At 56.5% G+C, this 48,620-nt stretch carries 48 protein-coding genes (1 of these 48 cut by a window edge); 32 read left to right on the top strand and 16 right to left on the bottom strand.

Going from position 1 to position 48,620, the window contains the following annotated elements; translation table 11 throughout:
- Both ACR0EK_RS09085 and ACR0EK_RS09080 read right to left on the bottom strand, forming a co-directional pair.
- Positions 1-224, bottom strand: a 224-nt coding sequence (locus tag ACR0EK_RS09085) for a hypothetical protein (RefSeq protein WP_480913684.1), incomplete at its 3' end; no start/stop codon positions are given.
- Between the two features lie 54 nt (positions 225-278).
- Entirely contained in the window at positions 279-992 is a 714-nt protein-coding gene (locus ACR0EK_RS09080; RefSeq protein WP_480773009.1) for a uroporphyrinogen-III synthase, read from the bottom strand.
- Positions 993-1,090: 98 nt separating this feature from the next.
- Between ACR0EK_RS09080 and tsaD the strand changes: the two genes are divergently transcribed.
- The 5 genes from tsaD to ACR0EK_RS09055 all read left to right on the top strand — a co-directional run bounded on the left by tsaD (position 1,091) and on the right by ACR0EK_RS09055 (position 5,284).
- On the top strand, positions 1,091-2,188 hold the full coding sequence (gene tsaD / locus ACR0EK_RS09075) for a tRNA (adenosine(37)-N6)-threonylcarbamoyltransferase complex transferase subunit TsaD (protein WP_480898889.1): 1,098 nt from the start codon (positions 1,091-1,093) through the stop codon (positions 2,186-2,188).
- Positions 2,185-3,147 (top strand): NAD(P)H-dependent glycerol-3-phosphate dehydrogenase, encoded by a 963-nt coding sequence (locus ACR0EK_RS09070; protein WP_480898740.1) that lies wholly within the window; start codon positions 2,185-2,187, stop codon positions 3,145-3,147. The genes tsaD and ACR0EK_RS09070 overlap by 4 nt, the downstream gene beginning before the upstream one ends.
- 1 nt (position 3,148) lies before the next feature.
- On the top strand, positions 3,149-3,418 hold the full coding sequence (locus ACR0EK_RS09065; protein WP_480773011.1) for a YciI family protein: 270 nt from the start codon (positions 3,149-3,151) through the stop codon (positions 3,416-3,418).
- Entirely contained in the window at positions 3,418-3,840 is a 423-nt protein-coding gene (locus ACR0EK_RS09060; RefSeq protein WP_480773012.1) for an EVE domain-containing protein, read from the top strand. Before ACR0EK_RS09065 ends, ACR0EK_RS09060 begins: the two co-directional genes overlap by 1 nt.
- 160 nt (positions 3,841-4,000) lie before the next feature.
- Entirely contained in the window at positions 4,001-5,284 is a 1,284-nt protein-coding gene (locus tag ACR0EK_RS09055; protein WP_480898737.1) for a hypothetical protein, read from the top strand.
- Between the two features lie 219 nt (positions 5,285-5,503).
- On the opposite strand, the gene ACR0EK_RS09050 is transcribed toward ACR0EK_RS09055, so the two are convergent.
- The 4 genes from ACR0EK_RS09050 to ACR0EK_RS09035 form a co-directional block, all read right to left on the bottom strand.
- Complete coding sequence (locus tag ACR0EK_RS09050; protein WP_480482609.1) at positions 5,504-5,845, bottom strand: DUF2853 family protein; 342 nt, start codon at positions 5,843-5,845, stop codon at positions 5,504-5,506.
- A gap of 137 nt (positions 5,846-5,982) precedes the next feature.
- Complete coding sequence (locus ACR0EK_RS09045) at positions 5,983-6,732, bottom strand: extensin-like domain-containing protein (protein WP_480482607.1); 750 nt, start codon at positions 6,730-6,732, stop codon at positions 5,983-5,985.
- Positions 6,733-6,745: 13 nt separating this feature from the next.
- Positions 6,746-8,134 carry an adenosylhomocysteinase gene (ahcY, locus tag ACR0EK_RS09040; RefSeq protein WP_480773112.1) on the bottom strand — a complete coding sequence of 463 codons (1,389 nt, stop codon included), beginning with the start codon at positions 8,132-8,134 and terminating at the stop codon, positions 6,746-6,748.
- A gap of 102 nt (positions 8,135-8,236) precedes the next feature.
- Positions 8,237-8,551 (bottom strand): hypothetical protein, encoded by a 315-nt coding sequence (locus tag ACR0EK_RS09035; protein ID WP_480482605.1) that lies wholly within the window; start codon positions 8,549-8,551, stop codon positions 8,237-8,239.
- 206 nt (positions 8,552-8,757) lie between these two features.
- Between ACR0EK_RS09035 and ACR0EK_RS09030 the strand changes: the two genes are divergently transcribed.
- Complete coding sequence (locus tag ACR0EK_RS09030; protein ID WP_480482603.1) at positions 8,758-9,351, top strand: HD domain-containing protein; 594 nt, start codon at positions 8,758-8,760, stop codon at positions 9,349-9,351.
- A 36-nt stretch (positions 9,352-9,387) separates the two neighbouring features.
- The gene (locus tag ACR0EK_RS09025) at positions 9,388-10,110 is read left to right on the top strand and encodes an SGNH/GDSL hydrolase family protein (RefSeq protein WP_480546093.1); all 723 of its coding nucleotides are present in this window, start codon (positions 9,388-9,390) and stop codon (positions 10,108-10,110) included.
- A 38-nt stretch (positions 10,111-10,148) separates the two neighbouring features.
- On the opposite strand, the gene ACR0EK_RS09020 is transcribed toward ACR0EK_RS09025, so the two are convergent.
- Both ACR0EK_RS09020 and ACR0EK_RS09015 read right to left on the bottom strand, forming a co-directional pair.
- A complete protein-coding gene (locus ACR0EK_RS09020; protein WP_050604676.1) occupies positions 10,149-10,703 on the bottom strand; it encodes an ActR/PrrA/RegA family redox response regulator transcription factor in 555 nt (184 codons plus the stop codon).
- 81 nt (positions 10,704-10,784) lie between these two features.
- On the bottom strand, positions 10,785-11,411 hold the full coding sequence (locus ACR0EK_RS09015; RefSeq protein WP_267366429.1) for an SCO family protein: 627 nt from the start codon (positions 11,409-11,411) through the stop codon (positions 10,785-10,787).
- Between the two features lie 90 nt (positions 11,412-11,501).
- On the opposite strand from ACR0EK_RS09015, the gene regB reads away from it, so the two are divergent.
- The 10 genes from regB to ACR0EK_RS08965 all read left to right on the top strand — a co-directional run bounded on the left by regB (position 11,502) and on the right by ACR0EK_RS08965 (position 24,107).
- Positions 11,502-12,899, top strand: coding sequence for a sensor histidine kinase RegB (gene regB, locus ACR0EK_RS09010; protein ID WP_480496378.1), 1,398 nt, complete (start codon positions 11,502-11,504; stop codon positions 12,897-12,899).
- Between the two features lie 65 nt (positions 12,900-12,964).
- Positions 12,965-14,470 carry a PAS-domain containing protein gene (locus tag ACR0EK_RS09005; RefSeq protein WP_480898731.1) on the top strand — a complete coding sequence of 502 codons (1,506 nt, stop codon included), beginning with the start codon at positions 12,965-12,967 and terminating at the stop codon, positions 14,468-14,470.
- Between the two features lie 42 nt (positions 14,471-14,512).
- Positions 14,513-14,986 (top strand): tRNA (adenosine(37)-N6)-threonylcarbamoyltransferase complex ATPase subunit type 1 TsaE, encoded by a 474-nt coding sequence (gene tsaE / locus ACR0EK_RS09000; protein ID WP_480546089.1) that lies wholly within the window; start codon positions 14,513-14,515, stop codon positions 14,984-14,986.
- Positions 14,983-15,987 carry an aminoglycoside phosphotransferase family protein gene (locus tag ACR0EK_RS08995; protein WP_480967759.1) on the top strand — a complete coding sequence of 335 codons (1,005 nt, stop codon included), beginning with the start codon at positions 14,983-14,985 and terminating at the stop codon, positions 15,985-15,987. The genes tsaE and ACR0EK_RS08995 overlap by 4 nt, the downstream gene beginning before the upstream one ends.
- A complete protein-coding gene (locus ACR0EK_RS08990) occupies positions 15,984-16,670 on the top strand; it encodes a nucleotidyltransferase family protein (protein WP_480773019.1) in 687 nt (228 codons plus the stop codon). Before ACR0EK_RS08995 ends, ACR0EK_RS08990 begins: the two co-directional genes overlap by 4 nt.
- Positions 16,663-19,587: a double-strand break repair protein AddB gene (gene addB, locus ACR0EK_RS08985; RefSeq protein WP_480898728.1), complete on the top strand. Its 2,925-nt coding sequence runs from the start codon at positions 16,663-16,665 to the stop codon at positions 19,585-19,587. The genes ACR0EK_RS08990 and addB overlap by 8 nt, the downstream gene beginning before the upstream one ends.
- Positions 19,584-22,943: a double-strand break repair helicase AddA gene (addA, locus tag ACR0EK_RS08980; protein ID WP_480967758.1), complete on the top strand. Its 3,360-nt coding sequence runs from the start codon at positions 19,584-19,586 to the stop codon at positions 22,941-22,943. The genes addB and addA overlap by 4 nt, the downstream gene beginning before the upstream one ends.
- A gap of 60 nt (positions 22,944-23,003) precedes the next feature.
- Positions 23,004-23,324 carry a thioredoxin gene (gene trxA / locus ACR0EK_RS08975; protein ID WP_209505247.1) on the top strand — a complete coding sequence of 107 codons (321 nt, stop codon included), beginning with the start codon at positions 23,004-23,006 and terminating at the stop codon, positions 23,322-23,324.
- A 73-nt stretch (positions 23,325-23,397) separates the two neighbouring features.
- Positions 23,398-23,748 (top strand): Lin0512 family protein, encoded by a 351-nt coding sequence (locus tag ACR0EK_RS08970; protein WP_480898722.1) that lies wholly within the window; start codon positions 23,398-23,400, stop codon positions 23,746-23,748.
- Positions 23,745-24,107, top strand: a complete 363-nt coding sequence (locus tag ACR0EK_RS08965) for a Lin0512 family protein (protein ID WP_480898719.1) — start codon at positions 23,745-23,747, stop codon at positions 24,105-24,107. The genes ACR0EK_RS08970 and ACR0EK_RS08965 overlap by 4 nt, the downstream gene beginning before the upstream one ends.
- A gap of 62 nt (positions 24,108-24,169) precedes the next feature.
- On the opposite strand, the gene ACR0EK_RS08960 is transcribed toward ACR0EK_RS08965, so the two are convergent.
- Positions 24,170-24,364 (bottom strand): DUF1127 domain-containing protein, encoded by a 195-nt coding sequence (locus ACR0EK_RS08960; RefSeq protein ID WP_209505251.1) that lies wholly within the window; start codon positions 24,362-24,364, stop codon positions 24,170-24,172.
- Positions 24,365-24,561: 197 nt separating this feature from the next.
- On the opposite strand from ACR0EK_RS08960, the gene hslV reads away from it, so the two are divergent.
- A complete protein-coding gene (gene hslV, locus ACR0EK_RS08955; protein WP_480474424.1) occupies positions 24,562-25,119 on the top strand; it encodes an ATP-dependent protease subunit HslV in 558 nt (185 codons plus the stop codon).
- Here the strand turns inward: hslV and ACR0EK_RS08950 are convergent.
- Positions 25,111-26,352, bottom strand: a complete 1,242-nt coding sequence (locus ACR0EK_RS08950; RefSeq protein WP_480898717.1) for an MFS transporter — start codon at positions 26,350-26,352, stop codon at positions 25,111-25,113. The genes hslV and ACR0EK_RS08950 overlap by 9 nt on opposite strands.
- Before the next feature lie 191 nt (positions 26,353-26,543).
- Between ACR0EK_RS08950 and hslU the strand changes: the two genes are divergently transcribed.
- From hslU to ACR0EK_RS08890, 12 genes are all read left to right on the top strand, one after another.
- Positions 26,544-27,851 (top strand): ATP-dependent protease ATPase subunit HslU, encoded by a 1,308-nt coding sequence (hslU, locus tag ACR0EK_RS08945; RefSeq protein WP_480967757.1) that lies wholly within the window; start codon positions 26,544-26,546, stop codon positions 27,849-27,851.
- 262 nt (positions 27,852-28,113) lie between these two features.
- Positions 28,114-29,532, top strand: coding sequence for a mannose-1-phosphate guanylyltransferase/mannose-6-phosphate isomerase (locus ACR0EK_RS08940; RefSeq protein WP_480967756.1), 1,419 nt, complete (start codon positions 28,114-28,116; stop codon positions 29,530-29,532).
- 53 nt (positions 29,533-29,585) lie between these two features.
- Entirely contained in the window at positions 29,586-30,866 is a 1,281-nt protein-coding gene (locus ACR0EK_RS08935) for a glycosyltransferase family 4 protein (protein ID WP_480482574.1), read from the top strand.
- A 342-nt stretch (positions 30,867-31,208) separates the two neighbouring features.
- Complete coding sequence (locus ACR0EK_RS08930) at positions 31,209-32,696, top strand: glycosyltransferase family 4 protein (protein ID WP_480482572.1); 1,488 nt, start codon at positions 31,209-31,211, stop codon at positions 32,694-32,696.
- A 240-nt stretch (positions 32,697-32,936) separates the two neighbouring features.
- The gene (gmd, locus tag ACR0EK_RS08925; RefSeq protein ID WP_480482570.1) at positions 32,937-33,974 is read left to right on the top strand and encodes a GDP-mannose 4,6-dehydratase; all 1,038 of its coding nucleotides are present in this window, start codon (positions 32,937-32,939) and stop codon (positions 33,972-33,974) included.
- Positions 33,974-34,867, top strand: a complete 894-nt coding sequence (locus ACR0EK_RS08920; protein ID WP_480773025.1) for an NAD-dependent epimerase/dehydratase family protein — start codon at positions 33,974-33,976, stop codon at positions 34,865-34,867. Before gmd ends, ACR0EK_RS08920 begins: the two co-directional genes overlap by 1 nt.
- A 384-nt stretch (positions 34,868-35,251) precedes the next feature.
- Entirely contained in the window at positions 35,252-37,267 is a 2,016-nt protein-coding gene (locus tag ACR0EK_RS08915; protein WP_480967755.1) for an FkbM family methyltransferase, read from the top strand.
- A gap of 34 nt (positions 37,268-37,301) precedes the next feature.
- Complete coding sequence (locus ACR0EK_RS08910; RefSeq protein ID WP_480898709.1) at positions 37,302-38,300, top strand: hypothetical protein; 999 nt, start codon at positions 37,302-37,304, stop codon at positions 38,298-38,300.
- 540 nt (positions 38,301-38,840) lie between these two features.
- Entirely contained in the window at positions 38,841-39,638 is a 798-nt protein-coding gene (locus tag ACR0EK_RS08905; protein ID WP_480546082.1) for an inositol monophosphatase family protein, read from the top strand.
- A 4-nt stretch (positions 39,639-39,642) separates the two neighbouring features.
- Positions 39,643-41,337 carry a Na/Pi cotransporter family protein gene (locus ACR0EK_RS08900; protein ID WP_480898707.1) on the top strand — a complete coding sequence of 565 codons (1,695 nt, stop codon included), beginning with the start codon at positions 39,643-39,645 and terminating at the stop codon, positions 41,335-41,337.
- A 154-nt stretch (positions 41,338-41,491) separates the two neighbouring features.
- On the top strand, positions 41,492-42,592 hold the full coding sequence (locus ACR0EK_RS08895; RefSeq protein ID WP_267364713.1) for an alpha/beta hydrolase: 1,101 nt from the start codon (positions 41,492-41,494) through the stop codon (positions 42,590-42,592).
- Positions 42,589-43,809 carry an MFS transporter gene (locus ACR0EK_RS08890; protein ID WP_480486897.1) on the top strand — a complete coding sequence of 407 codons (1,221 nt, stop codon included), beginning with the start codon at positions 42,589-42,591 and terminating at the stop codon, positions 43,807-43,809. Before ACR0EK_RS08895 ends, ACR0EK_RS08890 begins: the two co-directional genes overlap by 4 nt.
- On the opposite strand, the gene ACR0EK_RS08885 is transcribed toward ACR0EK_RS08890, so the two are convergent.
- The 3 genes from ACR0EK_RS08885 to ACR0EK_RS08875 are packed head-to-tail and all read right to left on the bottom strand — an operon-like array spanning position 43,806 to position 46,092.
- On the bottom strand, positions 43,806-44,393 hold the full coding sequence (locus ACR0EK_RS08885) for a Smr/MutS family protein (RefSeq protein WP_480482554.1): 588 nt from the start codon (positions 44,391-44,393) through the stop codon (positions 43,806-43,808). The genes ACR0EK_RS08890 and ACR0EK_RS08885 overlap by 4 nt on opposite strands.
- Entirely contained in the window at positions 44,393-45,433 is a 1,041-nt protein-coding gene (gene mltA, locus ACR0EK_RS08880) for a murein transglycosylase A (protein ID WP_480538396.1), read from the bottom strand. Before mltA ends, ACR0EK_RS08885 begins: the two co-directional genes overlap by 1 nt.
- Positions 45,430-46,092 (bottom strand): Tim44/TimA family putative adaptor protein, encoded by a 663-nt coding sequence (locus ACR0EK_RS08875; RefSeq protein WP_480482550.1) that lies wholly within the window; start codon positions 46,090-46,092, stop codon positions 45,430-45,432. Before ACR0EK_RS08875 ends, mltA begins: the two co-directional genes overlap by 4 nt.
- A gap of 108 nt (positions 46,093-46,200) precedes the next feature.
- Between ACR0EK_RS08875 and ACR0EK_RS08870 the strand changes: the two genes are divergently transcribed.
- Entirely contained in the window at positions 46,201-46,701 is a 501-nt protein-coding gene (locus ACR0EK_RS08870; protein WP_480559166.1) for an FxsA family protein, read from the top strand.
- A 54-nt stretch (positions 46,702-46,755) separates the two neighbouring features.
- Positions 46,756-47,256, top strand: coding sequence for a protein-export chaperone SecB (gene secB / locus ACR0EK_RS08865; RefSeq protein WP_209506872.1), 501 nt, complete (start codon positions 46,756-46,758; stop codon positions 47,254-47,256).
- A gap of 24 nt (positions 47,257-47,280) precedes the next feature.
- Here secB and dnaQ read toward each other — a convergent pair whose 3' ends face one another.
- The 3 genes in view from dnaQ to ACR0EK_RS08850 are tightly spaced (each overlapping or abutting the next) and all read right to left on the bottom strand, a layout consistent with a single transcriptional unit that may run on beyond the window.
- Positions 47,281-48,003, bottom strand: a complete 723-nt coding sequence (dnaQ, locus tag ACR0EK_RS08860) for a DNA polymerase III subunit epsilon (protein WP_480559168.1) — start codon at positions 48,001-48,003, stop codon at positions 47,281-47,283.
- Positions 47,996-48,589: a dephospho-CoA kinase gene (gene coaE / locus ACR0EK_RS08855; RefSeq protein ID WP_480506857.1), complete on the bottom strand. Its 594-nt coding sequence runs from the start codon at positions 48,587-48,589 to the stop codon at positions 47,996-47,998. The genes dnaQ and coaE overlap by 8 nt, the downstream gene beginning before the upstream one ends.
- On the bottom strand, positions 48,586-48,620 hold the final stretch of the coding sequence (locus ACR0EK_RS08850; RefSeq protein WP_267364724.1) for a shikimate dehydrogenase. The gene runs 799 nt beyond the window's last position; 35 of the gene's 834 nt are visible here — the last part of the coding sequence; its start codon lies beyond the right edge, outside the window — the gene reads right to left on this strand; the stop codon is at positions 48,586-48,588. Before ACR0EK_RS08850 ends, coaE begins: the two co-directional genes overlap by 4 nt.

The following is a 48,620-nucleotide window of genomic DNA, read 5'->3' as shown; positions in this document are numbered from 1 at the left end:
GCTTCGGCTTCGGCTTCGGCTTCGGCTTCGGCTTCGGCTTCGGCTTCGGCTTCGGCTTCGGCTTCGGCTTCGGCTTCGGCTTCGGCTTCGGCTTCGGACAGGTCTTCTTCTACAGGTTCAGTCGGGTCAACAGGCGTATCGTCCTGCCGCAGATCAGTTTCAACTGCATCATCCGCTAGGAGGGGTTCCACCGGCTTTTGATCGGATTTCTTCTTACCAGCCACCGCAATATTCCCCTTATCGAATCCAAATTCAGATGAATAACAGCCCAGGTTAAGTTAATCGGGGACCTCGCCTCCCTCAACCCGCAACACATGTTTCGCAAGCTTTTTAACAGCTTTACGCATTTTCTTCGGTGTCGGATGTTTTGCGATCTTCAGGTGCTCATAGCCCAAGGAATAAAGGGGATCAGCCGTAGCCTGGCTGATCGCAACCAGCCAAAGGGGGGCTGATCCGGCCCAGATATCGGCAAAATGTCGCGCCGTACGCGGCGAGAAAAGCGGAGCAATAATAGGCTGATCTCCTCTGGCGGCCTCGGTTGCCTCGGGTGTTAGCGGCAACAATCGCTGCTGATAGACCGGCTGTTCCCGAACGGTCAGACCAGATTCGGTCAGGCTGCCAGCGACATTGCCCCGTGTATGCTCACCCCGCAGGTGCAAAAGGGGGCTTTTGGGCCGATGCTTGAGCAGATGCCCGACCAATTCTTCTGCCGTGGTTCCAACCATCTTGGCCTGCCACCCATACCCTTTCGCGGTACCGGTTGTTGCGGGTCCCACGCAATAGGCCGGCAGAGTGCGGTCAACACCTTTCGAGACCGCCGCATTCACCGCATTGGCCGATGTAAAGATCAGTCCCTTTACACCTTTGGTATCCACCGCAACTGGCAGAGGCCGGATTTCCATGATCGGCGAATAGAGGACCTGAACCCGGGATCTGACGCCGGTTGGCAGCTGCTCGACAAACCTTTCCGAGGCGGAGCGAGGGCGGGTCATCAACAAAAACAACGTGTGGCGCCTTGACCCTTCAGGATTGTTTGCATCCGCGCAGGGTGATACCCCGCCGTATATACATGATGCAACGGATCAGGGTGATGGTGCAAACACTTACCGTATTGGGTTTGGAAAGCAGCTGTGACGACACAGCCGCAGCGGTCGTGCGCCAGACCGAAGGTGCCAAAGCCGAAATCCTGTCTTCTGTGGTGCACGGTCAAACCGATCTGCACAGCGCCTTTGGCGGTGTCGTGCCCGAGATTGCGGCCCGTGCGCATGCCGAAAAGCTGGATGTCTGCGTCGTGCAGGCGCTGGAGGCCGCTGGTCTGTCACTTCGCGACCTGGACGCCATTGCCGTCACCGCCGGGCCCGGTCTGATCGGAGGGGTCATGTCCGGTGTCATGTGTGCCAAAGGGCTGAGCGCCGCCACGGGCCTGCCGCTGATTGGCGTCAATCATCTTGCCGGTCACGCCCTGACACCCCGCCTGACGGACGGCATCGCCTTCCCTTACCTCATGCTTCTGGTGTCGGGCGGCCATTGCCAATACCTGATCGCCCATACCCCCGAGCAGTTTACCCGCCTGGGCGGCACCATCGACGATGCGCCAGGGGAAGCCTTTGACAAGACCGCTCGCCTGCTGGGCCTGCCGCAACCCGGCGGCCCGTCTGTCGAGGCTGAGTCCCGTGATGGTAATCCCCAGCGGTTCCGCTTTCCCAGGCCACTGCTCGACCGGCCCGGCTGTGACCTGTCTTTTTCGGGGCTGAAAACAGCGTTGATGCGGATGCGCGACCAGATCGTGGCCGATAAGGGTGGGCTGACCCGTCAGGACCGTGCTGATCTGTGCGCAGGGTTCCAGCAGGCCATTGTGGACACATTAGCCGAGAAAACCCGCCGCGCGATTGATCTGTACCTTGATCACAACCCTGTTGATCCCGTTGTCGCGGTCGCAGGTGGGGTGGCGGCGAATTCGGCCATTCGGACAGCGTTAGAGTCTGTTTGTGCCCAGAAAGGTGCCCGGTTTACGGCACCTCCGCTGGCTTTGTGCACGGACAATGCCGCGATGATTGCCTATGCGGGTCTTGAACGCTTTCGCACCGGCGCGCGCGACGGTCTGGACCTGATTGCCCGCCCCCGCTGGCCGCTGGATAAACGCAGCCCGGCCATGCTGGGCAGCGGTAAGAAAGGGGCCAAGGCATGAACATATCTGTCCTGGGATCCGGCGCGTTTGGTACCGCTTTGGCGATCTCGCTATCAGGCAACGGGCCGGTAACGCTGTGGTCCAGAAACGCCGATCAGGCGCGGCAGATGCACGAGACGCGCGAAAACTCCACCCGGCTGCCTGGGGTTTCCTTACCCACGAACATCGCCGTAACCGCAAATATCGCTGAGGCGTCGAAGGCTGACATTCTGCTTTTGGCTGTTCCTATGCAGCAATTGCGCAGCGCCTTGCAGGATCACGCCCCGGTGCTGCGCGGCAAGACATTGGTCGCTTGCTGTAAGGGGATAGAGTTGGATTCTGGCCTCGGGCCCGTTGCGGTCATCAGGGATGTTGTCCCCGACGCCCCGATCGCTTTGCTGACAGGACCCAGTTTTGCTGATGACATAGCGCGCGGTTTGCCCACTGCGTTAACGCTGGCTTGCGGTGATACGAATCTTGGCAAAGCATTGCAGACCAAACTGGCCACTGCGAATCTGCGCCTCTATCGGACCACTGACACCATAGGTGCTGAACTTGGCGGGGCGCTGAAGAACATCATGGCCATCGGTTGCGGCGCAGCAATCGGCGCGGGGTTGGGGGACAGCGCCCGGGCCGCGTTGATGACTCGCGGTTTTGCGGAAATGCAGCGCTTTGCCACCCTGCGTGGCGCGCGTCCTGACACCCTGATGGGCTTGTCCGGGCTTGGGGATCTGGTGTTGACCTGCTCCTCAGAACTGTCCCGAAACTACCGTTTTGGCCTTAGTTTGGGTCTGAACCAACCATTTGACCAACATACTACCGTCGAAGGCGTCGCCACTGCGCGCGCCATGTCAGAGATTGCCGTCAGGGAAAGGCTGGACATGCCCATCAGTACAACTGTGGCGGATCTCAGCCATGGTGCCTACAGGGTAACCGAGGCCATCCAAAATCTGCTCAATCGCCCACTCAAGGAGGAATAACATGCAGATCGCACTCATCGCCCGTGACAAAGCCGGGGCACTGCAAACCCGGCTGGACAATCGCGCGGCCCATCTGGCCTATATCGAAGAAACGGGTGTTGTATCGCAGGCAGGGCCGCTGCTGGATGGCGACGCCATGATCGGTTCGCTGGTTGTGCTCGACGTCGAAGATCTGGCTGCTGCGCAAAACTGGGCAGATAATGACCCCTATGCAAAGGCAGGATTGTTCCAGTCGGTTGAGCTGATTCCCTGGAAAAAGGTGATCGGCTGATGGCGTATTGGCTTTTCAAGTCCGAACCTTCGACCTGGAGCTGGGACCAGCAAATGGCCAAGGGGGACACGGGCGAGGAATGGGACGGTGTGCGCAACTATCAGGCGCGCAATTTCATGCGTCAGATGGCCATTGGGGATTGGGGGTTCTTCTACCACTCTCAAAAGGACAAATCGGTTGTGGGTATTGTCGAGGTATGCGCCGAGGCACATCCCGACAGTTCCACCGATGATGAGCGCTGGGAATGCGTGGATATCAAGGCCATCCGACCATTTTCCAAGCCCGTGACACTGGACCAGATCAAGGCCGACGAACGGCTTTCCGACATGGTGCTGGTGAAAAACTCTCGTTTGTCGGTTCAGCCGGTAACAGACGATCAATGGAAAGTGGTCTGCGCCTTGGGTGAAACGCAGCCGGATTGACCTGCCGTTCTGTATCAGGTGCAAAACTTCTCAAACGTCCGGCAAGGTGTTATGTTTCCAAGGGCTACACCGGGTAGGGATCTGAAGGTTATGATTGCTCTGGCCGTAACCGCTTGGTGTTGTTCGGATAAATTCGATATGTTTTGAAAGTTTGAACCCCGTGTCTGACACTGAAAACGGCAACGGGACACTCGATAACACCGTTGCTGCGAAAAGCACGAAAACCTGGGAAGCGCGCCTGAAAGAGGCGCGGGAGAAGCGCGCGTCGGTGCTTGCGAAGGCGCAGGAAGAACCTGTTTCGACATCTGTCCAGACAGACAATCCTCCCCCTCCGGATGATACAGATACTGAGCAGATCGTTTCCGAGCGGGTCCGTTCGCTATATCTGGACAAACCGCGCGTCAGAAAAAAACGGAAAACTTGGGTCGCGTTAGTACTGCTTGCCCTTTTGTGTGGGGCCGCCTTGCAATGGGTCGTTGCAAATCTTTTTGATGACTGGCCATCCGCAGACGCAGAAGATCAGGCTGTTCTGAATGCGCTTTCTGAAACCTTTCTGGTCCCCGAAGAACCGCCTGAGGCTGCAACCACCAGCCTGCCGGACCCGAAAGACGCCCCTTCGCCAGAGGATCTTTTGGTTTCAGGGGCCTCCGAGCCTGAGCCTTTCTCAATCCCCGCCGACGTCAGCGAACCCTTGGACAAGCCAAATAGCGAGTCCGTCGATCCGGTAATTTTGGATCAATCCGATGCAACGCCCGCCCAGGAACCGGAAAACACTGTCATGCCGGAAAGCGAGTTTGCAACCGGCCCGAATCCTGAAGCGGCAACGGAGAAGCCGGAAGTTTCCTTAACGCCGCCCAAGATTTTCATTCCTGCACAGATGGAACCCATGTTGGCCGTCGCAACTGCTTCAGACATTCAAGCCGCGATTCCAGCCCGGTTTGATCCACGATTTCGCAATCTCAATCCGCTGAACAAGGGCGGATTATCGCAGACATCACAGATAGCCCATGATCCCATTCCGCAAGAGATCGACACACCCGCCAATCGACCCTACACCGAGGTGAAACCGCTTCTTTTGGCGCCAGCCATTGGTCTGGAGGTCTCGCTTTTTGTACCGTCGAGAGTTTCGCAAGAGACCAGCAACCGGGCATTGGAACTGCTTGCCCGAGGTCAGGCAACGGTGGTGGCAACAGCTCGGGTGGGATACCGGGTCAGAGAAACTCAGGTCCGGTTTTACCATCCCGATGACGCCGAAAACGCCGCGATGGCCGCCGATGCACTTGGGGGTATCGCACGGGACTTCACAAGCTCGGGCAGCAAGACGCGCCCGGGGCGGATCGAGGTTTATCTGGAAGGCAGCGGCGGAAATGCGGACGACAATTCAACCGTTCAGCCTGACAGCGCAGAAAACCTTATCGCGCGTATCCTAAAAGAGTTCAGATAAGTAATGAGGGAAGGCCCTGACGATGCAGAACCTTCCCTACCCCCGCGTGCTCCCTACTCACCACACGCGTATGGAAATGTCTGGTTCTGACCGTCCTGGTCACGGTTTGACCTTAGCCCACCCGCGCCCAGCATTTCAAACGCCAAGTCCTTAAAAAACAACTCAAATACAAAACGCCCGCCGGGAAGGCGACAGGCGTTTCAGGAATGCGCGGAAAGATCAGCCGTAAACGGCTTCTTTTCCGAAATGCCTGGTCAGCATGTAATAGACCACGGCGCGGTATTTGTTGCGCTCGGACATGCCATAGGTTTCCATGGCTTTGTTGATCGCTGCCATCAGCTCGGGACCATCGGACAAGCCCAGTTTCTTGATCAGGAAGTTGTTTTTGACGGTTTCCAACTCGGACTCCTGGCTGGCTGCAACAGTTGCCGCATCTGCGTCATAAATCGCCGGGCCGCAACCGATTGTGACCTTGGTCAGCAGGTCCATATCGGGGTTCATCCCACATTTGTTTTTCAGATCTTCAGCGTATTTGGCGATCAGCTCGTCGCGCTTGCCCATGTCCTAATCTCCTTAATCCGTTAATCCGGCACCAATCACCGATAGCCGAGATTAGACGTGTCACAGGTCTGCCAAAAAGGATAAAAAACTGCGTTTCCTCCCCCTTAACGGGGGCTGGAAGGCACAGAATGCAAGACCTATCTGCAGTACCCCCAGCCAGAACCTTGCAGGTGGAAATGATCCGCGTGCAAGCGATTGAAGTCCGGGCCCAGAACCACACGAAACCAGTCGCACGCGCCCCGCCAGATCTGTCGCAGGAACGCGGGTTCGGCGCCAGAGCCGTGCCAGTCCTTTAACAGGGTCAGCACGCGGCCATCGCTCGTCTCTACACCGATGATATCGATCGAGTCCGCACGGGCATGGCTGCTCCATCCGTTGTTTTCACCCTTCAGGGTGCGCATGCGCCTGCAATTGTAACTTCCGACATGGCGCAATCGGGCAATACCGGTTCCAAGCAGTTCGTGCGCGACCGGCTGCACGACATGGTGTTCCCACATCGCCAGCCGCAATGTCGTGGCGCAACTGGTTTCAACGGCTTCGATATGCGAGGTGGCCAGTCGGGTCAGAAGGCCGCGTGCGGCAATGCCACAGTTCTGGTCAATGACCAGATCCTCCATCGCCTCGAAATGAACCCCCGCTTCGGCCAACGTAGCCCGACACTGGGTTTCGTCCGCCACGGCGCGGTTCAGTTGATACCTGGTGACCGGCGTGACCGGCGCGCTGACTTTCAGGTCGCGCAACGGGTTCCAGTGCGATGGCACCGGTGTCTTTGGATGCGCCAACAGCACCCAGCCGCCGCCGCCCAGCACGATCACCACAACCAGAACCCTGAAAACAAAGAACGCCGCCGAGTAAAGAAACCGGCGGCGACCGTTGTTCTGCGTCATCGTCAGACGACAATCAGTAGCGGTAGTGTTCCGGCTTGTATGGACCTTCCGGTTTGACACCGATGTACGCCGCCTGATCCGCATCCATCTTCGTCAGCTTCACGCCGATGCGATCCAGATGCAGGCGGGCCACTTTTTCGTCCAGATGCTTGGGCAGGATGTAGACCTTGTTCTCGTACTGGTCACCTTTGGTGAACAGTTCGATCTGTGCCAGAACCTGGTTGGTGAACGAAGCCGACATCACGAAAGACGGGTGACCTGTGGCATTGCCAAGGTTCAGCAGACGGCCTTCAGACAGCAGGATCAGACGGTTGCCCGAAGGCATCTCGATCATGTCCACCTGCTCCTTGATGTTGGTCCACTTGTGGTTCTTCAGGCTAGCCACCTGAATCTCGTTGTCGAAGTGACCGATATTGCCAACGATGGCCATGTCCTTCATCTCGCGCATATGCTCGATGCGGATCACGTCCTTGTTGCCGGTGGTGGTGATGAAGATATCCGCGCTGGCAACTTCGTCTTCCAGCAAGGTCACTTCGAACCCATCCATCGCAGCCTGCAGCGCGCAAATCGGGTCAACTTCGGTCACCTTCACGCGCGCACCTGCACCGCGCAAGCTGGCGGCCGAGCCCTTGCCCACGTCGCCATAGCCGCAAACCACGGCAACCTTACCGGCCATCATGGTGTCGGTGGCGCGGCGAATACCGTCAACAAGCGATTCCTTGCATCCGTATTTATTGTCGAATTTCGACTTTGTGACCGAGTCATTCACGTTGATCGCCGGGAACGGCAGGTGGCCGTCTTTCACCAGCTGATACAGACGGTTCACGCCGGTGGTGGTTTCCTCGGACACACCCTGAATCTGGTCGCGCATCTTGGTGAACCAACCGGGGCTGGCCGCCATACGCTTGGCGATCTGCTTCTTGATCACCTCTTCCTCTTCCGAACCCGGAACAGGGATGACGTCTTCGCCTGCCTCAGCACGCGCGCCCAGCAGGATGTAAAGGGTCGCGTCGCCACCATCGTCGAGGATCATGTTCGGACCGTCTTCAAACAGGAAGGATTTATCCAGATAATCCCAATGCTCTTCCAGCGTCTGACCCTTGATGGCGAAGACGGGAATGCCCGCCTCGGCAATCGCGGCGGCGGCATGGTCCTGAGTCGAGAAGATGTTGCACGACGCCCAGCGCACATCCGCACCCAGCGCAACCAGCGTTTCAATCAGAACGCCGGTCTGGATGGTCATGTGCAGCGACCCAACGATACGCGCACCTGTCAGAGGCTTGCTGTCACCATATTCCGCACGCAGGGACATCAGCCCCGGCATCTCGGTTTCGGCAATGTCCAATTCCTTGCGGCCGAACCCGGCCAGCGAAATGTCTTTAACGATATAGTCCACGGCCATCAGGCGCTCCATTTTCGGTAAATCACAGTCCCGGCTGCCCCTAGCACTCCTTGGGGCAGGTGGCAACTTTGAAGACTGTTACCGGAAGCCTGCTGGCCGCTTTCAGCTTGGCGTGCCTTCGATTTTTATCTTTGGTATCGCTTCAAAAAAATCTGTGCCAACGGCAACAATACAACTGATTCCGTTCGCATTGGTTACCAAAACGGTATAACTGCCCGTTTCCTTCGAGGCCCAGACCTCCATCACAGATTGCGCGTCGCGCGTCTTTTGCAAACCGCCAAAGGCCAATTCTTCGGCGTAGTTTTCCTGCAATCTGGTGACAATATCGTCGCGATCTGCGCAACTTCGGGCAAAAGCTGGTGGGGCGGTCGCGGCCATTCCAAAGGTCAAGGCAATGGCGAATAAACGCTTGAACATGACAAACTCCTATCGTTTCGCGTTTCACGGTCGAGAGGAGCACACCGGGAGAAGCATGTGCCCCCCTCGGTTTTGATGTCGGGATCATGGCGCGCCGTTTCAAAGCACAAATGCTCAAGAAACTGTTGGCAGCAAGTGATCCAGACAGGTACATCATAACACAAAAATATGGCGCAATCGCGTCCGGTCAGGCGAGGCATAGCAAAATGGCAACACAACCCAGGGCATGGCAGCGCATGTTATCGGGGCGTCGGCTGGACCTGCTGGACCCGACCCCGGTGGATATCGAGATAGAAGATATCGCCCATGGGCTTGCTTTTGTGGCGCGCTGGAACGGGCAGACACGCGGCGATTTCGCCTATTCCGTGGCCGAACACTCCCTGTTGGTTGAGGAACTCTTCGGCAGAATTGCCCCCAAGACACCCGTCAAGTGGCGGTTGGCAGCCCTGTTACATGATGCGCCGGAATACGTGATCGGCGACATGATTTCGCCGGTCAAATCCGCTGTGGGCCCCGGTTACGGCGCCTTGGATGACCGTCTGGCGGCAGCAATTCACATCCGCTTCGGCCTGCCAGCCGCGGTGCCGAAAACGGTGAAGCGGCAGATCAAGAAAGCCGACAAGATCAGCGCCTGGATGGAGGCCACCCAGATCGCGGGCTTTTCCGAGGCTGAGGCGACGAAATTCTTTGGTCGCCCGGATAAAGCGGTGATGGAGGGATTGGAGATTACGTTGAGACCACCGGTCGAAGTAAGGAAAGCCTACACAGATCGGCACACAGTGCTTCTCGCGCTACTTTAGCGACTTGCAACCTGAACAGCTAAAGGAAATGGTGAAATGAGCGCGAAACGGCCGATTGGGAACCGGATCTTGCTTGCAACAAATTTGGTGCTGATCCTGGCGCTAGCAGCCGTGTTGATCAGAACTGGGTATCTGGCGAAGACAGTACGCAAGCTTACCGGAGCGCATACTCCCGTCACAGAAACTAAACACTATCAGACAATGGTGTGGCTGCACAAACGACCGATTTCCCAAGCTCTAGCGTCACCGAATATTCAAATCGCATTTATTGGTGATTCCATCATCGAGGGATGGCTAACCAGCAACATCGTTTCAAACGCATTGAATCTGGGAATCAGTCGGGACACAACCCAAGGCTTAATAGCAAGGGTACACCCGGAGCTCATCACTCATGTTCCGGTCTGGTACTTGGGTGTTGGGGTTAATGACGCCCTGAACGACACACCTCTGGAGGAGATTCCGAAATATGTTAAGCAGTTAGCGGATGTGTTCACCTCCGTAGACAGATTGATCTGGCGTGCCGTTCTGCCTGTCGCAAGCGAAACTTGGACTATCGAAAACGAAACGTTTCGAACCACCTACAACATTGCAGCACAACAAGCTTGCTTGGAGATGGGAAACTGCACGTTTCTCAACTCCCCTCCCGGGTATAGTGATAACATCGACAAGTGGACATCGGACGGCCTACACCCCAATCCAATCGGTTATCGTCACCTGACACAGCAGCTTTGCGCTGAAATAAAGTGTTCCCTTCAGTGACGCTGAGTGGGGTTTTTTGCGGTGATTAGGTTATAGTCTCAACGCGGGCTGCGTTTCGCTAGTATCCGCTGCAAGGTCCGGCGGTGCATGTTCAGCCGCCGTGCGGTCTCACTGACATTCCGGTCGCACAGCTCATAAACCCGCTGGATGTGCTCCCAACGCACGCGGTCCGCGCTCATCGGGTTTTCCGGCGGCGGGGGCAATTCGTCACCCTTGGCCAGCAGCGCATTGGTGATGTCGGTGGCGTCGGCGGGTTTCGACAGATAATCGGTTGCGCCGATTTTTACGGCAGCAACCGCAGTCGCAATCGCCCCGTACCCGGTCAGAACCACGACCCGGCTGTCAGGGCGCTTTTCGCGCAAAACCTCAACCACATCCAGACCGTTGCCATCCTCCAGTCGCAGGTCAACAACCGCGTAAGCCGGTGGGCGGGCGGTGGAAATTGCGCGGCCTGCGGCGACGGATCCTGCGGTTTCAACCTCGAACCCACGCTTTTCCATGGCCTTGGCCAAACGTCTCAGGAACGGCTCGTCATCATCCACCAAAAGCAAGGATTTGTCAGGGCCGATATCAAGCTGAGAACTGTCTGCCATATGTTAGGTCTTTCCGCTATTTCATGCCTTTGGCTTAAACATGAGTAATAGCAGCGCAGAAACAAAGGTCAAACAACCTTGTTAATGCGCTGCCTGGTCCAGAAAGCACCCGACCCTGTCCGCCATCTGTTCGGCCGTGTCATCGCGCTTGAAGAATTCAAGGAAACCATGTTCGGGCGTCACCAGATATGTGAAGGTGGAATGGTCAACAAGGTAGAATTCGTCGCTTTTATCCTGTGCCTTGTAATAGGTCTTGTAAGCCTTGCTCGCCGCCCTGACCTGTTCGGGTGAACCGGTCAAGGCAATCGTTTTGCCGCCTAAGTTAAAGGCATAATCATCCACAACCTCGGGCGTGTCCCGTTCGGGATCGATCGAGATGAACAGCGCAGTGGCCGACTGTCCGCGCTGGTTCAGGATATCCACGGCCTCAACATTGCGGGACATGTCAAACGGGCAGACATCGGGGCAGAATGTGTATCCGAAATAGACAAGTGTGGGTTCGGTGATCACGTCTTTGTCGGTCACCGTCTCACCTTTGCCATTCACCAGTTCAAACGGCCCGCCGATAGCAGCGGTCCCCCCGGCGATCTGCCCGGATCGGCACTGTGCAAACTGGTCGCCGGATCCGCCCCCACGCGTCAAAAGCCACATCGCACCTAGGCCAATAGCCAGAACGAGAGTTGCAAGAATTGCGTATAGGCGGGTCATTTCGGTTTTCCGGTCGCAAGGGGTTGTTGATCGTTCCGGCCGGGACACCTATCAAGATGACCAGCCTTTGCAACAGGACATAAGCGACCGATGGCAGATTCCAATCAGACTTTTTGGCGCGGCCAGGAACGCAGCAGCTGGATCCGCCTGCGCACCCTGATCCTGTTGCGATGGGTTGCCATTTTTGGTCAGATCACCGCCATCACCGTGGCCCAGCAATACTATCACGTGCAGCTGGAACTGGGCCTGTGCTATCTGGCCATCGGGATCTCGGTCATGGGTAACCTGACTGCCATTCTGTTGTTTCCACAGAACAAGCGGATGTCCGAGTTCGAAAACTTCCTGATGGTTCTGTTCGATCTGCTGCAACTGTCGATCTTGTTGTATCTGACGGGCGGTCTGAACAACCCCTTTGCCCTTCTGCTTTTGGGGCCGGTCACGATTTCCGCCAATGTGATGAGCACACGGTCGACCTTGATTGTCGGGGCTGTTGCGATTGTTCTGACCACTCTGCTGGCGGAATTCCACCTGCCGCTGCGGACCAACATCGGAGTGTTTCTGGACATTCCGGAAATCCTGCTGTTTGGCAACTGGGCGGCTATTATTATCGCCATCGTCTTTATCGGTGCTTATTCTCACCGCGTCAGTTCCGAGGTTCAATCCATGTCCGAAGCGCTGGCTGCCACCCATATGGCGCTGGCCCGCGAGCAAAAATTGACCGATCTGGGTGGCGTGGTCGCCGCTGCCGCGCACGAGTTGGGCACCCCCTTGGCCACGATCAAACTGACAAGTGCGGAACTGATCGAAGAGCTGGACGACCGCCCCGACCTCAAGGAAGACGCCGCCTTGATCCGCGAGCAGGCTGATCGGTGCCGCGACATTTTGCGCGATATGGGTCGTGCCGGAAAAGATGACCTGCATTTGCGGCAGGCTCCGCTTTCGACGGTGGTGAACGAAGCCGCCGAACCGCATGTTGACCGGGGCAAGGTCGTTCATTTTTCCGAAGGCCCGACGCAGGGCGGAGACGTGCTGCAACCCTCGATCCTGCGAAAGCCCGAGATCATTCACGGGCTCCGCAACCTGATCCAGAATGCCGTGGATTTCGCCCGCGCCAATGTCTGGGTCGAAGCCGAATGGACAGACAGCAGGATCACCGTCAGCATCATGGATGACGGGCGCGGCTACCCGTCGCACATGATTGGACGCATAGGTGATCCCTTCATGCGCCGCAGACGGGCCGAAGCCGACCTGCGAACCCGGCCGGAATACGAAGGCATGGGACTGGGACTGTTCATCGCAAAAACGTTGCTGGAACGCAGCGGTGCCGAGCTGAAATTCGCAAATGGCACGGATCCGTATCAGCATCTGACTGATCACAAGGACCGGACAGGCGCGATCGTCAAAGTCTCGTGGCCGCGCAACCTGATTGACGCGCAAAAGGGTGACACGCCGGTTCCATCCGGTTCCAACAAACGCATTCAGGTGTGAGTTAAGGAGCCGTTAACCTATCCTGCCCATAGTCAGCCGGGGTTTGTTCTACCTTGGGGATATTCATGGCCGATTGGATCATTCTGGCCGCGATCAGCCTGGTATCGGGATGCTTTGCCGTGCAGTGGTTATTGCCACGCCAGACGCGACGCGACGATGTCTTTGGTTTGTTTTCGACAACATCCCTGTTCGATGCGGTATTCCTGTTTGATGGTGATCACCTGATCAGCCACTCCGATATCGCGCTTGCCGGGTTCGAACATGTTGGAAGCTGGCAGGACTTGCGCCGCCTGCTGCAAAGGGATTTCCCCACCTTCCCCGAAACACCCGAAAAGGTTCGCGATCAAAATGTACTGGTAATCTCGGCCATTGATTGCACAGTCGAACGCGAAATCGTGTGTGAATGGATCGACGGGATTGTCCGCGTGCGTCTGCACGAACCGGCCAGAATTTCTCCGACTGGGTCAAGCACGCTGAGTGAACCGAGCCGTCTGGCCATGGAACAGGCCCCCTATCCGGTATGGTTGCTGGATCACTACAGCCAGGTGCAATGGTGCAATGCGACTTATGTCACGCTTGTTCGCCGGGCGCGTGGTCAGGATGCCGATCTGACTGCCCCGCTGTTTCCGGGCACCTCTGATGCGCCGTCGCTTGGAAAATCAAGGGTTTCGGTAGATGTGACTGGGTCCAACAGCAAGTTGTGGTTCGATCTGACGCAGATCGAACAGGAAGACGGGCGGTTATGTTACGCCACAGACATCAACGCCATTGTCGAAGCGGAAACCGCGCAACGCAAGTTCGTGCAGACCATGACCAAGACGTTTGCTCAACTTTCGATCGGCCTGGCCATTTTCGATCGCAACCGGCAACTGGCGCTGTTCAACCCGGCCCTGATTGATCTGACCACGTTGCCGCCGGATTTCCTCAGTTGCCGCCCGAATATCAGCAGTTTCTTCGACCGGCTAAGGGATCAGCACATGATGCCAGAGCCCAAGAACTACCGTACATGGCGGCGTCAGATGAACGACCTGCTCGAAGCGGCCGAGGGCGGCAATTACCACGAAACATGGTCGCTTCCCTCTGGCTCGGTTTATTCTGTAAGCGGCAGGCCGCACCCCGACGGGGCTGTTGCGTTTCTGTTCGAAGATATTACGGCAGAAATCACGTTGACGCGCCGCTTCCGGTCCGAGATGGATCTTATGCAATCCATATTGGACAAGCTGGCCGATGCAATCGCTGTATTTGCCGATGATGGCACCCTGGCCCTTACCAACTACGCCTACGAAAAACTTTGGGGCGACGCACAGGAAATCGGCTTTCAGAACGACACGGTCACCGATGTCACGCGGCGGTGGCAGGAGCATTGTGTTGCTACGCCGATTCTGGGAGAGATCCGGGATTTCGTCGAAATGCGGGATAACCGGGCGGAGTGGACGGCTGAAATCCGGATGCGGTCGGGCATCACTTTGGACTGCACGGTTTCACCGGTTCATAACGGTGCGACGATCGTGCGGTTTGCACCCGTGGATCTTCTGACAAAAACCGCCCCGTTGGAACAGACCAGCGCCTGAACCGGGGTTGCAGCCGATTGGGCAGAACGTCATTGTGGCGCCATGACGACGCCCCCCCAAACCCTGACCTTCAGATCGCCCGATGAAACCGCAGATTTTGCGACCCGTGTCGGGTATTCGCTCAGTGATGGGGATGTCCTGTTGCTTAGTGGTGCAATCGGCAGCGGCAAGACGCATTTCGCACGCAGCCTCATTCAATCACTTATGCCTGAACCGGAAGATGTGCCGTCACCCACATTCACTTTGGTTCAGACCTATGACACCCCTGCCGGTGAGATCTGGCACTGCGATCTTTATCGGCTGAACGCGTTAGAGGAAGTGGATGAACTGGGTTTGGTCGATGCCTTTGACACAGCAATCTGCCTTGTGGAATGGCCGGAAAAGCTGGGCGCACTAGCCCCTGCCGCTTCGTTAAAGCTGGCCTTCGAAACAGACCCTGACACAGAAGATACCCGCCACGTGTCCTTGTCATGGACCGATCCGAAATGGGTAAAAAAGCTGGAGAGTGCAGGATGACAAACAGGACAGTCCTGGCAGAGGCCCTTATTGCACAAACTCCTTGGGCCGGGGCAACGCGTGCACCACTGGCCGGCGACGCATCGAACCGCCGGTACGAACGTGTTACCGATCCGGTCAGTGGGCGAACGGCTGTCCTGATGGATGCGCCACCAGACAAGGGCGAAAGCGTCGAATCGTTTGTGCGTGTTGCTGAGTATCTGCGTTCGATTGGCCTGAGTGCGCCCGAGATTTACGCAGAAGACGCTGAATATGGATTTCTGCTGCTGGAAGATCTGGGTGATGATCTGTTTGCACGTGTTCTGAAAAAAGACCCGTCCAAAGAACGCTTTTTGTACGAGGCCGCAACAGACGTATTGCTTCACCTGCATCAGGCCCCATTATTGTCGCTACCGTCCTACGACCCGGCCCTGATGACGGATCTGGCGACGCTGGCGCTTACGAGATATGCTGCTGGAATTCAGGGCAATGTTGATCATGACGTTCTGGACCGGTTCGAACTTCGGTTTGCCGATATTCTGCACCGAGAAACCTCTGGGGACAAAGTTGTCATTCAAAGGGACTATCACGCGGAAAACCTTCTTTGGCTGCCCGAGCGCGACGGCTTAAGGCGCGTCGGATTGCTGGATTTCCAATTGGCCATGCTGGGGCACCCCGCCTATGATCTGGTGTCCTTGCTTCAGGACATTCGCCGCGATGTTTCGGTCGGAACAGAAATGCAGATGATCAACCGCTATATTGCAGGGTCAGGTATGGATGATCACGAGTTTCGGACCGCGTACAGTGTATTGGGCGCGCAGCGAAATCTTCGCATCCTTGGCGGTTTTTCGCGACTGGCAACCGATTACGGCAAGCCGCAATATCTGGACATGATCCCGGCGGTCTGGTCGCACCTCATGCGGGATCTGGAACACCCTGCCCTTGTTTCCGTGGCCTCGCTACTGCACGACGCTCTGCCCCGACCAACACCTCAGAATTTGGCCAGGCTGAGGCCGCAATGACCGGATCACCCTTTGCCGTAATGTTGTTTGCCGCCGGATTTGGCACCCGTATGGGCGCGTTGACCAAGGACCGACCCAAACCGCTGATCGAAGTGTCCGGGCGCCCCCTGATCGACCATGCGCTGGATCTTGTCGACAACCTTGGCCCTGTTCGCACAGTTGCAAACGTGCATTACCACGCCGATCAGCTCGACGCGCATCTCGGGCCCAAAGGCATTCTGATATCGCGGGAGGAGCCGGAGATTCTGGAAACTGGTGGAGGATTGCGCGCAGCCCTGCCATTGCTGGGAACCGACCCAGTGTTCACCCTGAATACTGACGCAATCTGGTCCGGCCCAAATCCATTGAAACTGCTGCAAAACGCATGGGATCCGGCCCGCATGGATGCGCTTTTGATGTGTGTTCCAACTGCGCAGGCCATAGGTCACGACGGGCCCGGTGATTTTACCGCTGATCGGGCGGGGCGGATCACGCGTGGGCCCGGCTTGGTTTACGGGGGCGCGCAGATCCTCAAGACACAAGGGCTGCACGCCATCTCGCAGCCGGCGTTTTCGTTGAACCTGCTTTGGAACCAGATGCACGACCAGAGGCGTTTGTTCGGCATCGAGTATCCCGGGCGCTGGTGTGACGTGGGTCGCCCCGATGGGATCGCTCTGGCCGAGGATTTGCTGGCCGATGTTTGACCCCGAACCCCTTCCCCGCGTCTTCGCTGTTCCGCCCGGTACGGATTTCCCCAAGGCGTTGGTCGACGGTCTGAAGCGGCGTTGTTCAGGTCCGCCCGATGCTTTGGCGCGGGTGGAACTGGTGTTGAACACGCGACGCATGGAGCGGCGCGTACGTGATCTGTTCAATCAGGGGCCACCTTGCCTGCTGCCCCGCATCTCGCTGTTAACCGATCTGGGGGACAGCGCTGATCTGGCGCATATTCCACCTGCCATTCCGCCCCTTCGGCGGCGTCTGGAACTGACGCAGCTGGTAGCCAAATTGTTGGAACAACAACCAGATCTGGCCGCGCGGTCGTCGGTTTTTGACCTGTCCGACAGTCTGGCGGCGCTGATTGACGAAATGCAGGGCGAAGGTGTGTCACCGGACACGATCCGGGGGCTGGATGTCAGCGACATGTCCGGCCATTGGGCGCGGGCTCAGACCTTTATCGGTATCGCAGATCATTTCATTGACACGGGCTCGCAGGTGATGGATGCGCAAGCCCGCCAACGTCGCGTGGTCGAAAACCTGATCGCCCGCTGGCAGACCGCCCCCCCCCTGCATCCGGTTATTCTGGCCGGGTCAACCGGTTCGCGCGGCACCACGCTGATGCTGATGGACGCCGTCGCGCGCTTGCCGCAGGGGGCGCTGGTACTGCCCGGATACGATTTCGACCAGCCGGATCACGTTTGGGAAGGGTTGGATGATGCGTTGACTTCGGAAGATCATCCGCAATACCGGTTTCGCAAGTTGATGCGCGGGCTGGGCCTGTCACCCGGCCAGATCACCCCCTGGACAGACCTGAACGCCCCCTCGCCTGCCCGTAACCGTCTGGTTTCCCTGGCTTTGCGCCCGGCCCCGATCACCGATGCCTGGATGAGCGAAGGCCCGAAACTGGCTGATCTACTCGGCGCAACCAAAGACCTGACACTGGTCGAGGCGCAATCACCGCGGGACGAGGCTTTGGCCATTGCCCTGCGCCTGCGACAGGCTGCTGAAACCGGTCAGACCGCCGCCCTGATCACGCCCGATCGCATGTTGACCCGTCAGGTCAGCGCCGCGCTGGACCGGTGGAACATTCTGGCGGATGACAGCGCCGGCCTGCCGCTGCAACTCTCGCCTCCGGGCCGGTTTCTGCGACATGTGGCTGGTCTGTTCACGCGCCGTCTGGAGGGCGAGGCGCTGCTTACCTTGCTAAAACACCCTTTGTGCCATGACGGCAGTGAACGCGGTAACCATTTGCTGCACACGCGTGATCTGGAACTGGACCTGCGCCGCAATGGCCCGCCATTTCCGGATGGCACCAGCCTCGCAGCATTTGCAGTACGCAAAGAAGCCCCCGAAAGCTGGGCCCACTGGGTTGTTCACCACTTCTGCGATCAACAGATCTGTGGCGAGTTGGCGCTTTCCGACTGGGTAGATCGGCTCACAACACTTGCCGAGGCGATCTCGGCCGGCAGTGCAGGTGAAACCGGCACGCTTTGGGACAAGAACGCGGGTCAAAAAGCGCTGGCAGTGCTGAATTCCCTCAGGGATGAGGCGCAACATGGCGGGCCGATGACAGCCCATGATTTTGCCGATCTTCTGGGCGCGTTGCTTGCAGGGGAAGAGGTCCGCGACCGCGACGCGCCACATCCGCATATCATGATCTGGGGCACACTCGAAGCGCGGGTACAAGGTGCGGACCTGTTGATCCTTGGCGGATTGAACGAAGGCAGTTGGCCAGAAGCTCCGGCTCCTGACCCCTGGCTGAACCGGCAGATGCGTGACAAAGCGGGGTTGTTGCTGCCCGAACGGCGGATTGGCCTGTCGGCGCATGATTTTCAACAGGCCATCGGCGCGCCCGAGGTCTGGCTAACCCGCGCAACCCGCTCGGACGATGCGGAAACGGTGCCGTCCCGTTGGGTGAACCGGCTGACAAACCTGTTGCAAGGCCTGCCTGAGCAGGGTGGCCCCCAAGCGCTGGCCGAAATGCGCGCCCGTGGCCAAAACTGGCTGAATTGGTCCGACGCTCTGGAAGACGCGCCGCGCATTGACCCCGCGCAACGCCCATCCCCGCGCCCGCCAGTTGCCGCGCGTCCACGTCACCTGTCAGTAACGGAAATCAAGCGGCTAATTCGCGATCCTTATGCCATCTATGCCAAGCATGTGCTGCGTTTGAAACCTCTCGACCCGCTTGTCCAGGCACCCGACGCGTTGCTGCGGGGGATCGTAATCCACGAAATCCTCGAACATTTCGTCAAGGATAGCGTGCTCGACAACGCCTTGCTGACGCGTGAGAATTTCCTGAAGCGCGCGCACGCATTGCTGGAGCAGCATGTCGCCTGGCCCACGGCGCGGCACCTGTGGCTTGCGCGACTGGAACGGAACGCAGACGACTTTATCAGCGCCGAACTTTCGCGCCGGGGTGATGGCGGGCCAGTGGCCTTTGAAGCGGCGATGAAGCTGGTGCTGAACCCGCTGGATTTCACCATAACAGGGCGCGCCGACCGGATCGATCACAACAGCCGGGGGGCCTTGCGGATCATCGACTATAAAACCGGCGCGCCTCCGACAGAAAGCCAGCAGTCCAAATTCGACAAGCAATTGCTGATCGAGGCCGCAATGGCCGAGCAGGGCGGTATCGAAGGGCTTGACCCGATGGCGGTGGCAGAGGCGATCTTCATCGGGATGGGTGGTGCCTATAAAGAGGTGCCCGCGCCGCTGCTGAAAGAACCCGCCGACAAGGTTCTAGCCGAGCTGAAAGAGCTGATTTCGGCTTATTTAGAATCTGATCAGGGGTATTCGTCCCGCCGAATGCTACACAAGGATACGGATATCGGTGACTATGATCATCTGGCCAGGTTCGGCGAGTGGGACCGGACAGCCGAAACGCGCCCCGAGGATTTGACATGAGCGCGCGCAACGAAGCAACCGAACGGCAGGTGCAGGCCGCGCGACCAGATGCCTCGACCTGGCTGGCCGCCAATGCGGGGTCTGGAAAGACACGGGTTCTGACCGATCGGGTGGCGCGCCTGCTGCTGGGTGGCGTCCAACCGCAGCACATTCTTTGCCTGACCTATACCAAAGCCGCTGCCAGCGAGATGCAGAACCGGTTGTTTGACCGTCTTGGCAAATGGGCCATGCTGGAAGATGCCAGGCTGCAAAAGGACCTGGCCGAATTGGGCGTGACTGGCACCATCGATTCAGATCGATTGGCCCAAGCGCGCACCCTGTTTGCCCGCGCCATTGAGACGCCGGGTGGCTTGAAGATTCAGACAATTCACTCTTTCTGCGCCTCGTTGCTGCGTCGTTTCCCGCTCGAGGCCGGGGTCAGCCCGCAGTTTTCGGAAATGGAAGACCGTGCGGCAGCTTTGCTAAGGGAAGAAATTGTTGAAGATTTTGCAGAAGGCCCGCAGGCCGGGCTGATCGAAGACGTGGCCCGGTTTGTCACCGATACAGGCTTTGACAAGCTGACTGCGGCGATCACCCAGAAACGCAACCTGTTCGCGCGGCAACTGGATTGGTCTGATCTTCTGCAACGCTTCGAACTGCCCTCGCATTTCGACGATAATGCGTTGTTCCAAAGCGTTTTTCAGGGTGGTGAGGTCCAGCTGATCCAATCAATGCTGCCCGTATTGCTCGAAAGTGGAGGCAATAATGCCAAGGCTGCGGCAAGGCTGGCAGGGTTCACCGACGCACGATTGGCTCACTTGCCCATGCTGGAAGACGTGCTGCTGACCGGAAAAGGCGCAAAAGAACCGTTTACCGCCAAGATCAACGGCTTTCCCACCAAACCCCTTCGCGAAGGTGCGCTGGCGGACCGGATGCCTCAACTCGAAGCTCTCATGCTGCGGGTCGAGGCCGCGCGTGAACGCCGACTGGCGCTGGTTGCCGCCCAGAAAACCGCCGTTTTGCACCGCTTTGCCGCTGCATTTCTACCGGAATATGAACGCCGCAAGCAGTTGCGGGGGTGGCTGGATTTCGACGACCTGATCCTGCGCGCACGTCAGGTTCTGAATGACCCGGCGGTGGCCGAATGGGTGCTGTACCGTCTAGACGGGGGTATCGACCACATTCTTGTCGACGAAGCGCAAGACACCAGCCCCGATCAATGGGATGTGGTCGAAAAACTGGCTCAGGAATTCACCAGTGGGGAAGGGGCCCGATCAGGGGTCGAGCGCACGATTTTCGTGGTCGGCGATAAAAAGCAATCGATCTATTCCTTTCAGGGCGCCGACCCGCAAGCTTTTGACCGGATGCAGGAAGAGTTTGACCGAAAACTCGCTGAATCAGGCTCTAAACTGTGGGATTCGACGCTGGAATATTCATTCCGATCCTCCAGCGCGATCTTGTCTCTGGTCGACACGCTTTTTGAGAACCGCGCCGATGCGGGATTTCAGAAGGAAAGCCAGCACCGCGCCTTCAAATCCGATTTGCCCGGTCGGGTTGATCTTTGGCCCGTCGTCGAGAAAGTCGAAGACGCGGAAGAGGGGGATTGGACCGATCCGGTGGACCGGCCCGGATCGCGGCATCATACCGTTATTCTGGCCAAACGGGTGGCTGAGACGATCAAAGAAATGATCGATGGCGGCGAAACGATCCCTGAAGACGGGGACACGCAGGGCCAGTTTGTTCGACGCAAAGTGCAACCGGGTGATTTTCTGATCCTTGTGCAACGCCGGTCCGACTTGTTTGCCGAAATCATTCGCGCCTGCAAGGTTGCCGGGCTTCCCATCGCCGGGGCGGACAGGCTGAAAGTGGGTGCCGAACTTGCGGTCAAGGATCTGGCTGCGCTGCTTAGCTTTCTGGCCACGCCCGAAGACAGCCTGTCGCTGGCGACAGTTCTGAAATCCCCACTGTTCGGATGGTCCGAGCAGCAGCTTTTCGATCTGGCCCATCGGCGGGAGGAGCAATTCCTGTGGGCTGCTTTGCGCAGACGCGCCGACGATTTCCCCAAAACCCTGGCCGTGCTGAACGATCTGCGCAGTCAGATCGACTTTCTGCGCCCCTATGACCTGATCGAACGCATTCTGACCCGACATGACGGGCGGCGAAACCTGTTGGGCCGACTGGGACCCGAGGCAGAAGACGGTATCAATGCCCTGCTGTCGCAGGCGTTGGCCTACGAGCGGACGGATATCCCCAGCCTGACGGGATTTCTGGTCTGGATGCAGACCGACGATCTGGAAATCAAACGACAGATGAGCGGGGTCGGCAATATGATCCGGGTGATGACGGTGCACGGCTCGAAAGGTCTGGAGGCTCCGATCGTCATTCTGCCGGATACCGGCAAACGTCAGCCGCCACGCGACGCCGAAATCATGGTGGCAGACGGGACACCGCTGTGGAAGGTTTCGGCAGACCAATCGCCAAACCTGATCACTCACGCCCGGTCAGAGGCGCGCACCCGCGAGGAAAACGAACGGCTTCGCCTGCTATATGTGGCTCTAACACGGGCCGAAAAGTGGCTGATCGTGGCGGCGGCGGGTGATTTGGGTAAAGATGGCAACAGCTGGTACCAGATGGTAGAAGCGGCGATGGAAAAGGCCGGGGCAACGCAACTGCCTGGTTCAGATAAACGTCGGCTGTCCCATGGCGACTGGGATGGGTTGCCATTGGTCGAGCAGTCAGTTGCATTGGCCAAACATTCAGAACTGCCCGACATGTTCCTGCACCCCGCACCAGAACCAGTTGTACCGGCGGCCTATATCAGCCCTTCGGATCTGGGTGGTGCCAAGGCGTTGCCGGGTGACGCTGGTCTGGATGAAGACGCTGCCAAACTGCGCGGAACCCGCGTGCACCTGCTGCTTGAGCATCTGCCCAAAGTCACGCAGAACCACTGGCCAGAGCTTTGTGCCCGCCTGCTGCCCGAGGTGAGGCAAGAGGATCAGGGCGCATTGCTGACCGAAGTCACAGGCGTACTGGCATCCGAAAGCCTGCGACACATTTTCACGCAGGACACATTGGCCGAAATACCTGTTACTGCCGACCTGAACGGGCAGCGAATGTATGGGATTATCGACCGCCTGATCGTGACAGACACCGAAGTCCATGTGATTGATTTCAAATCAAATGCCACCGTTCCGAACCGGGTCGAAGATTGCCCCGAAGGGTTGCTTCGCCAAATGGGCGCGTATGCGCAGGCCCTGTCGCAGATCTATCCAAACCATAAGATACGCACCGCAATCCTCTGGACAAGAACGGCAAATCTTATGTGGCTGCCACACGATCTTGTGACGGATGCCGTGGCCTGCACCCAGATATCTTGACCTTACCTACTGCCACCCCTACCTTCACAGCCCAAGCGCATATCATTCAGGAGACATAATATGTCGACCGTAGCCGTCACCGACGAAACCTTTGACGCCGAAGTCAAGAACTCGGACGTTCCAGTTGTAGTGGATTTCTGGGCCGAATGGTGCGGACCCTGTAAGCAGATTGGTCCGGCACTGGAAGAGCTGGCCGCCGAATATGGCGGCAAGGTCAAGATCGCCAAGGTGGACGTGGACAACAACCCGAACTCTGCCGCCGCCATGGGCGTGCGCGGCATCCCGGCGCTGTTCATCTTCAAGGACGGTCAAGTTGTATCGAATCGCGCAGGCGCTGCCCCCAAAGCCGCGCTGCAAAGCTGGATCGACGAATCCATCTGATCTGGCGATAACGGATTGTTCGAAAGGCGTCTCAGATCGGGGCGCCTTTTTTGTTGAATCGGCGGGGAAACCAATGGCGAAAACGCGCGTTCTTGTAGAATTCGGGATGGGCACATCCCTGCGCCGGATGGACTATACCGAAGCATCTCTGCGGGCGATCAGAGACGCGCTGTGGCACAACTCAGTCAATATGGCCGAGCTGTTTGGTTTCCCGAAAGAGGCGATGATCATCAATGCCGAGATCGGCGTGCAGCAGCCGGATCAAGTGGATACCGACGCCCTCAAAGCCGTTTTCCCTTATGGCCAGCCCAACATTACTGTCACAAAGGGTGGGCTGGACATCGAAAAACCGCATGGCGACGGCCACACGGTCATCGCCAACGCCGCACTGATCGTTTCTTTCGACATGGACCCGGCGCAATGAGTGAAAAGCGGATCATCCTGGAAATGGGCACTGGCAATGACCTTTATGGTCAGGATTATACCAAAGCAGCCCGCCGCGCGGTACAGGACGCGCTGCATCATTCATCCATCACGTTGTTTTCAAAGCTGGGGATCGATCACAACGAAATGCGCGTGCGCGTGACAATCGGCGTTCAGAATCCGGAACAGGTGAATTGCGAGCTGGTTGCTGCCGACTTGCCGCGAGGCCGGGCCGAGGTTCGCGCGATCAAAGGTGGTCTGGATGTCGCTGATGAAGGGACTGGCACTCTGCACGTCATTGCAACTGCTGCGGTCGAGGCCTTTTTGCCCGATCTTGCCGGGAAATACGTCCAGAGCTGAGCAACGAAAAAGCCGCTCGGAAATCCGGGCGGCTGGTTCGGTTTGGCGATCTGTCGGTTGGATCAGATTTTTGCGATATCCGCGCGGCTCAGACCGATATCGTCCAGCTGCGTGTCGCTGAGTTCCGACAGAAGGTTCCGTGTTTTACGGGCTTCATTCCATGCGACAACATTGTCGAATGCATTGATGAAAACGTCCGCCACGTGCAGGATGGTAGCTGCTCCGAGCGGCGCATGAATATTAGCTGTAGTTGCCATGTGCGCAGTCCTTATTGAAGAAACAGCCGACCCGTTGTCGGTTGTGAGCCTCATCTAGTACCGCTTGGCCGGACTCACAATTGCTGGTCCGGTAACCCCGAATTGCATTTTTTGCATATCTTTTGGGCAGTTTGGCAATGGGTTGCGCCAACAACCGGTCCGGCCCATATATACCGCCAGCAAAAGCGGAGACGATCATGGCAGATAACGACTTTCCCGGTTGGCACGGCACAACGATTATCGGCGTCAAGAAGGACGGTCATGTCGTCATTGCCGGCGACGGTCAGGTGAGTCTGGGTCAAACCGTGATCAAGGGCACTGCGCGCAAGGTGCGCCGCCTGTCTCCCGGAGGGTTCGAGGTCGTGGCAGGTTTTGCCGGATCGACAGCGGATGCCTTCACATTGCTGGAACGGCTCGAAGCCAAGCTTGAGGCTACGCCCGGCCAACTGGCCCGCGCCTCGGTTGAACTCGCCAAGGACTGGCGCACCGACAAGTATCTGCAAAAGCTTGAGGCGATGCTGATCGTGACAGACGGCAGGGATCTGCTGGTCATCACCGGGGCAGGGGACGTACTGGAGCCCGAACACAATGTGGCTGCCATCGGGTCGGGAGGCAACTTCGCTCTGGCCGCCGCGCGTGCCATGATGGACAGCGACAAATCCGCAGAAGACATCGCCCGGCAATCCATGGCCATCGCAGCAGATATCTGTGTCTACACCAATGGCAACCTGACGGTTGAGACGATCTCAGGCTAAAAGCGCCTTGATCTCTTTGCCTTTCCATCGACGGTGCATGCCGACCAGCCCCAGGACCGCCGCTACGACCACGATGTAATAGGGAACGCGGATATCGATGCTCATCAACCCGCCACCGATCAGTGACATGATCCCCCCCGCAAGACAGAACACGGCGGTGGCCACGCCCATGGCCCAGCCCTGATCCGCCTCGCTGACGCTTGAGGAGAACAGGCCCAACAGCGTTGGATAGGCGATGCCGAACAGGAAATAGAAGAAAAACACGGGGACATAGCTGAATACACCGCTTGGGCTGAAGGCAAAGGCAAACCCGCAAATGACCATCACCACAAGCGACGTGTAAATGATCGCGTGTTTGCTGAACCTTTCCTGGGCAGGCTTCACCAGGAACGTACTGGAAAAAGCCAGCGCCACACCGATGACAACCATCGCCACGCTGCCACCAATGACCCCATACCCGAATGCGCTGGTCAGGAAATTGTCGACAAACACGTAGAATGTGACATTGGCGATCATGAAAAACGAATAGACCGGCAGGATTTTCAGAACCAGCGGGTGTTCGCCAACTGCGATCAGACTGTCGGTAATATCGCGGGGACGAAACACAAAGGGCTCGCGCCTGGTTCGGGTGTCCTTGAAAAACAGAAGCACCAGAAATATCGCCACCAGAACCAACACGAACGCGCCATAGAACGGGGTTTTCAGCGTGGCAAAGCCGCCAAACAGCGCCGAATCCGACAAAACTGCGCCGATGATCGGCCCGCCGACAAGGCCAAAGCTGACACCTGTCACGATGTAGCCCATGTTTCGGTCCCGGTCAGACGCGTCAGTGCTGCCATCGATCATCGCTGCCTGCGCGATGGGCTGATTGCCCGCAGTGAACCCGGTAATCGAACGGCCGACGATCAGCAGAAGCAGGTTATTGAGATAAAGCGCCACAATGGTCAGCGCATATCCGGCCAACGCCCCCCCAAGGCAGACCAGCAACGCATTCTTTCGCCCGATCGAGTCAGACACTTTCGAGACATAAACAACACCCAGAAACCACGACAGGAAAAAGCATCCGATCACCAGACCGTAGTAAAAATGCCTACGGCCCACTGGCGTGCTTTCCGGCAGGAAACCTGAGCTCGTTTCCATGATCAGCGAATTGATGATGGGAAAGACCAGACCTTGCCCAATCAGATCCACAAACACCACAAACAACAGGGTAATCTTGGCAATCTTCGTCATTCTGTATGCTCCTGACGCTCGTAACCCTGACGCAACCGTAACAGAGGGTTCGTGTTTTCCCCAAGCAAAGGATTTGCAAACCGCATGAGGCATTGTTAACCAACGCGGCCAAGACCCGCGGTTTGCTTGTTTTCGTCAAAGCCATGATTACCTAGACCGCATCACGCAAATACGACCGAGAGGATTGCCCTTTGACCGACCTGACCCCGCGCGAGATTGTCTCGGAACTGGATCGATTCATTATCGGGCAAAAGGATGCCAAGCGCGCTGTGGCCGTTGCCCTGCGCAACCGCTGGCGCCGCAAGCAGTTGCCGGACGATATTCGCGAAGAGGTGTATCCAAAGAATATCCTGATGATCGGCCCCACCGGTGTCGGCAAGACCGAGATCAGCCGCCGTCTGGCCAAGCTGGCGCGCGCACCCTTTATCAAGGTCGAAGCCACGAAGTTCACCGAGGTAGGCTATGTCGGTCGCGACGTGGAACAAATCATCCGCGATCTGGCCGATGCCGCCATTCTGCAAACACGGGAATTCATGCGCGAAGACGTCAAGGCCAAAGCCTATCAGGCCGCCGAAGACCGCGTGATTGACGCCATCGCTGGTACGGATGCCCGTGAAGGCACACGAGAGATGTTCCGCAAAAAGCTCAAGGCGGGTGAACTGGATGAAACGGTCATCGAACTGGACGTCGCGGACAGTTCAAACCCAATGCCGATGTTCGATATCCCAGGACAACCTGGCAGTCAGATGGGGATGATGAATCTGGGCGATATCTTTGGCAAGGCGTTTGCCGGGCGCACTGTAAGGAAACGTCTGACTGTCGCCGAAAGCTATGACGTGCTGATCGGAGAAGAGGCAGACAAGCTGCTGGACGATGAGACGGTCACCCGCACCGCATTGGAATCGGTGGAACAGAATGGCATCGTTTTTCTGGACGAGATTGATAAGGTCTGTGCCCGCACAGAAGCGCGTGGCGGTGATGTAAGTCGCGAAGGGGTGCAGCGCGACCTGCTGCCCCTGATCGAAGGTACAACCGTCTCGACAAAACACGGTCCGGTGAAAACCGACCACATCCTGTTCATCGCATCCGGCGCGTTCCATATCGCCAAACCGTCAGACCTTTTGCCCGAGCTGCAAGGCCGTCTGCCCATTCGGGTAGAGCTGCGCGCGCTGACCGAGGAAGACTTCGTGCGCATCCTGACTGAAACAGACAACGCACTGACCCGGCAGTATACAGCCCTCATGGCCACCGAAGAGGTCACGGTTGGGTTTACCGAGGATGGTATTGCTGCCTTGGCGCGGATCGCAGCCGATGTGAACCAGAGCATTGAAAACATTGGTGCGCGGCGACTTTACACAGTCATGGAACGGGTCTTTGAAGAGCTGTCATTCACCGCACCAGACCGGGCCGGAACAGAAATAACGGTCGATGCAGAATTCGTGAACGACAATCTGGGTGAATTGACCAAGTCGGCGGATTTGAGCCGTTACGTTTTGTAGCAGCTCGGATCCGATACTGCCGCTTTTCCCTTTTGCCAACTGGAAGCGTGGCGGTTTGTCTGAGGCATGCCACGTTGGAGGAACGTGGCGATCGAACCTCAACTGGGAAATTGAGGCCGAAATGCCTGGACAATGCGGTCTCAGGGGGCAGGTGTTTAGCGTTTTTTCGCCAAAACGTACCCAGTGGTAGTGGAACAACCTTGAAATTGCGCCCTTAAGTTGACACTAGGCACTTGCATTTATTGGCAAAGGTTATCTGATCGTGTCCATCACTCCTGTTCTTCTTTGCGGTGGTTCTGGCACCCGTCTTTGGCCGCTGTCCCGGAAATCCTATCCCAAGCAGTTTACAGCGATCACCGGGGACGAGACCCTGTTTCAATCCTCGGCCCGGCGCGTGACGGGGGCGGATTATTACGCGCCAGTCGTTGTGACCGGCTCAGATTTCCGGTTTATCGTGACTGAACAGTTACAGGCGGCTGGCATTGATCCGGGTACTATTCTGATTGAACCTGATGGGCGCAACACTGCGCCTGCGGTTTTGGCGGCCGCCTTGCACGTGGCGAAGTCCGACCCCGAAGCCCTATTGCTGGTCCAACCCTCCGACCATGTTGTACCTGATGCGGGCGCTTTTCGTGCAGCCGTGGCTGCGGGTATTCCAGCGGCCCGCACCGGGCAGCTGGTAACCTTTGGAATAACACCCGATCGGCCCGAAACCGGTTATGGTTATCTTAAGCTGGCTGGAGCACCGGAGGGCACAGCTCCCGTCAAACTCGACAGCTTTGTCGAGAAGCCAGATGTAGAAACCGCCACCGCTATGCTAGCCGACGGCAAGCATCTGTGGAATGGTGGCATCTTTCTTTTCAGGGCCTGTGACATCATCGCCGCTTTTGAAACCCACGCCCCGACGCTGATGAGCCCAGTCCGAGCCGCTTGCGAAGCTGCCAAAACGGACTTGGGTTTTCTACGGCTGGACCCAGAGGCCTGGAAACAGGCCGAAGATATCTCGATCGACTATGCGGTGATGGAAAAGGCCGACAACCTGAGCGTTGTTCCATTTTCTGCTGGCTGGTCTGACCTGGGTGACTGGGGTTCGGTTTGGCGTGAGGCGGGACCGGATGACAACGGAGTTGTGGCCACAGGTAATGCGACCTCAATAGACTGTAATGACACGCTTTTGCGTTCTGAGGCGGGTAATTTGGAAGTGGTCGGCATCGGCCTGAAGGACATAATCGCTGTGGCTACATCCGACGCGGTTTTGGTGGCGGACAAATCCCGTGCGCAAGACGTGAAGAAGGCTGTCGAGGCGCTCAAAGTCAAGGGCGCAAGCCAGGCCACCATTTTTCCCAAGGATTTCCGCCCGTGGGGTTGGTTTGAAAGCCTGGTGGTTGGCGGACGTTTTCAGGTCAAGCGTATTCATGTACACCCCGGCGCAGCACTATCGCTACAAAGCCATCACCACCGGTCCGAACATTGGATTGTTGTTGAGGGAACCGCGAAGGTGACCGTCGATGACGACGTCAAGCTGGTCACTGAAAACCAGTCCGTATACATTCCGCTTGGCGCTGTGCATCGCATGGAAAACCCAGGCAAGGTTCCAATGGTGCTGATCGAAGTGCAAACCGGAAGCTATCTGGGCGAAGATGACATCATCCGCTATGAGGACGTCTATTCCAGGGTCTAGGACACGGTTGGATAACCGCTTTAGACTGACCGGGTGGCCGAAGGAAAACGGAAATGGAAAACGATCTCAATGCAGCCAAGAAGCGGCAGGTTGTCTATGACCTGACCGAGGTGCTTTTAGCCTCGACCGGTAAGCTGCGTTATTACGGGATCGCCAGGGTCGTTGCCGAGATTGGCGCTGAGCTCAGAAAACAGGACGCGTCCGTCAGATTCGCCGTTTTCTCGCAGGGTCATAATGAACTTCTAGAAGTATTCCCAACCATACGAGCAGATGGTGGCGTTGACCTGAACGTTCCAATCGGTATCCGGCAATTGCGCGTGCGCAGTCACCACTACACCAAGTCAATTATGAGGGATCTGGTGCTGGCGGCCGTCAGACCGCTGGTCGGGCGCAGAAACCGCAAAGCCTGGGAGGCGATAGCCCCAGACATGACGCCCATCGACATGTCTGGAAAGACGTTGGTGAGTTGTGGGCGGCCCAAGTTGATCGTTGAAATCCTGTGCACTCTGGATCGTAAAGGGGTGTCTTGCGATATCATTCCATTGCTGCATGACATGATCCCCATGCACGATTTTGAACACCAGCTGGCAAGTTTCCCGCGCAACTTCATAGGGGATAACCAACTGCTGGTTTCCCGCGCCAAGGCGCTGTTAACAAACTCCGAATTTACGCGACAGGAAGTTCTGGACTTCTCCGAAAAAGGTGTTCTGCCGGAAGCGCCAGAGGTCTACGCAGTCCCCTTGGTTCATGAATGCCCCGAGGGAACCGAGCAATCCGAGCAAGATATTCCGGATAATCCATATATCATGACAGTTGGATCGATGCTGGGCCGCAAGAACCTGGATGTCGTATTCGAAGCATTGCGCATTCTGAAGCGTGACGGGAAAGACGTACCCACTTTGGTTCTGGCAGGGGCGTTGCGTCACAAAACAAGCACCTATCTGCAATCAGACGAATGCACAACGATCCGTGAGCACGTGGTCTTCCGCGAGAACCCCAATCAGACAGACCTTGTAAACCTGTACAAGAATGCTTTGGCACTTGTCATGCCTAGCCGAATGGAGGGCTGGGGTTTACCCGCCGGTGAAGCCTTGTGGTTCGGTACACCAGCGCTTTGCTCTACTGCGGCGGTTCTGAAAGAAGTGTGCGGAGATCTTGGTGTCTATTTCGATCCAGATCGGCCTGATCAACTTGCAAACCATATCACAAGGCTGCTGACAGATCCGGAGTTCGCTCAGAACCTTCGCGCACGCATTGCTGCGCATAAACCGCAGCTTCGCGCTTGGTCGAACGTTGCAGCGGACGTGCGAGCGGTATTGCAAAGACTGGACTAACGGGACCGTTACCCATCCCGGCAATAGAGCCCATAAACTTTGAAAGGACTGTCATGCCTGGCAATTCCCCTCTAAAATGTCACGTGGTTTTGGTCCAATCGACCTCGGCGCTGCGCGCAGGTCTCAGCATTACTCGGCATTCTGTCAGGCAGACGCCACACTCGCCGTCAAGAGTCAGCCCTTCTGTTGTGTGAACCTCAATTTTCCAGAAAAGCGCGATTACTTGCTCATGAAGTCGAGTTAGTCGCAAAAGCCCTTAAAATCAGTACACTTCGGTATTACTGCGAAACAATCCAAGAAGATGAGACCACTTCATCTGGCAGACTGCATGGAGAGTAAGCTATGAACGCCCCTACGTTTAACCAAGATGGCAAAAAAGTATTCTTCGATATCTCAGGACTAATCGACTATATCAAAAAAGTTGATCGCTACTCGGGCATTCAGCGTGTTGTTGTTGAGTTGATCTCAGAGTTTTCTAAACTAAGCGATCCAAAGCTTGTTTACCTTTGTTGGTGCGATGCAAACTCCGGTGTTCAGCGCTGTTTGCTTCTGGAGGAAATGGGTCGAGAAACCCTTACGTCGCCAGCTAAGCTGCGGCAGATTTTCTATCCTTGGAAATCCGCGCGCTCAAATCTTCCAATGTTGGACGGGTACCGGAACCGCCCTGCAAAGTATTTCTTCCACCGCACCAAATTGGATGTGATGAGCTTTCTCAGAAGAGAGTCCGTATTTCGAAAAAAGGACATGTCATCAGAGATGTGGCGCGCGGCCCGGCGGAAGAAAGCACCAGTCGAAACCTCGGGGTCTCGCCGAACCGAGCAACCTTTGTTCGATGTGGCAATAGAAGGTGACCATCTTGTGCTTCTGGACAGCAGTTGGCTGGCGCGCCACACTCAGGCGTTCAAAAAGGCGAAAGCGAGTGGGATGGAAGTACATTCGCTGGTGTACGATCTGATCCCTATCGTGGCACCACAGTTTACAGCTGGAAGCATGCCTTATGTATTTTATGACTGGCTTTTAGACAGTCGGGAGTACACAAGCCGCTACATGACAATCTCTGAGGCGACCCGGCAGGATCTTTTACGCTTTTTTCAAGCACACGATATCCAGAGAAATGCGACCGCTGTTCCCTTGGCGCAGGCGGGGTTGTCCAAGATTGGGCTCGAAGACGAGAATGCCCAGAAACAAGGGCCCGTGTCTTCGCGGATTTCGTTCGACGCTTTCCCCCATCTTGAAGACGCCAGCCAGCTAAGTGTCCACCTGCGGAAAATTATTGGTGAGCCTTATGCGCTTTGTGTTGGTACGGTCGAACCACGCAAGAATATCTGGCGCACCGCGATGGCGTGGAAGTACCTTGTTGATCAGGGCCATGTTGATCTGCCTAAGCTTGTGTTTGCCGGCCGCAAAGGCTGGCTTACAGACGAGTTCGATAACCTATTAGAGGGGACAGGCGATATATACGGCTATGTAAGCATGGTTGACGGACCAACAGATGAGGAGCTTGGCGTCCTTTACAAGAACTGCCAGTTCGTGCTGATGCCGAGTGTTTACGAGGGATGGGGCCTGCCCGTGGGCGAGGCGTTGGCCTACGGAAAAACGGCCGTAGTCGCCCAGAATAGCTCGCTCGTCGAAGTAGGAATGGATCTTGTTGAATATTGTGATGCAATGAGCGTCCAAAGCATCGGCGAGGCCGTCTTAAGGCTCAATAACGCTGCCCACCGTTCAGAACTGGAAGAAAAAATCAAAACCGCGCCACTGCGCAGTTGGTCAGATGTGGCTCGGGATATGGGGCGGGCAATGTACGCACCCAAAAAAACCGATGCATATTGACGTCTTTCACGACTTATCGCAGGCCCAATCTTTCATCAGAAAGTCCGCGCTCTTGGTTCTAAGCTTGGGTTCGCAGGTTTCAATTCCAATACAGAGCTTTGAATTGGCCAGTTTTGTAGCCCTTGCGCGTGAAATAATACTAAAGCGGTCTTGCACACACTACTAAGTTGACAAAAAAGCACTGCTCATGTCGGCCAGGATTTTCCGACAGGCAAAAGACAAAACAGAAAGGGATTAAGAGTGACAAAAACTGCTATCGTCACAGGTATCACAGGACAGGATGGTGCCTATCTCGCTCAGCTGTTGCTGAACAAGGGTTATAACGTCGTGGGGACCTTCCGTCGGGTTGTTTCCACGAATTTCTGGCGCATTGAAGAGCTTGGTATTCGTAACCATCCCAATCTGGATCTGTCGGAACTCGACCTGACTGACATGGGGACAATGATCCGGCTTATTCAGAAGGTGGAACCGGATGAGATCTATAACTTGGCGGCTCAAAGCTTTGTGGGCGTCTCGTTTGAACAACCGCACACAACCGCACAGATCACCGGCGTTGGCGCACTTTATTTGCTGGAAGCTATCAGAATAGTGAACCCCAAAATCCGGTTCTACCAGGCTTCCACTTCCGAAATGTTCGGCAAGGTTCAGGAAGTACCGCAGCGCGAGACGACTCCGTTCTGGCCGCGCAGCCCCTACGGTGTTGCCAAACTATACGCGCATTGGATGACCATCAATTATCGAGAAAGCTACGATATATTCGGCAGCTCAGGTATTCTGTTCAACCACGAAAGCCCTTTGCGAGGGTTGGAGTTCGTAACACGCAAAATCACTGACGCGGTTGCCAAAATCAAACTGGGTCAACTTGATTGCCTTGAGCTGGGCAATCTTGACGCAAAGCGCGATTGGGGGTTTGCCCGGGATTACGTGGATGGCATGTGGCGTATGCTGCAAGCTGATGAACCCGATACATTTGTACTGGCGACCGGTCGCACCGAGACAGTGCGGGATTTTGTCTCCATGGCTTTCAAGAGCGCGGGTATCGAGCTGCGTTTTGAAGGTGAAGGTGAGAAAGAAGTGGCGGTGGACGCCGAAGGCAGCCGTGTTCTTGTGAGGATTAGCCCCAAATTCTATCGCCCTGCTGAAGTGGATTTGCTGATTGGCGACGCGAGCAAGGCAAAACAAGAGCTTGGTTGGGAGGCGACAACATCTTTGGAGGAACTCTGCCAGATGATGGTTGAGGCGGATCTTGCACGTAACGAAAAGGGTGTGTCCTTTTGATGCCGGCACCCCGAGTTCTGATTACCGGACGCTATGGCTTTACCGGACACTATGCCGCAATAGAGCTTGCAGAAGCAGGGTGGGACGTTTGGGGCATCGGAACAAATCCGGCCCCCAAGCCTGATTCCCAATATCTGGAAGCAGATTTGACAGATTCATCGGGTCTAGAGCAGGTCATTACCCATGTCGCTCCGGACGCGGTGCTGCATTTGGCAGGGGTCGCATTTGTGGCACACGGAACCGCCGAGAGCTTTTATCAGGTCAATCTAATGGGGACGCGGTGCTTACTAGAAGCGCTTGCCAACACCGGACATGGCCGCAAAGCCGTCGTTCTGGCCAGTAGCGCGAATATCTATGGTAACGCCGCCGTGCCATCCATAGGGGAATCTACCCCCCCGGCACCTGTTAACGATTACGCGGTTTCAAAACTTGCAATGGAGCACATGGCCCGGCTGTATAACGACCGTCTTCCTGTCGTTATTGCCCGACCATTCAATTATACCGGTCTTGGCCAGGACCCCAAGTTTCTTGTTCCCAAGATCGTTTCTCATTTCCGGCGTAAGCAGCCACAGATAGAATTGGGAAACCTGGATGTCGCGCGGGACTTTTCCGATGTACGCGATGTTGCGCGAGTATACAGGTTGCTTCTGGAAAACGCGCCCGAAGGTGAAACCGTGAATATCTGCTCCGGTAAAGCAACCGCGCTGGCAGAGATTCTGGACATGTGCCGAACCATAACCGGCCATGAGATCGAGGTGGTGTCTAATCCTGCCTTTATGCGTGCACAAGAAATCAAGGTTCTGATGGGCGATCCCACACTTCTGGAAAACCTGATCCCGATCGGCATCCGTCACACTCTGGAAGAGACGCTGAAATGGATGCTGAAGGAGTGACCTGAAGCATCTCGATTGCCGCCGCCAGAGGTTCTTGGCAGAACAATCGGCCGTAGCATCCGGATACCATCGCCAACTGGATTGTATATGAACTGCAGGAAAAGGTGATTGGATCTCTGATTCACATCACCGTTTATGGCCGTCTACTTTCTTATCCAGAACGGCTTGGGGTCAGAGTGATATCAGATTAAGGGTGTTTTGATCCTTCGCCGATCACACCTAAGCTGGCAGATCCTCTGACCTAATACGTAACGCGAAGGAACGCGTGATTTCCGAGCCAGAAACGGGATGACCTCCGTCCTGACTTGTACTAACAATCAGATAAATATCCGAGAAAAGCGCGATCATCTCGGACAAAACCATGCAAATGTGAAAGTACGGAGTATGACTGACACCTTCTATCGCGATTTCGAGGCACGATTTCGTGGCGATCCTTCTCTTATTCGGGAGCGTTTGCGAGTATACCAGCCCTTCCTGTCGCCACTCGCCGCTCAGAAAGGGGACGCACAGGCGCTTGATCTGGGATGCGGTCGAGGTGAATGGTTGGAAATTCTTGAAGAGGCTGGCCTGAGTGCACGCGGCGTCGATATCGACAAGGGGATGCTTGATATCGCTCACCAAAAAGGTCTGGCGGTTGAACAGATGGAGGCTCTGCCGGCGTTGAAAGCGCTGCCAGACAACGCGCTTGCCCTAGTGTCCGCATTTCATTTGATCGAGCATCTGCCTTTTGACGATATTCGCGAACTGGTAACAGAGGCGCACCGTGTTTTGCGCCCTGGTGGGCTTTTGATTTTGGAAACACCCAATCCGGAAAATCCACTTGTTAGCTTGGTCAATTTTCATCTTGACCCTACGCACTTGCGACCGCTGCCTCCGGGGTTAACCAGTTTTCTCACCGAGCATGTCGGGTTCGAGCGCAACGTGATTCTTCGTTTGCAGGGCAGTGAGCCAAGAGAGGAAACAGCTGCTCATTTGATCAGTCTTTTCACAGATGTTTCGCTTGATTATGCAGTGGTAGCACAGGTTGATGGACCAGAGATCGGTGCTCTGGATGAGGCGTTTTCGCTTCGAATTGGGATGGACCTGATCCAAGGTGTCTACCGGTTTGACAGAGCATTATCAGAGATTCACCGGGCGCTGGGCAACGTTCCACCTCTCGCCACGGAAGTGTCGAGCCTTCGCGATGATATCATGCAACTGCAAAGAACGCACACAATGACCCAAGTTCAACCCAAGCGCGGAGCGCTTGAAAAAAAGCTGTTCCGCACAACGAACGGGCGTCCAGTCCGGACATTGCGGAGGCTGCTCTTCCACGCGAGCGGTAAGCCGCGCGGGATATTTCGTAGGTGGGTATTGAATCACGACGGATCTCCTCGGCGCCAATTCCAGCAATGGATGGCAAGCCCGGAATATCTGGCGCTACACTGGCCGACGAGCCAACGCTTGAACGCAGCACCTAAATCCTCAGAAGACGATGGCAACGGGGCAACTTTCCTTTCAGGGGAGGCTGAAATCTCGACAACAAAATGGGCTTCACCCGAACCCTTCGTGCAAAACTCGGAACTCGTCATGTCGCGCGGTGCCGAAGGAGGGCACTGGATAACCCACCGAAATGATTCCGTGATTGGCGGGTCTCTTCGTCAGACTGGCCAGTTCCAGGAGCGCGCCATTGATGATGTAATGCAGATTCTTGCCCAAAATGGGCATGAAATCGCGACGTCATGTTTCGTGGATATCGGAGCGAATATCGGCTCCCATTCGATCCATGCGGCACGGCGTGGTTTTGACCGCGTTATCGCTTTTGAACCAGACCCGCAAAACTTTCGACTTTTGCGCGCTAACACTTTCCTGCATGACGTAGATCACAAGGTGTCCTGCCACCAAATGGCAGTATCGGACAGAAACGGCACGATGCAGATGGAGCTCTCGCCTTCCAATTTCGGAGACCATCGCCTTCGCGTCTCAGGCGACATCGCGAATAATCTACATGATGAGGGCGATTGGATCCTTCAGGATGTGCCGGTTCGGACCTTTGACAGTTTAGTCGAGGATGGCCTGCTGCCTGAAGACGGGCCCGATTTGATTTGGATCGATACGCAAGGGCATGAAGGTCACGTGCTGGCCTGTGCAAAAAGAATGGCCACAATGCGTTGCCCGGTTGTGCTTGAGTTTTGGCCCTATGGTCTTGAGCGTTCCGGGGGTTACAAAATGTTACGCGACGCAATCGCATCACGCGACGATATCCAGGTCATTGATCTTGGCACATCTAACCCGAATAGCCTAAACCAGCTATCACTTGATGCGCTTGATCAGATGTACGAGGCATTGCGACAAGGCGAGTCCAAGGCCGGTTCTCCGCATACTGATCTTTTGCTGATACCAAATCTTACAGACTCTTGATACCATTGCTACAATTCAACTACGGAAACCTATCGTGAAACTGCGTCGGGTCTTATCGCGCTTCTTGCATTCTTCCGAAACGCTGCCTTTGTCTGCGCCGGCCCCGCAGATGACTGCAGCTCATCTCGCTGAAATTGCGGGGCGCCAGGAACGGTTACTGCTGGCCACTGGGCAGGTTGCTGCCCGGCAGGTTCAGGCGATGGAAAGGCTTGAATGTATCGCCGACGCAGAATTCCGCATCCATTCTCAATTCGGGGAAGATGGCATTATCGAATGGTTGGTCTCGCAACTGCCAAGCATACCACGCGTCTTTGTTGAGTTTGGAGTTGAAAACTATACCGAAGCGAATACGCGCTTTTTGGTGCGCCACAGGGGGTGGCGCGGTCTGATCATGGATGGGTCAGCCGCGAATATTGCGTATGTTCGGGCAGATCCAATCCACGTCTTCAATGACATAACGCCCGTTGAAGCCTTTATTACTGCGGAAAATATCGACACTCTGCTGATCGAGCACGATCTGTCGGGCGAAATTGGCATTCTTAGTGTCGATATTGACGGCAACGACTATTGGGTGCTGGATGCGATTAGCTCCGTATCTCCGGCGATACTGATTGTTGAATACAACGCGATCTTTGGTGATTTGCATAATCTGACTGTCCCTTACGATCCGGGCTTCGAACGTTTCTCGGCACATTATTCAGGCCAGTATTATGGTGCATCTCTGGGTGCGTTCAAAATGCTGGCCGCTGCGAAAGGGTATCAATTTGTCGGAACAAACTCGGCCGGCGTGAACGCATTTTTTGTACGTGATGACCTCGCCTCACATATCACATCAAAACTTGATACATTTCGCGCATGGCCATCCCGGCACCGGGACTCGCGGGATGAGAATATGGCAATGTCCTTTTTTCGCGGGCTCGATCGTGCAGAACTTATTTTGGATAAGCCTGTTATCGATCTGTCGTCGGGCAAGACGCTGACCCTCCGAGACCTGGGCCCGCTTTACAGTGATCACTGGATAAGCGAAATGTAGAGACCTTAGCCAACCCTGGAACTGCTGACCTTAATTCAGATAGCTGGATCGCGTTACCTAGAAGTGTATTCCATGACAATTCATTAGGTAGATTTCAGTGTATTTAACTGTCTGCAGTCGGTCTTCGGAATCACGGCTTTCGGCGGTCGCGGTTTTGCTCAGCTCCGAAATGCTGCTAAAGGCGGCACGATGCCCGGAAACTTGTTTACTGGATAAGTTAAATCTTTGTCTTCAAGTGTGTAGGGGCCGGGACGTCCACAGGAGCTCACTCTTGTTTTCGTCACAACCCTCTGGCCTTTGGGTGCGCCTGTTTGCGTGTAGCCAGCCTTTGCCTGCATGTTCTGAGAATCGAATCATGTTTCAAAATCCACATACTTTTGTGAAAGCGTGGATATTTGGGTTTTTTTGTTTGAGTATTTGTTGATTTGTAGGATTATTGTGGGATGTGTTGAGATGAGATCGAGGCGAGACCGCCAAATGGTCGTTCCTGATTTGTAACCGCTCCGGGATCGCAATCATCGTTAAACAGGATAGAAACAAATGCTGAATCCAAAGACGTCACAGACCGATGAAAGCACCGACCTGCTGTCTCATGCGGTAAAGATAGCTGACCTGGCCAGCGAAGCAGCGCGGGGGTATTTTCGTGGCGCGCTGGGGGTTGAGTTCAAGTCGGACGAAAGCCCGGTGACACAGGCCGACAAGGGTGTTGAAGCACAGGTTCGCGCCTATCTTGGACAGCATTTCCCCGATCACGGCGTCTTTGGCGAAGAACATGGGTTCGAGGGTCAGGATTGTCGCCAGGTTTGGATCATCGACCCGATCGATGGAACCCGGTCATTCCTGTCCGGGCATCCGCTGTTTGGATTTCTGTTGGGGCATCTGGTTGACGGTAAACCGGATATCGGCGTGATTGGCATGCCAGCGATAAATGAAATTTTTACCGGCGTTGTTGGCCGGGGCGCCACATTGAATGGCCGTGAGATCACGACTTCGGCCCAAACACGGCTGGATCAGTCCATTCTTTTTGTAAACGAGGGGGACAAGATCTATCGCGATCATCCAGCGTTATTCAACAGGCTGATGCAGTCTGGACAGACCAGACGGTTCGCCTATGATTGCTACCCCCATGCCCTTCTGGCGGCGGGCCATGTGGATGCTGTGATCGACTATGACCTTCAGCCCTATGACTACCTGCCAGTGATGGCCGTGGTAGAAGCTGCGGGTGGGGTGATGACAGATTGGGAGGGTCGGCCGCTTGACCTGAACTCTGACGGCCGGGTGATTTCAGCGGCAACACCCGAACTGCACGGGGAGATGCTGGATTTGGTGAACGGGTAGGATCATGGCGATAGTAAGCTTTCTCATCAGCCTGGCCGGAGCCACGATGCTGCTACTTTACGCAGTGCGGATGGTCCGCACAGGGATCGAGCGCAGCTATGGGGCTTCGTTCCAGCGCCTCATGACGGGCCAAAGCCATTATGCACAGGCGTCAATGGTCGGCATTGTAATGGCGGTGGTTCTGCAAAGCTCGGCAGCGGTTGCCCTTTTGACATCGGGTTTTGCTGCTGGGGGGTTCCTGACCTTTCCCACCGGCCTTGCAATCGTGCTGGGCGCTGATCTCGGTTCGGCGCTGATCATTCAGGTTTTGTCGTTCCAGCTGGGTTGGCTGATACCATTGCTTCTCGCGGTTGGTGGGTATCTGTTTGTCAAGACCGAGGCCAAGAAGCCCCGGCAATTGGGGCGCATCCTGATGGGGATTGCGTTCATCCTGATCTCATTGCGCTTTTTGCGCGAAGCCATGGACCCGATCCGGGACAGTGCTTTTTTGCCTGCCGTCGCCGAGTATCTGGCGCGCGACTATATTACAGCGTTTCTGGTCGGCGGCGCGCTGGCCTTTGTTATGCATTCCTCGGTCGCGGCGATCCTGATGTGTGTGACGCTGGTCCAGATCGGCGCAATCCCGTTTGCCGCCGGGCTGTCGCTGGTATTGGGGGCCAATTTCGGTTCAGCTTTCATACCTGTTTGGCTGAGCAGGGGGATGGAAATGCCCGCCAGGCGCATACCCTTTGCCAACCTGGCCTTGCGCGGCAGCTGGGCGATTGTCACCCTTTTCGCAGCGACTGCGGCACTGCGTGCCGGTGTTCTGGGGGATTTGCAGGGCGGTCAGATGCTGGTCAATGCGCATCTGGCGTTCAATGCTTCGTTGCTGTTGCTGGCACTGCCGTTCTGCGGGCGATTGCGTGCGCCGTTCGAGCAGTTTTTTCCGGACCCGAAATCTGCGAACGCGCTGGCCCAGGCAGGTCGCCCGGCCAGCGCGCTGGATGTGCGCACCGCCGGCAGCCCCTCCCAGGCGCTGTCCAGCCTCAAGCGTGAACTGCTGCGGATGAGCGATCTGGTCGAGTCGATGTTCCGCCCGTCACTGGAATTGTACCGCAGCGGCGACAAGGACCAGATACGCGCCGTAAGGGACATGGACGAAGATGTGAACGACTGCCTGTCGGGTATTCGAAAATTCGTGGCCGCCATTCCCGAGGAGACATTCGGAAAGCAAAACGCAAAAGTGGCGCGCGACCTGATGGAATACGCAATCCGGCTGGAAACCGCGGGCGACGTTGTTGCCAAGCGGCTGACTGTTCTGGCGGGCGACATGCGGAAGAAAGGCGCTTCATTTTCGAAAGAGGGCTGGTCGGAACTGGTTGAGATGCACGAAGGCATCCTGGCCAACCTCAAACTGGCCTCAAACGTTCTGATCTCGGACGATCTGGAAAGCGCCCGTCTGCTGAGCCTTGAGAAAACCGAAATCAAACGGGCCGAGCGTGACAGCCGCAAACGCCACCTCAAACGCCTGCAGCACGGCAGTACGGAAAGCTTTGAGACCAGCGATATCCACCTGGAAACCCTGCGCGCGTTTCGGGAATTCAACAGCCACATCGCCGCAGTGGCCTATCCGATCCTGTATCGGAACGGGCAATTGCTGGAAACCCGCCTGATCGAAGAAATGCCGCACAAGGAACAGGACGAGGATACGGAGGTCTAGGTCCAACAGCACCGGCAGAGATCGGTTTCGTACGGATACGGTCTGTTACAGATTGTAACCGCTCGGGCCAGTTTCTGCCGCTTTTTCGCGTCGCCGTGCTGGACGCGGGATTAGAATAAGATAGCGTGTCGGCAATTGGTTCCGGGGGCTGTCCGTGCTGCGTTTCTTAATCTTCATTCTGTGTCCGGTCGTGCTGGCGGCATGTGTTGACCGGACTGTATCCGAAACCCTTCCATCTGCATTGGAAATCGGAACTCCCGAAACGGTTTTTGCGGCCACGACGCGTGCGCGCGAGCCCGATGGCGCGTATGGATTCCGCCGCGCAGAACGCCTGCAATTTCTGGAAACCACCGTGTCGATACCACCGGGGCGTTCACCGGGAAGCCTTAAATTTTCATACGCAAACCCTGACCCGAGAAAACAGTTCGTGCTGGCAGAGGTAGATCAGCTAAGCGGGCCGCAACAGCTGAAAGACAGGCTGAGTGGGGCCGAGGAAGTTACGATTTTTGTGCACGGCTATAACTCCACTCAGACAGAGACATTGTTCCGGGCCGCTCAGCTGTCGCATGATATCGGCATTCCCGGTCAAATCCTTGTCTATTCATGGCCCAGCCGCGCGACAGGCTATGGTTATGCCTATGATCTGGACAGTATGTTGTTTGCCCGTGATGGGCTGGAAGAAACCATTCGTCTACTCAAGTCCATGGGGGTCAAGCGAGTAGCCCTTGTGGCGCATTCAATGGGCGGCGCGCTGGCAATGGAGATGATACGGCAAACCGAACTGAAACAGCCGGGCTGGGCAAAGCGAAATCTGGAAGGCCTTATTCTGATATCGCCCGATCTGGATGTGGATGTTTTTCGGTCGCAGATGAACAGTATCAAAAATCCTCCTGATCCTTTTGTCCTGATGGTGTCCAAGAAAGACAAGGTCCTGAACGTCTCCGGCCGGTTGAGGGGAACCGCCGATGGTGAAAGGCTTGGCAATATCGGATCGGCCGAGAAGCTGTCCGATTATCCGATTGAAATCCTGGATACGACTGCCTTCAACAGCGATGCGGAATCCTCCCACTTTGTGGCTGCTACTTCTCCGGCCTTATTGACTATCCTCCGCTCTGTGCGCCGGGTCAGCGAAACATTTGGGCGCGATGACCGGCGCGGGATCGACATTCTCGTGCCGCCAAGCCAGCGCAATCCTGCTGGCGCCACAGAAATCGTGCTGACTGAAACCGGCCAGGCCCAGGTAAGTAATCCGTGACGCGGGTTTCCCTGCACCGGTTTCTTGCGGACAACGCGACCTGGCTTGGGGCCGGCGTTCTGCTGACATTTCTGTCCAGTTTCGGGCAGACCTTTTTCATCTCGGTCTTTGCTGGTGAAATCCGCTCGGAATTTGGCCTCAGCCACGGCGCATGGGGTGGGCTGTACACGTTAGGCACGACCCTGTCCGCCGTCGTGATGATCTGGGCCGGAGGGTTGACGGATATCTTCCGCGTACGGGTTTTGGGCCCGGTTGTGCTGGCGGGACTGGCGTTGGCCGCGATTGCAATGGCGCTGAACACTTGGCTGCTGCTGTTGCCGTTGGTGATTTTTTTGTTGCGGTTATTTGGGCAGGGGATGAGCACGCATCTTGCCGTGGTCGCAATGGCCCGCTGGTTCACGGTTACGCGGGGCAAAGCGCTTTCCATAGCGTCCACCGGCTATGCGCTTGGCGAGGCGTTGCTGCCGCTGATCTTTGTTGGCGCCATGGTTTATCTGGATTGGCGTTGGCTGTGGATTGCCGCGGCGGGCATCACGGCGTTGGGTATTCCGATCCTGATGCGGCTGCTGCGAGAAGAGAGAACTCCACAAAGCCTCGCCAACGCGTTTTCAGCATCGGGAATGCAGGGAAAACACTGGACCCGCCGGGACGCTCTGTTCCATCCCCTGTTCTGGTTCATGGTGCCATCAGTGCTTGGGCCATCCGCATTTATCACCGCGTTTTTCTTTCATCAGGTTTATCTGGCTGATGTGAAGGGGTGGCAGCATATCCAGCTGGTGGCGCTATTTCCGATCTTTACCGGAATATCCCTGCTGTCCATGTTTGCATCTGGCTGGGCGCTGGATAAATGGGGAACCGCCCGGATCATGCCCTACTACCAGCTTCCGATCGCACTTGGGTTCGTCATTCTGGGCATGACAAACTCGATCAGCGGCGCAACCCTAGGGCTGGTCTTCCTGGCTTTGACCGTTGGGGCAAACAGCACATTGCCCAGCGCATTCTGGGCCGAATTCTACGGAACCCGACATATCGGTGCGATCAAGGCGATGGCCGCGGCTGTCATGGTTCTTGGATCAGCCATAGGTCCCGGCCTGACTGGCGTCCTGATTGACCTTGGCATTTCGCTGAATACGCAGTTCATCTGGATTGGCGTATTCTTCGTGCTGGTATGCGTTCTGGTCCAAACCGGCATTTCCCGCTCCCGGCGGGATCTTTAGCGCACTCGCCTGAGATAGACGTAATAGGCGCCGTCGCCGCCATGGCTGATATGCGCGGGTGTGATCTGCATCACCGCCTGCGCCAACGGCGGTATGGACAGCCAGTGCGGCACCTGATTGCGCAGAACGCCGCGCGGGGTGGGGATCGGGCCGGGTTCGTCGCGGTCCTTGCCTTTGCCGGTTACCACCAGAACCAGTCGCTTACCTTGTGCCTGTGCGCTCAGGATAAAGCGGATCAACGCAGGATGGGCCGTATCAACCCGCATACCGTGAAGATCCAGCTTGCCTTCGGGCTTTAGCTTACCGCGTTTCATCCGGCCAAAAGCTTTGATATCCATCTGAACAGGCGCGGCACGCAGCGCATCCGTCACCGATGGCTTCAGATCGTTTGGATTAGGTTTCGGCTGAAGGTTCTGACCAAGCTCAAACACCTCAAACCGGGGTTTTGGTGTTTTTCTGGGTCTGGGCTTCGGCAGGGTGGTCGGATGGACACTCTGCGGACTGTCCGGATGCAGTCGCTCGGCCTGTTTGGTGACCTTGCGCCATAGCTCGATCTCGTCGGTTGTCAGTTTGCGCCGTGTCATCAGAATTCATCCGGCAACAGGGCATAGGCGCGCTGAATAGGCAGCAACAGAACCATCCGACCCGGATCTTTCAGCCTGCCCGCAGCCTGCCCGGCCTCTTCACCGGTTCCGAAAAAGATGTCGGCGCGCTGCGCGCCTTTGATGGCCGCGCCCGTGTCCTGCGCGATCATAAGCCGTCGCAACGGGTTTTCACCGTCCTTTTCCACCCAAACAGGTGCGCCCAACGGCGTATAGGCGGGGTCTGCCGCAATCGAGCGCATTGTCGTGATCGACCGGTTCATCGCCCCCAAAGGTCCAAATTCGGGGGCAACGCGTGAGACTTCGCGAAAGAAAACGTATGACGGGTTGTGAAGCAGCAACTCGGCACCGGCCTCGGGGTTTTTGCGCACCCAGGCACGGATCATCTGGGCGCTGACCTCATGCGCACCCAGAACCCCGCGTCGCACCAGCTCAACACCAATCGACCGATAGGGGTGACCATTCGCACCACCATATCCAACCCGCAGCGCACCACCATCCGACAATCGAATGCGCCCCGAGCCCTGAATTTGCAGAAAGAACAGCTCGACAGGGTCGTCAACCCAGGCGATCTCTAGCCCGCGGCCCTGCATCACATCACCGGTCAGGATGTCACGACGGCTCAGCCATGGTCCTTCGGCACGGGCTTCGGGCGGCATCTTGTAGATCGGGTATTTGAAACGGTCTGTCCGGGTGCGCGCGCCGTCAAGCTCGGGTTCAAAATAGCCGGTAAACAGGCCCTCTTTGTCATCCTCGACCAGAACAGGGCGGAAGAATAACTCGAAAAAGGCGCGGGCGGCATCCGGTTCATATGTTCTGGCCACACCACACAAGGCGCGCCAATCCGGGTCATCCAGATCACCGCACGTGTTCAGAAATACGGAAAGGGCCGCGCCGTGGTCGTCCTCGGCCCAGCCCTGCAGATCGTCAAACGACAGTATGGATCGCGTTGCCTCGGCTTCGGCAGCGCTGGCGATGGTCATTGCACCCACCAGTAAAAGCGACCGAAGCGTTGCAATCATGCGTCCGTGGCGACAAGCAGCCAGTTTGGATCGTCCTTGCCCATGACGCGGGCAAAGGTCCAGCTGTCCTTCTGGCGCTTCACAGTATTCGGGTTGCCTTCGACGATATCGCCTCCGCGATCCCTAACGACCGAGGTCAGCTCCCCCACGAACTTCATCGTGATTTCGGCCTGGTTCGTATCCTTGTCGAATTTCACATCCGTCAGGGTGGTTTCCCGCACACCGATGAATTCGGCCTCAATGGTCAGGCCCTGATCTTCGCGCGCTGCCACGACCGAAACGAAAGTCTCGAACACCTCTTCCGACAGGAAAGGCTGGATTTCATCCAGATTGCCCCTTTCAAACCCCATCACGATCATCTCATACGCACCGCGCGCGCCCTGAACGAACTCACTGACCGAAAAACCGGGCTCGACACGTTTCATCGCAGCCAGAGTTTGCGCCTGTTCGCTGTCTTCGGCGACATGATCGGTAATGTCATGATCCGGGCCGCCATCGATCACCTCGAAACCGCGGCGCGATTTATGGGCTTCGGGCTGTTGCTGCACAGGCGGTTTTTCAAAGCCTTCACGCGTGCCCAATACGCTTTTGAGGCGCAGGATCAGGAAAATGGCAATTCCGGCCAGGACCAGGAGCTGGATCATAGGGTTGTCGCTCATTTCATTCTCTTTTCAACGCCGCGACTTTGTATACACGGCCTCATGCCACTATGTAGGTGACAGTGAGTGGCAAGTCCACAGCCCGGCCTAAGGGAAAGGATAACGCAAATGTATCTGTTCTTGGCATTTTTGTTGGTGCCCATAATCGAAATCGCGCTGTTTATTCAGGTTGGTGGTTTGATTGGGTTGTGGCCGACACTTGCCATCGTAGTGCTGACCGCGGTTCTGGGCACGGTTTTGGTACGGACACAAGGTCGCATGGCGCTTGGACAGCTGCAACGGTCCTTTGCCGAATTGGACGATCCGACCGAACCGCTGGCTCATGGGGCAATGATCCTGTTGTCGGGCGCTTTGTTGCTGACACCGGGTTTTTTCACTGATGCCGTTGGTTTTGCGTTGTTAGTTCCCGGTGTCCGCATCGCCGTTTTCCGCTATCTGAAATCCAAGGTTACCGTGACCCAGTTCCAGATGGGGCCGGGCCCCGGATATCAAAACCGCGGGAACCCGTTCGATCAGGGCGATATCATCGATGGGGAATTCACCGAAGTTCGGCCAAAAAAAGACCCCTCGAAGCCTTCGAAATGGGTGGAAGGTCCCCACCAGCATTGAGGTGCCGCGCCCAACTTGCTAAGCAGTGGCGAATTTCATTTTTGGAGTAGATCCATGGCCGAAGAAAACGCTGCAGAAAACACTGCGGCCCAAGCCGCCCCGCAGGTTCAGATGCGTGTTCTGGGGCAGTTCATCCGCGATATGTCCTTTGAAAACGTGATGGCGCAAAAGGGCGTTTCCGGAGACGTACAGCCCGAAATCGCCGTTCAGGTGAATCTGGACGCCAAAAAACGTGCGGCGGACCATCAGTTCGAAGTTTCGATCAAGCTGAACCTGACATCCAAAGCCAAAGGCATGGATGACATTCTGTTCCTGTGCGAACTGGACTATTGCGGCATGTTCCACGTGGAAGGTGTGCCGGAAGATCAGCTGCACCCATTCCTGATGATCGAATGCCCGCGCATGTTGTTCCCGTTCCTGCGCCGCATCGTCAGCGACATTACTCGCGATGGCGGCTTCCCGCCGGTCAACCTGGACAATATCGATTTCGTCGCGCTCTATCGCAACGAGTTGATGCGCCGTCAGGCCGAACAGGCCCAAAAAGCCGACGCGTAAGATTTTGACCCGTGCCTGACCGGATCAGGCGCGGGTCCACAAGGCATTCTCGCCCAGTTTTTCAACGAAAGCTTCATGTGCTGCGCGTTCATCCTCGGTGATCCGGGATGGCAATGGTGTGCTGCGCGGTGCAGCTCGCCAATCATCGCTGCCTCCGTCCGCAGAAGATGCGGATGTCGACAGACCAAAATCAGGCTGCCGTCCACCGATCAATTCCAGATAAACCTCGGCCAGAATTTCCGAGTCGAGCAACGCGCCGTGCAGCACACGGTTCGAGTTGTCGATATTGAAGCGACGGCACAGCGCATCCAGTGACGCTGGCGAACCGGGGAACCGTTTACGGGCAATTGCCAGTGTATCCAACGCCTGCTCCATCGGGATAAGCGGGGCACCCATCCATTTCAGCTCGGCATTCAGGAACTTCATGTCGAATGAGGCGTTGTGGATCACTAACCGCGCATCGCCAACAAATTCGCGAAACCCATGGCCAACCTTTGCAAAGACCGGCTTGTCTTTCAGCGTCACTTCGCCCTTTTCCGGCGGGCGCGGGGTGTCCAGCAGATCGGGACCAATACCATGCACGCCAAACGCCTCTTCCGGCATCGAGCGTTCGGGGTTGATATAGACGTGATAGGTTTCACCGGTGGCAACGTGGTTCCACAGCTCAACGGCGCCGATTTCCACGATCCGATCCCCGCTTTCGGGGTCAAACCCGGTGGTTTCGGTATCCAGTACAATCTCACGCATGTGCCATCCCCGCCCGTATCTGCCTGACCACATCCTGCACCTGCGCGCGGGCGTGGTCCAGAGTATCGGTCACGATCACAAAATCCGACCGCGCGCATTTTTCATCGTTCGGCATCTGCTTGGCGCGGATTTGCTCGAACTGCGCCTCGGTCATCGTGCCCCGTTCCATCACGCGCCGTTTTTGGTCTTCGGCCGGGATAGAAACACAGGCCACCGCATCCATTGCTGCATCACCGCCCGTTTCAAACAAAAGCGGAATATCGAACACCAGGATGTCGCTTGTAGCGCTTTCGCGAAATTCTGCGCGGTCAGCAGCGACCAGTGGATGCACAATCGCCTCAATCGTTTTCAACGTGGTCGGGTCATCCGCGATAATCCGTTTCAACGCGTTTCGGCTAACCGCCCCGTCAAGTATCGCATCAGGAAAGGCTGCCCGCATTGGTTCAACCGCTGCTCCACCAATGGCATACAGCCGATGCACCGCCGCATCCGCATCCCACAATGCGCACCCTTCTTCAACGAACATCTGCGCCGTGGTGCTTTTCCCCATACCGATTGAGCCTGTCAGGCCAAGCGCAAAACTCATGCCAGGGCCGCCGCGCGCGTATCCGCGTCTA

This window comes from Ruegeria sp. AE4 (assembly GCF_056542185.1).
The sequence above is the reverse complement of the archived record's forward strand: the minus strand, read 5'-3'. Positions and strand labels throughout refer to the sequence as shown.

Bases quoted from the DNA above. Each gene is read 5' to 3' on its own strand.
- ACR0EK_RS09080 (WP_480773009.1), bottom strand. From the start codon at position 992: ATGACCCGCCCTCGCTCCGCCTCGGAAAGGTTTGTCGAGCAGCTGCCA.
- tsaD (WP_480898889.1), top strand. From the start codon at position 1,091: ATGGTGCAAACACTTACCGTATTGGGTTTGGAAAGCAGCTGTGACGAC.
- ACR0EK_RS09070 (WP_480898740.1), top strand. From the start codon at position 2,185: ATGAACATATCTGTCCTGGGATCCGGCGCGTTTGGTACCGCTTTGGCG.
- ACR0EK_RS09065 (WP_480773011.1), top strand. From the start codon at position 3,149: ATGCAGATCGCACTCATCGCCCGTGACAAAGCCGGGGCACTGCAAACC.
- ACR0EK_RS09060 (WP_480773012.1), top strand. From the start codon at position 3,418: ATGGCGTATTGGCTTTTCAAGTCCGAACCTTCGACCTGGAGCTGGGAC.
- ACR0EK_RS09050 (WP_480482609.1), bottom strand. From the start codon at position 5,845: ATGGGCAAGCGCGACGAGCTGATCGCCAAATACGCTGAAGATCTGAAA.
- ACR0EK_RS09045 (WP_480482607.1), bottom strand. From the start codon at position 6,732: ATGACGCAGAACAACGGTCGCCGCCGGTTTCTTTACTCGGCGGCGTTC.
- ahcY (WP_480773112.1), bottom strand. From the start codon at position 8,134: ATGGCCGTGGACTATATCGTTAAAGACATTTCGCTGGCCGGGTTCGGC.
- ACR0EK_RS09035 (WP_480482605.1), bottom strand. From the start codon at position 8,551: ATGTTCAAGCGTTTATTCGCCATTGCCTTGACCTTTGGAATGGCCGCG.
- ACR0EK_RS09030 (WP_480482603.1), top strand. From the start codon at position 8,758: ATGGCAACACAACCCAGGGCATGGCAGCGCATGTTATCGGGGCGTCGG.
- ACR0EK_RS09025 (WP_480546093.1), top strand. From the start codon at position 9,388: ATGAGCGCGAAACGGCCGATTGGGAACCGGATCTTGCTTGCAACAAAT.
- ACR0EK_RS09020 (WP_050604676.1), bottom strand. From the start codon at position 10,703: ATGGCAGACAGTTCTCAGCTTGATATCGGCCCTGACAAATCCTTGCTT.
- ACR0EK_RS09015 (WP_267366429.1), bottom strand. From the start codon at position 11,411: ATGACCCGCCTATACGCAATTCTTGCAACTCTCGTTCTGGCTATTGGC.
- regB (WP_480496378.1), top strand. From the start codon at position 11,502: ATGGCAGATTCCAATCAGACTTTTTGGCGCGGCCAGGAACGCAGCAGC.
- ACR0EK_RS09005 (WP_480898731.1), top strand. From the start codon at position 12,965: ATGGCCGATTGGATCATTCTGGCCGCGATCAGCCTGGTATCGGGATGC.
- tsaE (WP_480546089.1), top strand. From the start codon at position 14,513: ATGACGACGCCCCCCCAAACCCTGACCTTCAGATCGCCCGATGAAACC.
- ACR0EK_RS08995 (WP_480967759.1), top strand. From the start codon at position 14,983: ATGACAAACAGGACAGTCCTGGCAGAGGCCCTTATTGCACAAACTCCT.
- ACR0EK_RS08990 (WP_480773019.1), top strand. From the start codon at position 15,984: ATGACCGGATCACCCTTTGCCGTAATGTTGTTTGCCGCCGGATTTGGC.
- addB (WP_480898728.1), top strand. From the start codon at position 16,663: ATGTTTGACCCCGAACCCCTTCCCCGCGTCTTCGCTGTTCCGCCCGGT.
- addA (WP_480967758.1), top strand. From the start codon at position 19,584: ATGAGCGCGCGCAACGAAGCAACCGAACGGCAGGTGCAGGCCGCGCGA.
- trxA (WP_209505247.1), top strand. From the start codon at position 23,004: ATGTCGACCGTAGCCGTCACCGACGAAACCTTTGACGCCGAAGTCAAG.
- ACR0EK_RS08970 (WP_480898722.1), top strand. From the start codon at position 23,398: ATGGCGAAAACGCGCGTTCTTGTAGAATTCGGGATGGGCACATCCCTG.
- ACR0EK_RS08965 (WP_480898719.1), top strand. From the start codon at position 23,745: ATGAGTGAAAAGCGGATCATCCTGGAAATGGGCACTGGCAATGACCTT.
- ACR0EK_RS08960 (WP_209505251.1), bottom strand. From the start codon at position 24,364: ATGGCAACTACAGCTAATATTCATGCGCCGCTCGGAGCAGCTACCATC.
- hslV (WP_480474424.1), top strand. From the start codon at position 24,562: ATGGCAGATAACGACTTTCCCGGTTGGCACGGCACAACGATTATCGGC.
- ACR0EK_RS08950 (WP_480898717.1), bottom strand. From the start codon at position 26,352: ATGACGAAGATTGCCAAGATTACCCTGTTGTTTGTGGTGTTTGTGGAT.
- ACR0EK_RS08935 (WP_480482574.1), top strand. From the start codon at position 29,586: ATGGAAAACGATCTCAATGCAGCCAAGAAGCGGCAGGTTGTCTATGAC.
- ACR0EK_RS08930 (WP_480482572.1), top strand. From the start codon at position 31,209: ATGAACGCCCCTACGTTTAACCAAGATGGCAAAAAAGTATTCTTCGAT.
- ACR0EK_RS08920 (WP_480773025.1), top strand. From the start codon at position 33,974: ATGCCGGCACCCCGAGTTCTGATTACCGGACGCTATGGCTTTACCGGA.
- ACR0EK_RS08915 (WP_480967755.1), top strand. From the start codon at position 35,252: ATGACTGACACCTTCTATCGCGATTTCGAGGCACGATTTCGTGGCGAT.
- ACR0EK_RS08905 (WP_480546082.1), top strand. From the start codon at position 38,841: ATGCTGAATCCAAAGACGTCACAGACCGATGAAAGCACCGACCTGCTG.
- ACR0EK_RS08900 (WP_480898707.1), top strand. From the start codon at position 39,643: ATGGCGATAGTAAGCTTTCTCATCAGCCTGGCCGGAGCCACGATGCTG.
- ACR0EK_RS08885 (WP_480482554.1), bottom strand. From the start codon at position 44,393: ATGACACGGCGCAAACTGACAACCGACGAGATCGAGCTATGGCGCAAG.
- mltA (WP_480538396.1), bottom strand. From the start codon at position 45,433: ATGATTGCAACGCTTCGGTCGCTTTTACTGGTGGGTGCAATGACCATC.
- ACR0EK_RS08875 (WP_480482550.1), bottom strand. From the start codon at position 46,092: ATGAGCGACAACCCTATGATCCAGCTCCTGGTCCTGGCCGGAATTGCC.
- ACR0EK_RS08870 (WP_480559166.1), top strand. From the start codon at position 46,201: ATGTATCTGTTCTTGGCATTTTTGTTGGTGCCCATAATCGAAATCGCG.
- secB (WP_209506872.1), top strand. From the start codon at position 46,756: ATGGCCGAAGAAAACGCTGCAGAAAACACTGCGGCCCAAGCCGCCCCG.
- dnaQ (WP_480559168.1), bottom strand. From the start codon at position 48,003: ATGCGTGAGATTGTACTGGATACCGAAACCACCGGGTTTGACCCCGAA.
- coaE (WP_480506857.1), bottom strand. From the start codon at position 48,589: ATGAGTTTTGCGCTTGGCCTGACAGGCTCAATCGGTATGGGGAAAAGC.